The sequence below is a fragment of the Frondihabitans sp. Leaf304 genome, from assembly GCF_001423105.1.
Classification (GTDB): Bacteria; Actinomycetota; Actinomycetes; order Actinomycetales; family Microbacteriaceae; genus Frondihabitans.
The window spans coordinates 1099815-1157485 of sequence record NZ_LMNV01000002.1 but is presented as its reverse complement, the minus strand read 5'-3'; the positions used below and the strand labels follow the sequence as shown (position 1 = coordinate 1157485).

At 67.5% G+C, this 57671-nt stretch carries 52 protein-coding genes (1 of these 52 only partly in view); 29 read left to right on the top strand and 23 right to left on the bottom strand.

Going from position 1 to position 57671, the window contains the following annotated elements; translation table 11 throughout:
* The 6 genes from ribD to ASF54_RS05135 form a co-directional block, all read right to left on the bottom strand.
* On the bottom strand, positions 1 to 496 hold the 5' end (the start) of the coding sequence (ribD, locus tag ASF54_RS05160) for a bifunctional diaminohydroxyphosphoribosylaminopyrimidine deaminase/5-amino-6-(5-phosphoribosylamino)uracil reductase RibD (protein ID WP_055962114.1). 506 nt of this gene lie to the left of the window's left edge; only the first 496 of its 1002 coding nucleotides appear in the window; it begins with the start codon at positions 494 to 496; its stop codon lies beyond the left edge, outside the window.
* Positions 497 to 656: 160 nt separating this feature from the next.
* The gene (locus ASF54_RS05155) at positions 657 to 1214 is read right to left on the bottom strand and encodes a GNAT family N-acetyltransferase (protein WP_158613192.1); all 558 of its coding nucleotides are present in this window, start codon (positions 1212 to 1214) and stop codon (positions 657 to 659) included.
* A 19-nt stretch (positions 1215 to 1233) separates the two neighbouring features.
* A complete protein-coding gene (gene trpS / locus ASF54_RS05150; RefSeq protein ID WP_200919566.1) occupies positions 1234 to 2259 on the bottom strand; it encodes a tryptophan--tRNA ligase in 1026 nt (341 codons plus the stop codon).
* A gap of 44 nt (positions 2260 to 2303) precedes the next feature.
* On the bottom strand, positions 2304 to 3149 hold the full coding sequence (locus ASF54_RS05145) for an exodeoxyribonuclease III (RefSeq protein ID WP_055959511.1): 846 nt from the start codon (positions 3147 to 3149) through the stop codon (positions 2304 to 2306).
* A gap of 66 nt (positions 3150 to 3215) precedes the next feature.
* On the bottom strand, positions 3216 to 3488 hold the full coding sequence (locus ASF54_RS05140; RefSeq protein ID WP_055959509.1) for an HPr family phosphocarrier protein: 273 nt from the start codon (positions 3486 to 3488) through the stop codon (positions 3216 to 3218).
* Positions 3489 to 3532: 44 nt separating this feature from the next.
* Positions 3533 to 4303, bottom strand: a complete 771-nt coding sequence (locus ASF54_RS05135; RefSeq protein ID WP_055959507.1) for a DeoR/GlpR family DNA-binding transcription regulator — start codon at positions 4301 to 4303, stop codon at positions 3533 to 3535.
* Between the two features lie 215 nt (positions 4304 to 4518).
* Between ASF54_RS05135 and ptsP the strand changes: the two genes are divergently transcribed.
* From ptsP to ASF54_RS05105, 6 genes are all read left to right on the top strand, one after another.
* Positions 4519 to 6177 carry a phosphoenolpyruvate--protein phosphotransferase gene (gene ptsP, locus ASF54_RS05130; RefSeq protein WP_055959505.1) on the top strand — a complete coding sequence of 553 codons (1659 nt, stop codon included), beginning with the start codon at positions 4519 to 4521 and terminating at the stop codon, positions 6175 to 6177.
* Between the two features lie 61 nt (positions 6178 to 6238).
* On the top strand, positions 6239 to 7798 hold the full coding sequence (locus tag ASF54_RS05125) for a PTS mannitol transporter subunit IICB (protein WP_055959503.1): 1560 nt from the start codon (positions 6239 to 6241) through the stop codon (positions 7796 to 7798).
* A 108-nt stretch (positions 7799 to 7906) separates the two neighbouring features.
* On the top strand, positions 7907 to 8344 hold the full coding sequence (locus ASF54_RS16830) for a PTS sugar transporter subunit IIA (RefSeq protein ID WP_055959501.1): 438 nt from the start codon (positions 7907 to 7909) through the stop codon (positions 8342 to 8344).
* Positions 8341 to 9519 (top strand): mannitol-1-phosphate 5-dehydrogenase, encoded by a 1179-nt coding sequence (locus ASF54_RS05115; RefSeq protein WP_055959499.1) that lies wholly within the window; start codon positions 8341 to 8343, stop codon positions 9517 to 9519. Before ASF54_RS16830 ends, ASF54_RS05115 begins: the two co-directional genes overlap by 4 nt.
* 157 nt (positions 9520 to 9676) lie before the next feature.
* Positions 9677 to 10723, top strand: coding sequence for a DUF6177 family protein (locus ASF54_RS05110; RefSeq protein ID WP_055959497.1), 1047 nt, complete (start codon positions 9677 to 9679; stop codon positions 10721 to 10723).
* On the top strand, positions 10713 to 11057 hold the full coding sequence (locus ASF54_RS05105) for a hypothetical protein (RefSeq protein WP_157510030.1): 345 nt from the start codon (positions 10713 to 10715) through the stop codon (positions 11055 to 11057). Before ASF54_RS05110 ends, ASF54_RS05105 begins: the two co-directional genes overlap by 11 nt.
* 162 nt (positions 11058 to 11219) lie before the next feature.
* On the opposite strand, the gene ASF54_RS05100 is transcribed toward ASF54_RS05105, so the two are convergent.
* The 5 genes from ASF54_RS05100 to ASF54_RS05080 form a co-directional block, all read right to left on the bottom strand.
* Positions 11220 to 11972 carry a succinate dehydrogenase iron-sulfur subunit gene (locus tag ASF54_RS05100; protein ID WP_055959493.1) on the bottom strand — a complete coding sequence of 251 codons (753 nt, stop codon included), beginning with the start codon at positions 11970 to 11972 and terminating at the stop codon, positions 11220 to 11222.
* Position 11973: 1 nt separating this feature from the next.
* On the bottom strand, positions 11974 to 13788 hold the full coding sequence (gene sdhA, locus ASF54_RS05095; RefSeq protein WP_233573016.1) for a succinate dehydrogenase flavoprotein subunit: 1815 nt from the start codon (positions 13786 to 13788) through the stop codon (positions 11974 to 11976).
* A gap of 21 nt (positions 13789 to 13809) precedes the next feature.
* Positions 13810 to 14259 carry a succinate dehydrogenase hydrophobic membrane anchor subunit gene (locus ASF54_RS05090; protein ID WP_055959491.1) on the bottom strand — a complete coding sequence of 150 codons (450 nt, stop codon included), beginning with the start codon at positions 14257 to 14259 and terminating at the stop codon, positions 13810 to 13812.
* Between the two features lie 7 nt (positions 14260 to 14266).
* Entirely contained in the window at positions 14267 to 14701 is a 435-nt protein-coding gene (gene sdhC / locus ASF54_RS05085; RefSeq protein ID WP_084815955.1) for a succinate dehydrogenase, cytochrome b556 subunit, read from the bottom strand.
* A gap of 92 nt (positions 14702 to 14793) precedes the next feature.
* Positions 14794 to 15966, bottom strand: coding sequence for a glycosyltransferase family 4 protein (locus ASF54_RS05080; RefSeq protein WP_055959489.1), 1173 nt, complete (start codon positions 15964 to 15966; stop codon positions 14794 to 14796).
* 143 nt (positions 15967 to 16109) lie between these two features.
* On the opposite strand from ASF54_RS05080, the gene ASF54_RS05075 reads away from it, so the two are divergent.
* The 10 genes from ASF54_RS05075 to ASF54_RS05030 all read left to right on the top strand — a co-directional run bounded on the left by ASF54_RS05075 (position 16110) and on the right by ASF54_RS05030 (position 26520).
* Complete coding sequence (locus ASF54_RS05075) at positions 16110 to 17219, top strand: mannose-1-phosphate guanylyltransferase (protein WP_055959487.1); 1110 nt, start codon at positions 16110 to 16112, stop codon at positions 17217 to 17219.
* A gap of 207 nt (positions 17220 to 17426) precedes the next feature.
* Complete coding sequence (locus tag ASF54_RS05070; RefSeq protein WP_084816140.1) at positions 17427 to 18509, top strand: BMP family lipoprotein; 1083 nt, start codon at positions 17427 to 17429, stop codon at positions 18507 to 18509.
* Between the two features lie 86 nt (positions 18510 to 18595).
* Entirely contained in the window at positions 18596 to 20140 is a 1545-nt protein-coding gene (locus tag ASF54_RS05065; protein WP_055959483.1) for an ABC transporter ATP-binding protein, read from the top strand.
* A complete protein-coding gene (locus tag ASF54_RS05060) occupies positions 20137 to 21450 on the top strand; it encodes an ABC transporter permease (protein ID WP_084815954.1) in 1314 nt (437 codons plus the stop codon). Before ASF54_RS05065 ends, ASF54_RS05060 begins: the two co-directional genes overlap by 4 nt.
* Positions 21447 to 22736 (top strand): ABC transporter permease, encoded by a 1290-nt coding sequence (locus ASF54_RS05055; RefSeq protein ID WP_055959481.1) that lies wholly within the window; start codon positions 21447 to 21449, stop codon positions 22734 to 22736. Before ASF54_RS05060 ends, ASF54_RS05055 begins: the two co-directional genes overlap by 4 nt.
* Positions 22733 to 23203, top strand: a complete 471-nt coding sequence (locus ASF54_RS05050) for a cytidine deaminase (RefSeq protein ID WP_055959479.1) — start codon at positions 22733 to 22735, stop codon at positions 23201 to 23203. Before ASF54_RS05055 ends, ASF54_RS05050 begins: the two co-directional genes overlap by 4 nt.
* Entirely contained in the window at positions 23200 to 24492 is a 1293-nt protein-coding gene (locus ASF54_RS05045) for a thymidine phosphorylase (RefSeq protein WP_055959477.1), read from the top strand. Before ASF54_RS05050 ends, ASF54_RS05045 begins: the two co-directional genes overlap by 4 nt.
* Positions 24493 to 24558: 66 nt before the next feature.
* Complete coding sequence (locus ASF54_RS05040) at positions 24559 to 25680, top strand: adenosine deaminase (protein WP_055959475.1); 1122 nt, start codon at positions 24559 to 24561, stop codon at positions 25678 to 25680.
* 1 nt (position 25681) lies between these two features.
* A complete protein-coding gene (locus tag ASF54_RS05035; RefSeq protein WP_084815953.1) occupies positions 25682 to 26251 on the top strand; it encodes a PTS sugar transporter subunit IIA in 570 nt (189 codons plus the stop codon).
* Positions 26248 to 26520: a PTS sugar transporter subunit IIB gene (locus ASF54_RS05030; RefSeq protein WP_055959473.1), complete on the top strand. Its 273-nt coding sequence runs from the start codon at positions 26248 to 26250 to the stop codon at positions 26518 to 26520. Before ASF54_RS05035 ends, ASF54_RS05030 begins: the two co-directional genes overlap by 4 nt.
* A 302-nt stretch (positions 26521 to 26822) precedes the next feature.
* On the opposite strand, the gene ASF54_RS05025 is transcribed toward ASF54_RS05030, so the two are convergent.
* Both ASF54_RS05025 and ASF54_RS05020 read right to left on the bottom strand, forming a co-directional pair.
* Complete coding sequence (locus tag ASF54_RS05025; protein ID WP_055959471.1) at positions 26823 to 28559, bottom strand: phospho-sugar mutase; 1737 nt, start codon at positions 28557 to 28559, stop codon at positions 26823 to 26825.
* Positions 28556 to 29410 carry a purine-nucleoside phosphorylase gene (locus tag ASF54_RS05020; protein ID WP_055959470.1) on the bottom strand — a complete coding sequence of 285 codons (855 nt, stop codon included), beginning with the start codon at positions 29408 to 29410 and terminating at the stop codon, positions 28556 to 28558. Before ASF54_RS05020 ends, ASF54_RS05025 begins: the two co-directional genes overlap by 4 nt.
* Positions 29411 to 29598: 188 nt before the next feature.
* Here ASF54_RS05020 and ASF54_RS05015 point away from each other — a divergent pair, with 188 nt between their 5' ends.
* On the top strand, positions 29599 to 30486 hold the full coding sequence (locus ASF54_RS05015) for an endonuclease domain-containing protein (protein WP_055959468.1): 888 nt from the start codon (positions 29599 to 29601) through the stop codon (positions 30484 to 30486).
* A gap of 351 nt (positions 30487 to 30837) precedes the next feature.
* On the opposite strand, the gene ASF54_RS05010 is transcribed toward ASF54_RS05015, so the two are convergent.
* On the bottom strand, positions 30838 to 32625 hold the full coding sequence (locus tag ASF54_RS05010; RefSeq protein ID WP_055959466.1) for an acetyl/propionyl/methylcrotonyl-CoA carboxylase subunit alpha: 1788 nt from the start codon (positions 32623 to 32625) through the stop codon (positions 30838 to 30840).
* A 105-nt stretch (positions 32626 to 32730) separates the two neighbouring features.
* Entirely contained in the window at positions 32731 to 33420 is a 690-nt protein-coding gene (locus ASF54_RS05005; protein WP_055959463.1) for a Maf family protein, read from the bottom strand.
* A 38-nt stretch (positions 33421 to 33458) separates the two neighbouring features.
* Between ASF54_RS05005 and ASF54_RS05000 the strand changes: the two genes are divergently transcribed.
* From ASF54_RS05000 to ASF54_RS04985, 4 genes are all read left to right on the top strand, one after another.
* Positions 33459 to 34688 carry a class I SAM-dependent RNA methyltransferase gene (locus ASF54_RS05000; RefSeq protein WP_055959461.1) on the top strand — a complete coding sequence of 410 codons (1230 nt, stop codon included), beginning with the start codon at positions 33459 to 33461 and terminating at the stop codon, positions 34686 to 34688.
* Between the two features lie 85 nt (positions 34689 to 34773).
* On the top strand, positions 34774 to 35475 hold the full coding sequence (locus tag ASF54_RS04995) for a response regulator transcription factor (protein ID WP_055962098.1): 702 nt from the start codon (positions 34774 to 34776) through the stop codon (positions 35473 to 35475).
* A complete protein-coding gene (locus ASF54_RS04990; RefSeq protein WP_157510029.1) occupies positions 35465 to 36748 on the top strand; it encodes a sensor histidine kinase in 1284 nt (427 codons plus the stop codon). The genes ASF54_RS04995 and ASF54_RS04990 overlap by 11 nt, the downstream gene beginning before the upstream one ends.
* Positions 36745 to 37830, top strand: a complete 1086-nt coding sequence (locus ASF54_RS04985; RefSeq protein ID WP_055959457.1) for a hypothetical protein — start codon at positions 36745 to 36747, stop codon at positions 37828 to 37830. Before ASF54_RS04990 ends, ASF54_RS04985 begins: the two co-directional genes overlap by 4 nt.
* A 375-nt stretch (positions 37831 to 38205) precedes the next feature.
* Here the strand turns inward: ASF54_RS04985 and ASF54_RS04980 are convergent, their stop codons facing one another.
* Positions 38206 to 38445, bottom strand: coding sequence for an acyl-CoA carboxylase epsilon subunit (locus tag ASF54_RS04980; RefSeq protein ID WP_055959454.1), 240 nt, complete (start codon positions 38443 to 38445; stop codon positions 38206 to 38208).
* Positions 38442 to 40040, bottom strand: coding sequence for an acyl-CoA carboxylase subunit beta (locus ASF54_RS04975; RefSeq protein WP_055959452.1), 1599 nt, complete (start codon positions 40038 to 40040; stop codon positions 38442 to 38444). The genes ASF54_RS04980 and ASF54_RS04975 overlap by 4 nt, the downstream gene beginning before the upstream one ends.
* 120 nt (positions 40041 to 40160) lie before the next feature.
* Here ASF54_RS04975 and ASF54_RS04970 point away from each other — a divergent pair, with 120 nt between their 5' ends.
* The 5 genes from ASF54_RS04970 (at position 40161) to purE (ending at position 44783) form a co-directional block, all read left to right on the top strand.
* A complete protein-coding gene (locus ASF54_RS04970; RefSeq protein WP_055959450.1) occupies positions 40161 to 40976 on the top strand; it encodes a biotin--[acetyl-CoA-carboxylase] ligase in 816 nt (271 codons plus the stop codon).
* Between the two features lie 3 nt (positions 40977 to 40979).
* Positions 40980 to 41555, top strand: a complete 576-nt coding sequence (locus ASF54_RS04965; RefSeq protein ID WP_233573017.1) for a PH domain-containing protein — start codon at positions 40980 to 40982, stop codon at positions 41553 to 41555.
* A 20-nt stretch (positions 41556 to 41575) separates the two neighbouring features.
* Positions 41576 to 42922 carry a UDP-glucose dehydrogenase family protein gene (locus ASF54_RS04960; RefSeq protein ID WP_055962093.1) on the top strand — a complete coding sequence of 449 codons (1347 nt, stop codon included), beginning with the start codon at positions 41576 to 41578 and terminating at the stop codon, positions 42920 to 42922.
* Complete coding sequence (locus tag ASF54_RS04955) at positions 42922 to 44058, top strand: 5-(carboxyamino)imidazole ribonucleotide synthase (RefSeq protein WP_055959448.1); 1137 nt, start codon at positions 42922 to 42924, stop codon at positions 44056 to 44058. Before ASF54_RS04960 ends, ASF54_RS04955 begins: the two co-directional genes overlap by 1 nt.
* A gap of 257 nt (positions 44059 to 44315) precedes the next feature.
* Positions 44316 to 44783, top strand: coding sequence for a 5-(carboxyamino)imidazole ribonucleotide mutase (purE, locus tag ASF54_RS04950; protein ID WP_055962092.1), 468 nt, complete (start codon positions 44316 to 44318; stop codon positions 44781 to 44783).
* Between the two features lie 57 nt (positions 44784 to 44840).
* Here the strand turns inward: purE and ASF54_RS04945 are convergent, their stop codons facing one another.
* The 3 genes from ASF54_RS04945 to ASF54_RS04935 all read right to left on the bottom strand — a co-directional run bounded on the left by ASF54_RS04945 (position 44841) and on the right by ASF54_RS04935 (position 48929).
* Entirely contained in the window at positions 44841 to 45986 is a 1146-nt protein-coding gene (locus tag ASF54_RS04945; RefSeq protein ID WP_055959446.1) for a glycosyltransferase family 4 protein, read from the bottom strand.
* Between the two features lie 115 nt (positions 45987 to 46101).
* On the bottom strand, positions 46102 to 47562 hold the full coding sequence (locus ASF54_RS04940; RefSeq protein ID WP_055959444.1) for a glycosyltransferase family 2 protein: 1461 nt from the start codon (positions 47560 to 47562) through the stop codon (positions 46102 to 46104).
* Positions 47559 to 48929 (bottom strand): glycosyltransferase, encoded by a 1371-nt coding sequence (locus tag ASF54_RS04935; RefSeq protein WP_055959442.1) that lies wholly within the window; start codon positions 48927 to 48929, stop codon positions 47559 to 47561. Before ASF54_RS04935 ends, ASF54_RS04940 begins: the two co-directional genes overlap by 4 nt.
* A 191-nt stretch (positions 48930 to 49120) precedes the next feature.
* Between ASF54_RS04935 and ASF54_RS04930 the strand changes: the two genes are divergently transcribed.
* The 3 genes from ASF54_RS04930 to ASF54_RS04920 are packed head-to-tail and all read left to right on the top strand — an operon-like array spanning position 49121 to position 53356.
* A complete protein-coding gene (locus ASF54_RS04930; protein ID WP_055959440.1) occupies positions 49121 to 49942 on the top strand; it encodes an ABC transporter permease in 822 nt (273 codons plus the stop codon).
* Positions 49939 to 50667, top strand: a complete 729-nt coding sequence (locus ASF54_RS04925) for an ABC transporter ATP-binding protein (RefSeq protein WP_194603219.1) — start codon at positions 49939 to 49941, stop codon at positions 50665 to 50667. The genes ASF54_RS04930 and ASF54_RS04925 overlap by 4 nt, the downstream gene beginning before the upstream one ends.
* Positions 50668 to 50713: 46 nt before the next feature.
* Positions 50714 to 53356: a CDP-glycerol glycerophosphotransferase family protein gene (locus ASF54_RS04920; protein ID WP_055959438.1), complete on the top strand. Its 2643-nt coding sequence runs from the start codon at positions 50714 to 50716 to the stop codon at positions 53354 to 53356.
* A gap of 79 nt (positions 53357 to 53435) precedes the next feature.
* Here the strand turns inward: ASF54_RS04920 and ASF54_RS04915 are convergent, their stop codons facing one another.
* From ASF54_RS04915 to ASF54_RS04905, 3 genes are all read right to left on the bottom strand, one after another.
* Positions 53436 to 54287, bottom strand: a complete 852-nt coding sequence (locus ASF54_RS04915; protein WP_055959436.1) for a DUF6270 domain-containing protein — start codon at positions 54285 to 54287, stop codon at positions 53436 to 53438.
* Between the two features lie 28 nt (positions 54288 to 54315).
* A complete protein-coding gene (locus ASF54_RS04910; RefSeq protein ID WP_055959434.1) occupies positions 54316 to 55029 on the bottom strand; it encodes an acyltransferase in 714 nt (237 codons plus the stop codon).
* 51 nt (positions 55030 to 55080) lie between these two features.
* The coding region (locus ASF54_RS04905) for a bifunctional glycosyltransferase/CDP-glycerol:glycerophosphate glycerophosphotransferase (RefSeq protein WP_084815951.1) at positions 55081 to 57671 on the bottom strand (2591 nt) is incomplete at its 5' end.

Sequence of the window (57671 nt, the reverse complement as noted above, 5' to 3'; positions counted from 1 at the left end):
TGATCCACTGGCTCGTGCCGTCGGCGGCCGCGGCGCGGCCGTCGAGGCTCGACGCCCATTTCACAGTGACGAACGGTCGGCCGAGTCGCACAGCGGTCAGCCATCGGCGCATCCACTCCGAGACCTCGTCGACCAGGACGCCCTCCTCGACCGGGACGCCGGCGTCTCTGAGACGCTCCTTGCCTCCGCCCGAGTGAGCACCGGGATCCTCGACGGCGAAGACGACCCGACTAATTTCCGATTCGATGAGGGCTTCGCTGCACGGGCCCGTCCGCCCCCAGTGGTTGCACGGCTCGAGCGTGACGACGGCGGTCAGGCCGCGGGCGTCGCCCCCGGGGAGCTTCGCGAGTGCGTCGACCTCGGCATGCGGTGTGCCGGCCCCGCGGTGCCAGCCCTCGGCGACGGTCGCTCCGGCGTCGTCGAGCAGGACGCAGCCGACTCGAGCGTGCGGGCCGGTGACCGGACCGTGGGCGGCGAGGCTGAGTGCGTGCCGCATCGCAGTCGCGAGTCGGTCGGGGGAGAGGGGCACTGATCGGTCTTTCGAGTAGGGGGTTGCTGTTCGACCTTAGCCAACGCCCTCCGCCGTGCTGTATTCCGGGCAGGGTCGCAGGAGAGCAGTAGTGGCGCGGCAGGCAGGGTCAGAGCGGAGAGCCGACTCAGGGCCGAGCGACGCTCTCGGCCGGCCAGCCGGGCTTCTCGGTGGCGTCGTCGGTAGCCGAGAGAATGCCCTTCCAGCACTCCGGGTGACGCCCGGCGCGGTCGGGCTGGAGCCCGGGGCCCGTACCGGTGTACCTGAAGCCGGAACGGCGGGCGACTCCGGCCGAGCCGGTGTTGCCGACGTAGCCCTCCCACCGGATGTCAGGAAGGCCCTCGTCGAAGGCCCAGTCGCTGACCAGGCGCAGTGCCTCCGTCATCAGGCCGCGCCCCCGTGCCTCGGCGGCGGACCAGAAACCGACGTCGCGGTGCAGCAGACGGATGCTGATCATTCCGACGAGCAGGCTCGACCCGGGCTCGCGGAGCCCCCAGGTGTACTCGCGGCCGGTCGTCCAGCCGCGCTCGACCACCTGCGAGACGAAGAACTGGGCGTCGCGGAACGTGTACGGCACCGGCACCGTCGTGTATTCCTGGAGCTGTTCGTCTTGGCAGGCGTTGAAGATGGCGCCGACATCGGCCGTCCGCGGCACTTCGAGCCGCAGCCGCTTCGATTCGAGCACGAACGGCAGCATGGTGTCGTCAGCCGAGCTGTCGACCGGAAGGGCGCCGACGGACGAAGCCGATCTTGTCGTACACCTTCGCCAGAGTCGCCTCGGCGATTTCGGCCGCACGGTCGGCGTTGTGGGCGAGGACCCGGTCGAGCTCGGCGGGGTCGTCGAGCAGCTCGCGGGTGCGCTCGCGGACCGGGGTGAACTTCTCGACGACGGCCTCGGCCACGTCGCCCTTGAGATCGCCGTAGCCGCGCCCGGCATACGACTCTTCGAGCGCGGGGATCGCGGTGCCGGTGAAGGCCGACAGGATGGCGAGGAGGTTGGAGACCCCGGGCTTGGCACCTCGGTCGAAGCGGATTTCGCGTTCGGTGTCGGTGACCGCACTCTTGATCTTCTTCGCGGTCTTCTTCGGCTCGTCGAGCATCCAGACGATGCCGGCGTCGCTCGCCGCCGACTTGCTCATCTTCGACTCCGGGTTCTGGAGGTCGTAGATGCGCGCGGTGTCTTTGAGGATGTAAGGCTCGGGCACGACGAACGTCTCGCCGAACCTCGAGTTGAAGCGCCCGGCCAGGGTGCGCGTGAGCTCGACGTGCTGCTTCTGGTCGTCGCCGACCGGAACGAGCTCGGTGCCGTAGAGCAGGATGTCTGCGGCCATCAGCACCGGGTAGGTGAAGAGCCCTACCGAGGCGGAGTCGGCGCCCTGCTTCGCCGACTTGTCTTTGAACTGGGTCATCCGGCTCGCCTCGCCGAAGCCCGTGAGCGTGTTGAGGACCCAGGCGAGCTCGGCATGGGCCGGCACGTGCGACTGGATGAAGAGAATGGACTTCGACGGGTCGATGCCACCGGCGATGTACTGCGCGGCAGTGCGGCGCGTGGTCGCCCGGAGCACCTCGGGGTCTTGCGGCACGGTGATGGCGTGCATGTCGACGACGCAGAAGAGGGCGTCGTATGTGTCTTGCAGCGCGACCCACTGCTGGAGGGCGCCGATGTAGTTGCCGGCGTGGAGGGAGTCGCCAGACGGCTGCATGCCGGAGAAGAGACGGGGGAGTGACATTGCGTTCCTCGGAGGAAGAGAGGGGAAGGAAAGGGGGAAGAGTTCTACAACGAGTAGTCGACGACGACAGGGGTGTGGTCGGACCATCGCTTGTCGTACGACTCGGCACGGTCGACGGCGTAGGCGGTGACCTTGTCGGCCAGAGCCGGAGTCGCCATCTGGTAGTCGATGCGCCAACCGGAATCGTTGTCAAAGGCCTGACCGCGCCACGACCACCAGGTGTATGGCCCGTCGACCTCGCCAGCGGCCCGCCGACCAACATCGACCCAGCCGAGACCCGGGCCGGTCGTGCCGTCGACACCCTCGACGCTCGTGCCCGCCTCGCCGAAGAACCGGTCGAAGTAGGCACGCTCGCGGGGCAGGAACCCGGCGCGCTTGACGTTGCCCTTCCAGTTTTTGATGTCGAGGGGAGTGTGCCCGACGTTGAGATCGCCCGTGACCACGGCCAGCTCGTTGTGCTCCTGGAGTTCGGGAAGTCGCTTCGACATGGCGTCGAGGAACTTCCACTTCTCGTCTTGCTTGGGAGTGTCGACCTCGCCGGAGTGCACGTAGGTGCTGACGACGGTGACGATTGTGCCGTCGACGTCGTAGTCGGCCTCCAGCCAGCGGCCGGCGCTGTCGAAGTCGGTCGGGCCGAGGTCGACGCGGTGGATCTCGGCCTTCTTGCGGCTGGCGATCGCGACACCCGCGCGACCCTTTGCGGACGCGGGGTCGTGGAGCACGTTCCACTCGGGGCCGAGGAGGCCCTCGATGTCGTCGGTGGACGCCCGCACCTCCTGAATCGTGAGGATGTCGACGTCACGGCTCTCGACCCACTCGCCCATGCCTTTGCGGTAGGCGGCGCGGATGCCGTTGACGTTGACAGTGGCGAGACGGAGACGTGAACCCATGCCGAAAAGACTACTGGCGCCCGCCGACATGAGTGTCGAGGGCGCCAGAGGGGAAGAGCGGAGTGGTCAGGCTACGTCGTGGTCGGTCGTGAGGAACTCGACCAGCGAGTCGGCGGTGGTCTCGGCGTCGTCGCCCGAGACGGTGAGGACGACCTCGTCGCCCGTGTTCACACCGAGGCCGAGCAGGCCGAGGATGCTCGCCGCGTTGACCGACTTGTCGCCCTTCGCGATGGTGACCTGGTGGCCGGAGGCCGTGACCGTCTGGACGAACAGCGACGCGGGTCGGGCGTGCAGGCCGGACGACGAGGCGACGGTGACGGTACGGGTGGCTTCGGACATGACTCCTCCAAGGGAAGTGGCTAGATGGTGATGGTGGTCGCCGATCAGGCGCGGCCAGGCCAGAAGACCTCGGTGCCGGCCCCCTCGACCTCGCGGACGAGATCGAGGTTGACGCTCGGGTCAGTGATGATCGTATCGATCGCGGCGATGGGTGCGACGCGACCGAACTCCTCTCGGCCGAACTTGGTGTGATCTGCCAGGAGAACGCTGCGGCGGGCCGACTTGATGAGGGCCGACTTCACGGCCGCCTCCGAGATGTTGTGGGTGGTGAGGCCCCGTTCTGGCGTGATTCCGCCGACGCTGAGGAACGCGGTGTCGACCGAGACCATGCCGACGAGCTGGTGCGTCCAGGTGCCGACACCGGCGAGCGAGTCGCGGCGGATGCTGCCGCCGAGTAGGTGGAGGTCGATGCCCGGGCGGTTGGCGACGGCCATGGCCACCGGCAGCGAATGCGTCACGACCGTCAGGCCGCGGTCGGACGGCAGCATCTGGGCGAGCAGGATCGTCGAGGTGCCGGCGTCGATGATGATCGAGCCGTTCTCCGGGATCTCGTCGACGGCTGCCTGCGCGATGACCATCTTCTCGGCCGTGTTGATTCCGCCTCGGTCGCCGACGCCCGGGTGGAAGGTGATGCGTTCCACGGGGATCGCCCCGCCGTGCGCCCGACGGACCAACCCTCGCCGCTCCAGGCTGGTGAGGTCGCGACGGATGGTCTCGGGAGTGACCTCGAGCAATTCGGCGAGGTCTCGGACATCGACCCGACCGTGCTGCCGAGCCTCTTCGACGATGCGGAGGTGGCGTTCTGGAGCGTACATCGGTCCTCATCGGTGAGAAATGGGCATCTTCGGGGTCGCAAACTCGGATCCGGAACCCAACCAAGCGCAAACAAATGTCTGTTGATGCATTTTTAGCCCTGATTTTGTTTGTTTGTCAATTCACTTCGAGGTATGGTCGTCCTTGCGCCTCGTGCGCGTTAGTCATGCGACGACAGTCGCTCCCAGACAGCTCAGCCCAGATGAAGGAGTCTCGGATGCCCGAACTGACCGGTGTAGGCGTAGGTCGCGGTACCGCGTCCGGTCCCGTCCTCCGTATGGCCGAACCCCTCGGCGAACCCGACCAGACCCCTCTCCAGGGCGACGCGGCCGACGCCAAGGCCCGAGTCGGCGAAGCGCTCGCGTTCGTCGCCGCGGATCTCGGCACGCGAGGCGCGGCAGCTGGCGGAGACGCGCAGGCCGTTCTCGAGGCGCAGGCCCTCATGGCTCAGGATCCCTCGATCCTCGATGACGTCCACGCACAGATCGACTCCGGCACGAACCCCGAGCGAGCGGTCTTCACGGCCTTCAAGTCGTTCCAAGACATCTTGAGCGGCATGGGCGGCTACATGGGCGAGCGCGCCGCCGACCTCGGCGACGTGGCCCAGCGGATCATTGCGCACCTCCGCGGCGTCAACGCTCCGGGCGTGCCCGAGTCGGCGACCCCCTTCATCCTCGTCGCCCGTGACCTCGCACCGGCCGACACGGCCCTTCTCGACCTCGACAAGGTGCTCGCTCTCATCACACGCGACGGCGGTCCCACGTCTCACACCGCGATCCTCGCCCGGTCCAAGGGCATCACGGCGATCGTCGGAGTCACCGAGGCCGAGAAGCTCAGCGACGGCGACGTCGTCATCGTCGACTCCGCTGCCGGAGTCGTCGTGACCGACCCCACCGCCGAGCAGATCGCCGACGCCGAGCAGAAGCGGGCCGAGCGTCTCGCTGCCGCCTCCGCGCCTCTCACGCCAGGCGCCCTCGCCGATGGCACGAAGGTTCCCCTCCTCGCCAACCTCGGCTCTCCGAAAGACGCCGCCGCGGCTGTCGCCCTCGGCGCCGAAGGTGTCGGGCTGTTCCGCACCGAGTTCCTGTTCCTCGACGCGCCCTACGCCCCCGACGTCGCCTTGCAGAAGGCGTCGTACGTCGCCCTGCTGAAGGAGTTCCCCGGCAAGAAGGTCGTCGTCCGTGCCCTCGACGCCGGTGCCGACAAGCCTCTGCCGTTCCTCACCGACACGGGCGAAGAGAATCCGGCCCTCGGTCGCCGCGGCCTCCGTGCCCTCCGCGCCCACGAGCAGATCCTCCGCGACCAGCTCACGGCGCTCGCCGAAGCAGACGCCGAGACCGACGCCGACCTCTGGGTCATGGCGCCGATGGTCGCCGACGTCGAAGAGACCGAGTACTTCGTCGACCTGGCTCGCGAGCTCGGCATCAAGACCGCCGGAGTCATGGCCGAGGTCCCGTCGCTCGCACTGATGGCCGACCAGGTGCTCGGCGTCGCCGACTTCGTCTCGATCGGCACCAACGACCTCACCCAGTACACGATGGCCGCGGACCGCATGCTCGGCACCGTTGCCTCCTACCAGGATCCCTGGCACCCGGCAGTTCTGCGCCTCGTCGCCCAGCTCGGCGAGGCCGGGGCTCGGGCATCGAAGGGCGTGGGCATCTGCGGTGAAGCGGCCAGCGATCCGCTCCTCGCGGTCGTGCTCGTCGGCCTCGGCGCCACCACCCTTTCCATGACGCCCGCGGCCCTGGCCGATGTGCGCGCGGAGCTCTCGACTCACACCCTCGACGAGGCGAAGGCGATGGCTCAGGCCGCCGTCGCCGCTCCGTCGGCTGCAGCGGCTCGTGCCGCGGCGGCGTCCTCCGTCTCCACCTCGTAATCAGCAACCCTGCCCTCCCGCATCACAACCCCCCCCCACCACACGACAGAAAGATCCGACAATGACAACGACGTCTCCTGACGCCCGAGTGAAGGAAAGCGAAGGCGCCCGCGTTCGCATCCAGCGCTTTGGTGCCTTCCTCTCCGGCATGGTGATGCCCAACATCGCGATCTTCATCGCGTGGGGCTTCATCACCGCCTTCTTCATCGAGACCGGCTGGACTCCGGTCGGCATCCTCGGCGGCTTCGGCACCACCGACGGGGTGGCCAACATCGGCCTCGTCTCGCCGATCCTCACCTACCTGATCCCCCTCGCGATCGCCTTCCAGGGTGGCCGTATGGTCTATGACACCCGCGGCGCCGTCGTCGGATCCATCATGGCCATGGGTGTCATCGTCGGTGCGAACGGCACCATCATGATCCTCGGTGCGATGGTCTGTGGGCCCCTCGGCGCATTCCTCATCAAGCGCCTCGACCGCATCTGGGACGGCAAGATCAAGCCCGGCTTCGAGATGCTGGTCAACAACTACGCTGCCGGTATCCTCGGCTTCGCGCTCGCCCTCATCGGCTTCTTCTGGCTCGCGCCGCTCTTCAAGCTGATCGCCACCGGCCTCGGCAACGCGGTCGAGACCCTCATCAACGCCGGTCTGCTGCCGCTCGCGAGCATCATCATCGAGCCCGCCAAGATCCTGTTCCTCAACAACGCGATCAACCACGGCGTTCTCGACCAGCTCGGCGCCCAGCAGGTCCAAGACTCGGGCAAGTCGATCCTGTTCCTGCTCGAGGCCAACCCCGGCCCCGGCCTTGGAATCCTCCTCGCGTTCACCTTCTTCGGAATCGGTGCGGCTCGTGCCTCGGCTCCCGGCGCGATCATCATCCAGTTCTTCGGTGGAATCCACGAGATCTACTTCCCGTTCGTGCTGCAGAAGCCTCAGCTGCTGCTCGCCGTCATCCTCGGTGGCGCCACCGGCGTCGGCACGAACGTCGCGTTCAACTCGGGTCTCGTCGCACCGGCCTCGCCCGGCTCGATCATCGCCGTCCTGGCCAACACGTCGCGTGACAGCTACGTCGGTGTGATCCTCTCGGTCGTCCTCTCGGCAGCCGTCTCGGGTGTCGTCGCCTCGCTGCTCCTCATCGCCAGCCGCAAGAGCGACCTGGCTCGTGAGGGCGCCGGCGACATGACCGAGGCGCTCGCCAAGATGCAGGCCTCCAAGGGCCGCGACGCCAACGCCGCGACCACCGCGCTGTTCGGCAACAACGCCCCCGCGACCGAAGAAGAGGCCGAGTCCTCCTTCGGCGGCGTCGGCACCGCTGGCGGAACGACGACGACGGCGACGCGCATCGACAACATCGTGTTCGCTTGCGACGCCGGAATGGGCTCCAGCGCCATGGGTGCGAGCGTGCTCCGCAACAAGATCAAGAAGGCCGGCATCGAAGGGGTCACCGTCGTCAACAAGTCGATCGCCAACCTCACCGGTGACGAGCAGCTCATCATCACGCACCAGGATCTGACCGCGCGTGCCAAGCAGAAGAACCCCACTGCCCAGCACATCTCGGTCGACAACTTCATGAACTCGCCGAAGTACGACGAGGTCGTCAACGAGATCTCGCACCAGAACTGATCCGCGGCCGGGTCGGATCCCTCAAGGATCCGACCCGGCTCACGATTCACACCAAGGACGGCGCCCTTTCGAGGGCGCCGTCCGTCGAACGAAAGTAGCATCAGAGTTATGACCGATTCCGTCCTGCAGAAGAGCCAGATCAAAGCCGAAGGCACCGCCACCACCAAGTTGGAGGCGATGCGAGAGGCCAGCGAGATCCTTCTGGAGGCGGGCTCGGTCACCGCCGACTACCTGCCCGCCATGATCGAGCGCGAGAAGAGCGTCTCGACCTACATGGGCAACTTCCTCGCAATCCCGCACGGCACCAACGAGGCGAAAGACGCGATCCTCAAGTCGGCCCTCTCGTTCGTCCGCTACACGACCCCGATCGACTGGGACGGCAACCCCGTCCACTTCGTCGTCGGAATCGCCGGCATCGAGAACGAGCACCTCGACATCCTCTCCAAGATCGCGATCATCTTCTCCGACGACGACCAGGTGCAGGCGCTTCGCGACGCCGCCGGCGTCGACGAGATCTTCACGCAGCTCGAAGAGGTCAACGAGTGAGCGACAGCACCGACTCGACTCCCGGCACCGCCGTTCACTTCGGCGCCGGTAACATCGGCCGCGGCTTCGTCGGCCTGCTGCTGCACGAGGCCGGCTACGAGGTCGTCTTCTCTGATGTCAACGCCGAGCTGATCGACGAGCTCGCAGCCGCCGACTCCTACGTGGTGCACGAGGTCGGATCGGGTGCCCGCGACCACGAGGTCACGCGCTTCCGCGCGCTCAACTCGTCGGCCGATCCCGCGGCGGTCGTCCAGGCCGTCGCCACCGCCGACATCGTCACCTGCGCCGTGGGCCCGAACGTGCTGCGTTTCATTGCGCCAGCGATCGCCGAGGGCCTCGCAGCGCGCGACGCCGCATTGCCGAAACTCGCCGTTCTCGCCTGCGAGAATGCGATCAACGCGACCGACCGCCTCGAGGAGTTCATCGTCGCCGCTCTGCCGGGCGGAGCCTCGGATCCTTCGCTCGCCAAAGCGATCTTCGCCAATACGGCCGTCGACCGCATCGTGCCGGCGCAGGCTCCGGGCCAGGGCCTCGACGTCACCGTCGAGACCTACTTCGAGTGGGCCATCGACCGCACGCCGTTCGGCGGCGCCGAGCCCGAGATTCCGGGTGTCCACTGGGTCGACGGCCTCGAAGCCTCGATCGAGCGGAAGCTCTTCACGGTCAACACCGGCCACGCGACGACGGCGTACTTCGGTTTTGCCGCCGGTGCCGAGAAGATCTCGGACGCCATCGCGCTGCCCGAGGTCCGTACCGCTGTCGAGGCAGTCCTCGCCGAGACGAGCGCGCTGCTCATTGCCAAGCACGAGCTCGACCCGGCCGAGCACGCGAAGTACGTCGCGGCGATCCTGACGCGCTTCGAGAACGCGAGCCTGCCCGACACGGTCACCCGTGTTGGTCGCCAGCCGCTCCGCAAGCTGTCGCGAGACGAGCGGTTTGTATCGCCCGGTGCGGCCATCGCCGAGTCGGGAACCGAGCCGACGGCGCTGCTCGACGCCATGGGCGCGGCGTTGAAGTTCGACGTCGCCGACGACGAGCAGAGCGTTGAGATGCAGGCGATGCTGGCCGACACCTCGCTCGACGACGAGACCGTCGCGACGACGATCACGGGCCTCGATGCCGGGCACCCGCTCGTCGCTCCGTTCGCCGCACGAGTAGCTGCCGCGCGCGCCTAGCCCGCACCTCGAACCGACCTGAATCGGCCACCCCGACGCGAAGACCGTGTCGGGGTGGCCGATTCGCGTCTGGCCGCTGCGGCGGCAGACGAGTTCAGACCGCCCAGGATCCGACCCGGCTGGGCCGGTCGCGCACGTCCGGGAGTTCACTGGGCGGGTGGGCATACCGATTCGCCACCCTCTGATCGACGAGGTCACTCCGCACGTCGTGCGGATCGACTCTCGGGCGGTCGTGGTGCGCCTCAGTCCGCCGCTCGCCGAGCTGCTGGCTCGGCCGGCTCTCGGTGGGAGGCGCTTCGTGCTCGTCACTCCCGACACGTCGCGGCTCACGATCGGGCTCCGGGCTGCGCTGGTCGCCGCCGGGGGCGTCTGGGCGGTGACGACGCCGACCGGATTTCGCGACGGGATCACCCGTGTCGAACGTGCGTCGATCGACGACGCCGTCGAGCCACCCGTGGCTCCGCCTGGACAGGAGGCCGACGGTAGTCAGCCCGCCGCATTGCGGGAGCAGGCTGTCGCCGAGACGACGCAGCTCAGCATCGACGTGGCGCTGCTGCACGCGGAGGCGCACGACACCGTGCTCGGCGGGGCGCTCGAGGCCCTGGCCGACGCCGTTTCGGGGACGAAACCGCTCGTGTGGGGCCGGACCGAGCCGCTCGATCACGTCTGGGATCGCTGGGTGCTCACGCAAGACGCACGGCATCGTGCTCCGGTGCCGTCTCGGATTCTCGTCGAGGGAGACCGTCTCTCCGCCGCCGTCACCGCCCGTGTCTCCGACGAAGGGATCGAAGAGACCATCGCGCTGACCGTGGAGGTGCCGGGCGGAATCGAGGGGCTCGACCGTGCGATCGACCGGCTCCGGGCCGCGCTGGCCGAGCTCAGCAGGCGTTCGACGCCGACCTTCGCGCTCGTGCTGGCCCGCGTCGGCGAACCGGATCGGTGTCTGCGACCCGTCGAGTACCCGCCGCCGAACCCGGTCGCGCTTCTGATCGGTGCACCCTCGGTGGCACGCCTCGATCTCGACAGTCGGGACTTCGCCGGCGAGCAAGACGTGGTCGTCGTGGGCAGGCCCGCAGAGCCCGCCTACCTTTTGACGCTGGGGAGCGCGGCCAGCTCGGGGTGGGAGAGGCTTAACGACGCGCTCAACTCGGTCGGCGGTGAGCCCATTGACCGGCGCGGCGAACGGGATCCTCATGCCCCGTGAGATCACGATCCTGAGCCCGGTCGACTTCGGCCTCACCGCTGTCGCGACGGCGTCGGAGGGGTTCGTCGGAGCGGTCGAGGTGCGCGAGATCGATGCAGGGGCGGCGCTTCAGGTCATGGCCGGCGACGGGGCCGTGCTCCTGACCGTGTATCGACCGCTCCTGCTGAAGAGTGCGGGGGAGGTCGCTCGACTTCTGCCCGAGGCACCCGAAGTGGCGCTGCCGATCTGGTGGAGTTATGCCTTCTCGCCTCTCGGCAGCTCCGGCGAGGCGGGAGTGTCGATCGCGCTGCGGCTCGCTCTCGCTGTCGATGCAGTGTGTGTGGTCGCTGACTAGTGGGTCTGCGAGCCGATTGGACCCTCGCGATCGGCGCCGACCTGCACGATGGGCGCCGACGCAGTCAGCGAGATCGCACAAACAACGCCCGATCAGAGTGATCGGGCGTCGTTAGGGCCATCTCTCGAGCAAAGCGGCGAGCGGCGTGAGGAAGCGCTGGGCCTACGCGTGACCCCGCAGAACAGCGGCCTTGACCTCGGCGATCGCCTGAGTCACCTGGATGCCACGCGGGCACGCCTCGGTGCAGTTGAACGTGGTGCGGCAACGCCACACGCCCTCTTTGTCGTTGAGGATGTCGAGGCGGACCTCGGAGGCCTCGTCGCGGGAGTCGAAGATGAAGCGGTGCGCATTGACGATGGCCGCCGGGCCGAAGTACTGGCCGTCGGTCCAGAAGACGGGGCAGGACGAGGTGCACGCGGCGCAGAGGATGCACTTTGTGGTGTCGTCGAACCGGGCGCGCTGCTCTGCCGACTGAAGTCGCTCTTTATCGGGCTTCGACGAGGACTGCAGGAAGGGCTGCACTTCGCGGTAGGAGGCGAAGAAGGGCTCCATGTCGACGACGAGGTCTTTCTCGAGGGGCAGACCCTTGATCGCCTCGACGTAGACAGGCTTCGAGATGTCGAGATCTTTCATGAGCGTCTTGCAGGCAAGACGATTGCGGCCGTTGATCCGCATGGCGTCGGAGCCACAGACGCCGTGGGCGCACGAGCGGCGGAAGGTCAGCGAGCCGTCTTGCTCCCACTTGATCTGGTGCAGCGCGTCGAGCACGCGATCGGTGGGAAGCATCTCGACCGAGAACTCCTGCCAGCGGGGCTCGGTGTCGGTGTCGGGATCGAAGCGGCGGATCATCATCGTCGCGGTGAACTTCTGGATTGCGTCGGCTGCAGCCGGACGCTCTTCGAGGACGGTGCTCATGTCAGTACTTCCGTTCCATCGGCTGGTAGTTCGTGATGACGACCGGCTTCGTATCGAGTTTGATGTGGTCGCCGGCGTCAGCGGAGTGCGCGTCGCCCGTGAGGTAGGCCATCGTGTGCACGAGCCACTTCTCGTCGTCGCGCTTCGGGAAGTCTTCGCGGAAGTGACCGCCGCGGCTCTCCTGGCGAGAAAGCGCCGAATAGACGACGACCTCCGCGAGGTCGAGCAGGAAGCCGAGCTCGATCGCCTCGAGCAGGTCGGTGTTGAAGCGCTTGCCCTTGTCTTGCACCGAGATGTTCAAGAACCGCTCGCGCAGCTCCTCGATCTTCTCGGTCACGGCGGTCAGCGTCTCTTCGGTGCGGAACACCTGGGCGTTGTCGTCCATCGAGTCTTGGAGCTCTTTGCGGAGTGTTGCGATCCGCTCGGTGCCGGTCGCACCGCGCACCTGATCGATGAGGCCCTTCACGAAGTCGGCTGCGTCGTCGGGAAGTGGCACGAAGTCGGCGGTCTTGACGTACTCGACGGCGTTGTCACCGGCGCGCTTGCCGAAGACGTTGATGTCGAGCAAGGAGTTGGTGCCGAGACGGTTGGAGCCGTGCACGCTGACGCAGGCGCACTCGCCGGCGGCATAGAGGCCGGGCACGACCGTGGTGTTGTCGGCGAGCACCTCGGCCTTGACGTTGGTGGGGATGCCACCCATCGCGTAGTGAGCCGTCGGGAGCACAGGGACGGGCTCGGTGTACGGCTCGACGCCAAGGTAGGTGCGCGCGAACTCGGTGATGTCGGGCAGCTTGGCATCGATCACCTCGGGAGAGAGGTGGGTGATGTCGAGGTACAAATAGTCTTTGTTCGGGCCGGCGCCGCGACCCTCACGGATCTCGGTGCGCATACACCTGGCGATGATATCGCGGGGCGCCAGGTCTTTGATGGTGGGGGCGTAGCGCTCCATGAAGCGTTCGCCCTCGCTGTTGCGGAGGATGGCGCCCTCGCCGCGGGCCGCCTCTGAGAGGAGGATGCCGAGGCCCGCGAGGCCGGTGGGGTGGAACTGGAAGAACTCCATGTCTTCGAGCGGGAGGCCCTTGCGCCAGATGATGCCGACGCCGTCGCCGGTGAGCGTGTGCGCGTTCGAGGTCGTCTTGTAGATCTTGCCGAAGCCGCCCGTCGCGAAGATGACGGCCTTGCCCTGGAACACGTGCAGCTCGCCGGTCGAGAGCTCGTAGGCCACGACGCCCGCGGGGCGCTTCTCACCGTCGACCTCGGTCATGATCAGGTCGAGCACGTAGAACTCGTTGAAGAAGTTGATGCCCAGCTTGACGCAGTTCTGAAAGAGCGTCTGCAGGATCATGTGGCCGGTGCGGTCGGCTGCGTAGCAGGCGCGACGCACGGGTGCCTTGCCGTGCTCAGACGTGTGTCCGCCGAAGCGGCGCTGGTCAATCTTGCCCTCGGGGGTGCGGTTGAACGGCAGCCCCATGTTCTCGAGCTCGAGCACAGCGGTGATCGCCTCTTTGGCGAGGATCTCGGCGGCGTCTTGGTCGACGAGGTAGTCGCCGCCCTTGACGGTGTCGAAGGTGTGCCACTCCCAGTTGTCGTCTTCGACGTTCGCGAGAGCCGCGGCCATTCCGCCCTGAGCCGCACCGGTGTGCGAGCGGGTCGGGTACAGCTTCGAGATCACGGCGGTCGACGCACCGGCACCGGCCTGAATGGCGGCGCGCATTCCGGCACCACCGGCACCGACGATGACGATGTCGTGCTGGTGGTAGTGGATGCCGTCGACGGTGCGTGTCGGGGCGGTGGAGGAGTCGGGGATGTCTGACACGAGAGCCTTACGAGAGAGGGATTACTGGGCCGGGCAGAACGACGGGAGGTCGCTCGGAAGTGCGCCGGCGGGGCAGGGGCTGAAGGTCCACACGACGAGCGTGCCGAGGACGAGCAGGACGACGCTGGAGATGAGCAGGGCCAACACGATGATCTTGCGGAGGCGCTGGTTGCCCACGTAGTCGTTCACGATCGTGCGCATGCCGTTCGAGCCGTGGATCAGGGCGAGCCACAGCAGGAGGGTGTCCCAGACCTTCCAGAACGGGTTGGCCCACTTGCCGGCGACGAAGCCGAAGTCGATGGCCTTGACGCCGCCCTCGCCTGCGATCAGGTTGGTGAAGAGGTGGGCGAAGATCAGCACGACGAGCAGCACGCCGCTGCCGCGCATGTACAGCCAGCCCCACTTCTCGAAGTTGGTGCTGCGCTTCGACACCCGCGCCGAGCGGGGAGCTTCGATGGTCTCGGTGGTCATCAGTGCATCACTCCGAGAAGACGTTCATCAGCTGGCGGGGGACGAAGCCGATGAGGAGGATGATCCACAGCGCGATCACGATCCAGAACATCAACTTCTGGTGCTTCGTGCCGTTGCCCCAGAAGTCGATGAGGATGATGCGCAGCCCGTTGAGGGCGTGGAAGCCGATCGCGGCGACGAGAGCCGTCTCGCCGAGCCCCATGATGGGCGTCTTGTAGGTGCCGATCACGGCGTTGTAGGCCGCGGGGCTGACCCGTACGAGAGCGGTGTCGAGAATGTGAACCAGGAGGAAGAAGTAGATCGACACACCGGTGATTCGGTGGAGCACCCACGACCACATGCCTTCACGACCGCGGTAGAGCGTTCCCTGCACCCGACCAGGTCGGGGTGCGGGGATCTTCGGTGCGGGGGATCCGGTAAGGACCCCTGTCTGCTCGGCCATGAGCAACCCTCCAACTGGTCGGGGTGTGTCCGTAAGAAAAACTATTCCATCCTAGGCATCAGCCGAGAGTGGCCCGGACGGGGCCCTCCGACTTATCTCGATACCGAGAGAATGCTGGGACGCCGGGCGGCCGGCCTCCCGACACCGGTGGCGAAGGTCGAGCGTGCCGTCTCGTAGTGCTCGATGAGCTCGTCGCCGAGGGCCGTCCAGGTGCGCGCAACGACGGCGCGACGGCCGGCCTCGCCGAGTCGGGCCCGCTGCTCGGGCGACTCGACGAGAGACAGCACGGCGCGGCGGAGCGAGTGCTCGTGCCGCGGGTCGAAGAGGTAGCCGTCGATGCCGTGGCGCACCAGGTCGAGCGGCCCTCCGGCGGCCGGTGCGACGACCGGCAGACCCGAGGCGTGTGCCTCCTGCAACGTCTGGCCGAAGGTCTCGGTCGTGCCCGTGTGCACGAAGACGTCGAACGCCGCGTACGCCGTAGCGAGCTCCTCCCCGCGGAGGGCGCCCGTGAACACCGGGTCGAGCGGCGCGAGCTTGCGAGCGAGGGCACCCCGGCTCGGACCGTCGCCGACGACGACCAGTCGGATGTCTCGGATCCTGCGCAGCGCCGTCAGCCGCTCGAGCTCCTTCTCGGGTGCCAGGCGCCCCACGTAGCCGACGACGACCCGGTCGTCGCCGCCGAACGACGAGCGCAGGATCCGAGTGCTCGCCTCGAGACGCCGGTTCGGGTGGTAGAGGGCCGAGTCGACCCCTCGCCCCCACGTGGCGAGCGATTCGACGCCGATCCGCTCGAGGTCGCGGCGGGACGCCTGCGACGGCACGAGCGTGAGGGTCGCCCCCTGGTGCACGCGGCGGATCAGCTTCCAGACGAGAGCGGTTCCGGCGGCGCCGAAGCCGTTGCGGCCGGCGTACTTGGCCATATCGGTCTGGAAGATGGCCACGCTCGGCACACCGAGGCGGGCCGCCGCGGTGATCGCCTGGGCGCCGAGCACGAGGGGCGACGCGGCGTGCACGACGTCGGGGTCGAAGCCGGCGAGGAGGGCGCTCAGCTGGGGGCCGGGGATGCCGACCGGAAACTGGCGGTAGCCCACCGCCGGCATACGGTGGACGGGAAAACCGGCGAAGCGATCGGGCCCACGCCCGGCCGGGGCGATCACCATCGCTTCGTGGCCGCGGTCACGCAGGTGCTCCAGCACCCGGCACACGCTCGTGGTGACCCCGTTCAAGGTCGGCAGGAAGCTCTCGGTGACGATGGCTACGCGCAATCTGTTCCCCTCGGTTGCTGCTTGGAGGCTAGAAGCCCGGCGTGACGGGGGAGTGGCGGTGCTGTGAACGGCGGGTAGCGCGAGAGGGGCCGGGTCAGGGGGCTTCTCGCGGATCCTCGGCGGCTCGCCGATAGGGTGTGGCCATGACAGCACTCGACCGCTTCTACAGCATCATCCCGGCCGGCGGGATCGGCTCGCGCCTCTGGCCGCTCAGCCGGGCCGACGCCCCCAAGTTCTTGCACGACCTCACCGGCAGCGGATCGACGCTGCTCCGGGGCACGTGGGATCGCTTGGCGCCGCTCAACGGCGCTCAGCGGATCATGGTGGTCACCGGTCGTTCGCACCGGGCCGCCGTCGAGGCGCAGCTGCCCGACCTCCACGACCACAACGTGGTGCTCGAGTCGGAGCCCAAAGACTCGACCGCGGCGATCGGTCTCGCCGCCGCCATTCTGGTGAAGCGCGAGCCCGATGTGATCATCGGCTCGTTCGCGGCCGACCACGTCATCGCCGACCAGCGCGGTTTCGTCCGCGCCGTGAAGGAGGCCATCGCGGCCGCCGACGCGGGCTACATCGCGACCATCGGAATCACGCCCACCGAGCCCGCAGTCGGATTCGGGTACATCCACCGGGGCGAACCCCTCGAGATCGAGGGGGCGCCGCACGCCGCCGCCGTCACCTCGTTCGTCGAGAAGCCCGAGTTCGAGACCGCCGAGGCCTACCTCGCCGACGGCAACTACCTCTGGAACGGCGGCATGTTCATCTCGCGCGCCGACCGCCTCCTCGAACAGCTCGGCGAGACGCGCCCGGAGCTGCTCGCCGGGCTGCTCGAACTGGCCGACGCCTGGGACACCCCGGCGAGGGGCGCCGTCGTCGACCAGATCTGGCCGAACCTCGAGAAGATCGCCATCGACTACACGGTCGCCGAGCCCGCTGCCGCGCAGGGGCGCCTCGCGGTGATCCCGGGCGACTTCGACTGGGACGACGTGGGCGACTTCGCCTCGATCGCCAAGCTGCACTCGAAGGGGCGCGCCTCCGATCTCGCGATCCTTGGCGAGAACGCGCGCGTGCTCGCCGACTCGTCGTCGGGCATCGTCGTCAGCCAGGGCGACCGTCTCATCTCGCTGATCGGCGTCACCGACATCGTCGTGGTCGACACCCCGGACGCCCTGCTCGTTACGACGAGCGCCAACGCGCAGCGGGTGAAGAGCGTCGTCGACGCGCTCAAGCTCTCGGGGCGCAACGACGTCCTCTGAGGTGCCCGGCCGACGCGAGCGGCATCGGGCATCGCTAGCACATCGCAGATATCGGCGCTGTTTCGCGTTGGTCGCGAGTCGGTAACGCTTGAGTCAACCGGGTCGACCGTGGTCAATACACCGCGTCACTTTAGGTAACCTGCCAGACATAGTGCTCAGCACCCGATGCTGGGCCGATTCTTGAGAATGACTGTCTGGGAGGACACTTTGACAATCTCAGCGCGGAAGGCCGTACTCACCGGCCTCGCCATCGTGGGCTCGACGGCGATCCTCGCCGGCTGCGGCTCCGCACCCGAAGCAACCGGAACTGCCAGCAGTGGCGCGAAGTCGAGCTACCTGCCGTGCATGGTCTCCGACTCGGGCGGGTTCAACGACAAGTCGTTCAACCAGCTCGGCCTCGAGGGGCTCCAGGAGGCGGCGACGACGCTCGGCTCCCAGGAGAAGCACGTCGAGTCGGCCGACGAGACCGTGTTCAACTCGAACATCACGAGCCTCGTCAACTCGAAGTGCAACCTGATCATCACCGTCGGATTCCTTCTCGCCGACGCGACGAAGACGGCCGCTGCGGCGAACCCGAACGTCGACTTCGCCACCATCGACGACTCGTCGAACACGGGCAAGAACGTGCAGGCGATCACGTTCAACACCTCCGAGGCCGCGTTCCTCGGTGGCTACGCGGCTGCTGCCTACTCGAAGAGCGGCGTCGTCGGCACCATGGGCGGTCTCCAGATCCCGACCGTCACCATCTTCATGGACGGCTTCGCCGACGGTGTGAAGTACTACAACGAGCAGAAGAACAAGAACGTCAAGGTCGTCGGCTGGAACGTCGACAGCCAGAAGGGCGTCTTCACCGGTGGCTTCGAGGCCGGAACCTCCGCCAAGCAGGCCGCTCAGAACCTCCTCGACCAGGACGCCGACGTCATCATGCCCGTCGGTGGCCCGATCTACCAGAGCGCCGCACAGGCCGTGAAAGACGCTGACAACGGCACCGTTCTGATCGGTGTCGACTCCGACACCTACGAGACCGACCCCGCCAACAAGTCGCTGTTCCTCACCAGCGTGGAGAAGGGCATCAAGCCCGCCACCAACGACGTCGTCACCGCGGCCGCGGAGGGCAAGTTCTCGAACAAGGCCTACGTCGGAACCCTCGCGAACGACGGTGTCGGACTGGCGCCGTTCCACGACTACGCAGACAAGGTCCCCTCGACCCTGCAGGGCGAGCTCGACAAGATCAAGGCCGGCATCATCGACGGTTCGATCCCCGTCGAGTCGAAGGCCACCGAGAAGTAGCACCTCAGGAGGGCCCGGAGCGACTATCGTCACTTCGGGCCCTCCGCTCTGCTCCGCCCCCTGCCCCCGATCCAGGGAGAACCACCATGAAGCTCGAACTCCAGGGCATCACCAAGCGCTTCGGCGCCCTCACCGCGAACGATCACATCAGCCTCACTGTCGAGGCGGGTGAGATCCACGCTCTTCTCGGTGAGAATGGCGCCGGTAAATCCACCCTCATGAACGTGCTCTACGGCCTCTACCAGGCCGAAGAGGGCGACATCCTGCTCGACGACGTCGTCCAGCACTTCGACGGCCCCGGCGACGCCATGGCGGCCGGCATCGGCATGGTGCACCAGCACTTCATGCTCGTGCCCGTCTTCACCGTTGCCGAGAACGTCATGCTCGGCCACGAGGAGACCACCTTCGGCGGCCGCCTCGACCTGCCGGGCGCCCGCGCGAAGGTGCGCGAGATCTCACGGCGCTTCGGCTTCGACATCGACCCCGACGCCCTGGTCGAAGAACTGCCCGTCGGCGTGCAGCAGCGCGTCGAGATCATCAAGGCGCTCTCGCGCGACGCCAAGGTGCTCGTGTTCGACGAGCCCACCGCCGTGCTCACCCCGCAAGAGACCGATGAGCTGATGGTCATCATGCGGCAGCTCCGCGACGCGGGCACCGGCATCGTGTTCATCACGCACAAGCTGCGCGAGGTGCGCGAGGTCGCCGACCGCATCACCGTCATCCGCCTCGGCAAGGTCGTCGGCGAAGCCTCGCCCACCGCGTCGAACGCGGAGCTGGCCTCGCTGATGGTCGGTCGGTCGGTCGAGCTGACCGTGCAGAAGAACCCGCCGCAGATCGGCGACACAGCGCTCGTGGTCGACGACCTCCGGGTGATCGACGCGATCGGCCAGGTCGTCGTCGACGGTGTCTCGTTCGAGGTCAAGCGCGGCGAGGTGCTCGCCATCGCGGGTGTGCAGGGCAACGGGCAGACCGAGCTGACGGAGGCCCTCCTCGGACTCCAGGAGCGCGTCGAGGGGTCGGTCACTCTCGACGGCAAGCAGATCCAGGGCCTGAGCGTGCGCAAGGTGCTCGACGCCGGTGTCGGCTTCGTGCCCGAGGACCGCACCGAAGACGGTCTCGTCGGTCAGTTCACGATCGCCGAGAACCTCATGCTCGACCGCACCTACTCCGGTCCGTTCGTCAAACGGGGCTGGCTCAAACTGGTCGACCTCGCGGCGTTCGCGACCGAGAAGGTGCGCGAGTTCGACATCCGCAGCCAGGGCATCGCGACCCCGGTCGGCCGACTCTCCGGCGGAAACCAGCAGAAGGTCGTGCTCGCCCGCGAGCTCTCGCGCGACCTGCGCCTGTTCGTGGCGGCCCAGCCGACTCGAGGCATCGACGTCGGCTCGATCGAATTCGTGCACAAGCGCATCGTCGAGACCCGCGACTCGGGCGTGCCCGTCATCGTCGTGTCCACCGAGCTCGACGAGGTCGTCGCGCTCGCCGACCGCATCGCCGTCATGTACCGCGGCACGATCATCGGCATCGTCCCCGCCGACACCCCGCGCGACGTGCTCGGGCTCATGATGGCCGGCGAGACGCCGCCCGAGCTCGTCCCGCCCACGACCCACGAAACGGAGCCGGTCGCATGACCGAGACGACACCCACCCCGCCCGGGGAGACCGGGCTGGTCGAAGCCGCACCCGCTGCTGCCGGAAACCCGGCGCCGAACCGCGACGAGCCTGACGACCGCACCGCCAGGATCCTTCGCGACATCGTCTCGTCGAACGCGATGATCTCGGTGCTGGCCGTCGTGCTCGCCCTGGTGATCTCGGGGATCCTGATCGCCGCCACCGACCCCAACGTGCAAGAGACGGCGGGCTACCTCTTCGCCCGCCCGAGCGACTTCTTCGCGGCCGCCTGGAAGTCGATCTCGGTCGCATACGTGTCGATCTTCCAGGGGTCGATCATCGACTTCAGCGCCTACGGGTTCGCGGCAGGTATCCGCCCGTTCACCGAGACGCTGAACTACGCGATGCCGCTGATCGTCGCCGGTCTCGGCGTGGCGCTCTCGTTCCGTGCCGGGCTCTTCAACATCGGCGGCCAGGGGCAGATCCTCGCCGGTGCCGCTGCGGCAGGCTGGGTCGGCTTCTCGTTCGACCTGCCGATCGGCATCCACCTGCCGCTGGCGATTCTCGCCGGTATCGCCGGGGGTGCGTTCTGGGGCTTCATCGTCGGGTTCCTGAAGGCCCGCACGGGTGCCCACGAGGTGATCCTCACGATCATGCTCAACTACATCGCCCTCTACCTGCTGTCGTTCATGCTGCGCACCCCGGGCCTCCTCCAGATTCCCGGCTCGGCCAACCCGCAGTCGCCCGCGACGCTGCCGTCGGCGATCCTGCCGAAGATCCTCGGCCCGAACTACAACCTCAACCTCGGCTTCATCCTCGTGATCGCCGCGACGATCTTCTGCTCCTGGTTGCTCAACCGCTCGAGCCTCGGCTTCCGCTTCCGCGCGGTCGGCGAGAACCCGCACGCGGCGCGCACCTCGGGCATCAACGTCAAGAACGTCTACATCTACGCGATGGTGCTCTCGGGCGCCCTCGTCGGCATCGCCGGCGCCACCCAGGTACTGGGCACGCTGACCACCGGTTTCTCGTCGGGAATCGACGCCGGCATCGGCTTCGACGCGATCACCGTCGCCCTCCTCGGACGCTCGCGCCCGTGGGGCGTCTTCGGTGCGGGCATCCTGTTCGGTGCGCTCAAGGCCGGTGGCTACGCCATGCAGGCGGCCAACGGCGTTCCGATCGACATCGTGCTCGTCGTCCAGTCGCTGATCGTGCTGTTCGTCGCTGCGCCTCCGCTGGTGCGAACGATCTTCAGGATCCGGCAGCCCGGCACCGGCACACCGCCCCGCGCCCGTAAGACCTCGTCCGCCAAGACCGCCGTGGTGACCAAATGAGCACTCTCGCCCCCGACACCGCCATCCCCGCCGGAGATACCCCCGGCCTGGCCGTCGCCCGTACCCGCTCCTGGAAGGCCCCGATCGCGCTCGGCATCTTCGTCGTCGTGGCGCTCCTGCTCTTCGTCGTCGGCCACCGCGACGGCGACTCGACGTTCCGCCTCTCGACGTCGACCGACTTCGTCAAGCTCCCCAACGCGGTGCTTCCGTCGTTCGGAGCGGGCATCGTCGTCACGATCGCGCTGGCCCTCATCGCCCTGATCGCAGCCTTCCGCGTCTCGCGGTACCAGCGGGTGCCGCTCTGGCTCATCGCGGTCTTCGGTGTGCTGTTCTTCGTCGCTTTCCTCGCCTGGGCCGGCGCCGGTCAGTCGATTCTCGTGCCGGGCCTCCTGGTCGGCTCGCTGGGCCTCTCGACCCCGCTGATCTTCGGCGCCCTCGGTGGCGTCGTGTCGGAGCGGGTCGGCGTCGTCAACGTCGCCATCGAGGGCCAGCTGCTCGGCGGTGCGTTCGTCTCGGCCGTCGTCGCCAGCATCACGGGTTCGCTCTGGGTCGGTCTGATCAGCGCCATGATCGCCGGTGCCCTCGTCTCGATGGTGCTCGCGGTGTTCAGCATCCGCTACCTGGTCGACCAGGTGATCGTCGGCGTCGTGCTGAACGTCTTCGTCACGGGCCTCACGAGCTTCCTCTACTCGGAGGTGCTCACGAACACGCCCGACCTCAACCAGGGTCTGCGATTCCCGAAGCTCGACATCCCGGGGCTCAGCACCATCCCGCTGATCGGGCCGCTGCTCTTCCAGCAGAACGTGATCGTCTACCTGATGTACATCGCGGTCGCGGGCGTCTTCTTCGGCCTCTTCAAGACCCGCTGGGGCCTTCGCCTCCGCGCCGTCGGCGAACACCCGCAGGCAGCCGACACCGTCGGCATCCGGGTCAACGCCACCCGTTTCTGGAACGTGACTCTCGCGGGCGCCATCGCCGGCCTCGGCGGCGCGTTCTTCACGCTCGGCGACCTGGGCGAATTCCAGAAGTCGATGACGGCGGGCGCCGGCTACATCGCCCTCGCCGCGGTCATCTTCGGCCGCTGGGACCCGATCCGGGCGACCCTCGCAGCCCTGCTCTTCGGATTCGCCAGCAACCTGCAGAACGTGCTCAGCTCGGTCGGCTCGCCCGTGCCCAGCGAGTTCATGCTGATGCTTCCGTACGTCGTCACGATCCTGGCCGTCGCCGGCCTCGTGGGTCAGTCACGCGGGCCTGCGGCCTCAGGAAAGGCGTACATCAAGTCATGACCGAGACAGATGCTGCGCAGCCGGATCCTTCGTTCCGATCCGGTTCTCCGGTCGGGGTCGACTGGAACCTCCTGCGCGAGACGGCCCGGGCCGCGATGGAGCGCGCCTACGTGCCGTACTCAAAGTTCCCGGTGGGGGCTGCCGCTCTCACCGACACCGGCCGCATCGTGTCGGGCTGCAACGTCGAGAACGCCTCGTACGGGCTGACGCTCTGCGCCGAGTGCTCGCTCGTCTCCGACCTCGTCATGGGCGGTGGCGGGCACCTCGTCGCCTTCGCCTGCGTCGACGGCAACGGCGGCGTGCTGATGCCCTGCGGTCGCTGCCGCCAGCTGCTCTACGAACACTCCGCCGAGGGAATGGTGCTCGACACCGTCTCGGGATTCAAGACAATCGACGAGGTGATCCCGGACGCGTTCGGGCCCCGTCAGCTCGAGGCCTACGAGGCCTCGCAGAAAGGCCGCTCATGACCACCTCCGTAGAACCCTTCGACGTCGTCGACCTGATCCGCACCAAGCGCTCCAAGGAAGCCCTGTCGACGCCCGAGATCCAGTGGCTGATCGACGCCTACACGCGCGGCTACGTGGCCGACGAGCAGATGGCCGCGCTGATCATGGCTATCTTCCTGAACGGCATGGAGCGCGCCGAGATCCGCGACATGACGCTCGCGATGATCGCCTCGGGCGAGACCATGTCGTTCCAGACGCTCGGCAAGACGACCGTCGACAAGCACTCGACCGGCGGAGTGGGCGACAAGATCACCCTGCCGCTGGCTCCGCTCGTGGCGTCGTTCGGCGTCGCCGTGCCGCAGCTCTCGGGCCGCGGGCTCGGCCACACTGGCGGAACCCTCGACAAGCTCGAGTCGATTCCCGGCTGGCAGGCCGACGTCTCGAACGAGCGCATGTTCGAGATCCTGAAAGATGTCGGCGCCGTGATCTGTGCCGCAGGATCCGGCCTGGCCCCCGCCGACAAAAAGCTGTACGCCCTCCGTGACATCACCGGCACGGTCGAGGCCATCCCGCTCATCGCCTCGTCGATCATGTCGAAGAAGATCGCCGAGGGCACCTCCGCCCTGGTGCTCGACGTGAAGTTCGGCTCGGGTGCGTTCATCCAAGACATCGACCAGTCGCGCCTCCTCGCCCGCACGATGGTCGACCTCGGCACCGACGCCGGAGTCACGACGTCGGCCCTCCTGACCGACATGAGCATTCCCCTCGGACTGACCATCGGCAACGCCCTCGAGGTGCGCGAGTCGGTCGAGACTCTCGCCGGAGGCGGTCCCGCCGATATCCGCGAGCTCACGGTCGCCCTCGCCCGCGAGATGCTGACCGCTGCCGGCCAGCCCGACGCCGATGTCGAGGCCGCCCTCGACGACGGTCGCGCAATGGACAGCTGGCGCCGCATGATCGAGGCGCAGGGCGGCGACCCCGACGCCGCACTGCCGGTCGCTCGAGAGACCCACGTCGTCACGGCGCCGCGCTCGGGTTTCCTCGACAAGCAGGAGGCGCTGCCCTTCGGCATCGCGGCCTGGCGCCTCGGAGCCGGCCGTGCTCGCAAGCAGGATCCGGTGATGGCGACGGCCGGCATCGAACTACACGCGAAGCCGGGTGACCGCGTGGAGGAGGGGCAGCCGCTCTTCACCCTGCACACCGACGAGGCATCGCGATTCGAGCGCGCCCTGGCGTCGGTCGAGGGAGCGTGGGGCATCGGATCCTCGGCCCCCGCCGCTCGTTCTCTCGTCGTGGAGCGAATCTCCTAGATTCGTCTACCTCGCTTGTGGCCGCCGTTCAGAGTGTCGCCTCCGAGCACTAGTACGGTGGTGCGTATGAGCGCACCGGACCAGGAATACCGTCTGCCCAACGGAGGGCCGAGCATCGCCGCCCTCCCCAAGGTCAGCCTGCACGACCACCTCGATGGCGGGCTTCGGCCCGCGACGATCGTCGAGCTCGCCTCTGAGGCCGGGATCGCCCTGCCGGTCGACGATGCCGCCGGTCTCGAATCGTGGTTCCAGACGCAGTCCGACTCGGGCTCGCTCGTCGAATACCTGAAGACCTTCGACGTCACGCTCGCCGTGATGCAGACGGCCGCCAACCTCCGACGGATCGCGCACGAGTTCGTGCTCGATCTGGCCGCCGACGGCGTCATCCACGGTGAGATCCGCTGGGCGCCCGAGCAGCACCTGCGCGAGGGCCTCACCCTCGACGAGACGGTCGAAGCGGTCCAGGCCGGTATCGACGACGCCATCACCGACCTCGCCGAGCGCGGTCACGAGATCACCATCGGCCAGCTGGTCACCGCAATGCGCCACGCCGACCGGTCGCTCGAGATCGCCGAGCTGGCCCTCCGCCACCGAGAGAACGGCGTGATCGGCTTCGACATCGCCGGCGCCGAGCTCGGCTTCCCGCCGTCGGCCCACCAGGCCGCGTTTGACCTCCTGGCGCGCGAGTTCTTCCCCGTCACGGTCCACGCCGGCGAGGCCGACGGGCTCGACAGCATCAAGAGCGCCCTCTTCGACGGACGCACCCTCCGCCTCGGTCACGGCGTGCGCCTCGCCGAAGACATCAGTGTGCTCGGCCGCGAGAGCGACCACACGACCGTCGGCCTCGGCCCGATCGCCGCCTGGGTGCGCGACCGCGAGATCGCCCTCGAGCTGTCGCCGTCGTCGAACCTCCAGACCGGGGCCATCGCCCAGTGGGGCACCGAGCTCTACGACCACCCGTTCGACCTGCTCTACCAGCTGGGCTTCCGGGTCACGGTTAACGTCGACAACCGCCTGATGAGCGCCACGAGCCTCAGCCGCGAGCTGTCGTTGCTGTCGCAGGCCTTCGACTACGACCTCAGCGACCTCCAGGCGTTCCAGCTCAACGCGGCCGCAGCGTCGTTCCTCTCACTCGAAGATCGCGACGACCTGGCCGACCGCATCGTCGCCGGGTTCGAGCAGGCCTGAGATGGCGCTGCCCCCGCTTCCCGACGAGGCCATCGTGCTCGGGTCGCTCGCGCCCGACTGGCGTTCCGCCGTCGCGGTCGCCGGGGCCGCTCTCACGGCCTCCGGGGCCGCGCGTCCGGGCTACTCCGATGAGATGATCCGCATGATCGACGAGCACGGTCCCTACGTTGTGATCGCCCCCGGCCTCGCCCTCGCGCACGCCCGGCCCGACGATCAGGTGATCAGCGACGGCCTCGCCGTCGTCACCCTGGCCTCGCCGGTCTCGTTCGGGCACCCGCACAACGACCCGGTGCGCGTCATCGTCGGCCTCGCGGTCGAATCGGTCGGCGGCCACCTCGACCTCATCGCCGACATCGCCAACGTCTTCAACGACCAGAGCCGGATCGGCGCCCTCGCCGACGCGACCCGGGCCGACGATGTGCGGGCGATTATGGGTGTTGGTGCGGGGTCTGGTTCTGGTTCGTCTGCGTCTGCGGGCGGTTCTGCTTCGGGCTCCTCTGCGGGCGGTTCTGCTTCGGGCTCCTCTGCGGGTGGTTCTGCTTCGGGTTCGTCGTCTGAGGGTGGCTCGTGAAGATCGTCACGATCTGCGGTGTCGGCATCGGGTCAAGCGGAATCCTCAAGGTCAACGCCGAGCGCGTGCTCGCCAAGCTCGACATCGAGGCCGATGTCGTCGCGGCCGACCTGGCCAGCGTCCAGTCTGTCGCCGACGATGCGCAGGTCATCCTGACATCGGCCGAGTTCGTCGATGCGATCGGGCCGACCTTCGCCGACGTAATCGTGATCGTCAACCACTTCGACCTCACCGAGCTCACCGAGAAGCTGGAGCGCGCTCTGGGCTGAGCCCGGCCGTGTGGGCAGTGCCGCGGGGTGCTCCGTTGCTGGGTGCAGTGCTGCTCTGCGGGGTGCGGCTCTGCGGGGTGCCGTGCCGCGACCTCTCGCCCGGTGAGGTGACGCGAATCGGCCAATATGCCAGCGCCGCGGCGCGCGAGGTTGGCCGATTCACGTCAGGTCGCGGGGTCGCGTGGCAAAGCGACGCGGTTCGGCCAAAGCGACGCGGCGCGCCGCGTCAGTTTGGCCGAACCGCGTCGGGTCGCTGATCCAGGCGACCGCGCCCGCGCCCGCCGCCGTGCCCGCGCCCGCGATCAGCGCAGCAGCTCGCGCACCCCGGCGTCGAGCGCGGCGACCACGGAGTCGGCCGCGGCGCGACGCTCGGCCGCATCACCCGTCGTGCTCCACGCGTCGATGTAGACCTTCAGCTTGGGTTCGGTGCCGCTCGGACGCACGATGACGCGCGACCCGTCGTGTGACTCGTCGCCTGCCAGCCAGAAGCGGAGGATGTCGCCGGGCGGGAACTGCTCGAAACCGTCGGCGAAGTCGTCGAGCCGGTGGACCGGATACCCGCCGATCGTCGTCGGGGGCGCGGCTCGGAGCGCAGAGGTGATGCGGGGGATCTCGGCGAGGTCGCTGACGCGTAACGACACCTGGGACGACGCAAATGCGCCGAAGGTGGCGTCGAAGGCGCCGAGATGCTCCGCGAGACTCGACCCGGAGGCGTGCAGCTCCGTCGCGAGAGCGAGGATGTCGAGTGCCGCCGAGATGCCGTCTTTGTCACGGACCTTGGCTGGATCGACGAGGTAACCGAGGGCCTCTTCGTAACCGTAGATGAGCCCGTCGACGCGCGAGACCCATTTGAAGCCCGTCAGGGTATCGACTGACTCGAGGCCGTATGCGGCGGCGACTGTGCGAAGAGCGGGGGAGGAGACGATCGACGCGGCCAGCGCCCCGGACGAATCACCCGATGCCTTGGCGCGTTCGGCCGCACGCCACCCCAAGATCGCTCCGACCTCGTTGCCGGTGAGACGACGCCAGCCGTCGCCGGACGGGTCGGGGATGGCGACAGCAAGCCGGTCGGCGTCGGGGTCGTTGGCGAGAATCAAGTCGGCCTCGACACGATCGGCGGTGGCGTACGAGAGGTCGAGGGCGCCGGGATCTTCGGGGTTCGGGAAGGCGACCGTGGGGAATGCCGCATCGGGTGCGACCTGCTCGGCGACGGGAATGGGTTCGGGGAAGCCCGCTGTGGCGATCGTGCGGCGAGCCACCTCCCACCCCACGCCGTGCATGGCGGTGTAGACGACTCGAGGCGCCGCAGCAGCCACGGTAAGCGAAGCCGAGCGCCCGGCCACGGCCGCGGTGAGCCTGACGTAGTCGGCGACGATATCGTCGCCCGCGATCGCGTAGTCGTCGGAACGAGGCAGGTCGAGCACGGAGCCGGTGGCTGCCCGCTCGATCGCTGAGGCGATCTCGGCGTCGACGGGGCTGACGATCTGCGAGCCCTGATCCGCGCCGCCGAGGTAGACCTTGTAGCCATTGTCGCGCGGGGGGTTGTGGCTGGCGGTGACCATCACGCCGGCTGAGACGTCGAGGTGGCGCACGGCGAAGGCGAGCACGGGGGTGGGAAGTGCCCGCGGGAGCAGGGTCGCGCGCACGCCGGCGGCGGTCATGATCTCGGCGGTGTCGCGGGCGAAGACGTCGCTGTTGGTGCGGCCGTCGTAGCCGATCACGATGCTGGGGGAGGCAGCAGCGGGATCCGACGCTGCCCGGTCGACGAGGAACGCAGCAAACCCGGCGGCGGCCTGAGCGACGAGCACGCGGTTCATCCGCTTGGAGCCGGCTCCGAGTTCGCCTCGCAGGCCTGCCGTGCCGAACTCGAGCCGGCCATCGAACCTGTCGGCCAGGTCGGCGTGCGCTTCCGCAGCCACTTCGGCGTCGTCGCCGTCGAACCGAGAGAGCAACTCAGACAGCTCGGCGCGCGTCTCGGCGTCGGGGTCTTGTGCCAACCAGGCTGATGCGGTGGCGCGAAGAGTATTCGCGTCGCTCACAGTGCCGCCACCACCCGCGCAAGCAGCTGGCTGATCGCACCCTCGGCGTCTTTGCCGGCCTGGAGTACCTCTTCGTGGGCGAGGGGCGTCTTCTGGATGCCGGCCGCGAGGTTGGTGATCAGCGAGAAGCCGAGGATCTCCATGCCGGCCTGGCGTGCTGCGATGGCCTCGAGGCTCGTGGACATGCCGACGATGTGGCCTCCGATTGCCTTGGCCATCTGCACCTCGGCCGGCGTCTCGTAGTGCGGGCCTCGGAACTGCGTGTACACGCCTTCGTCGAGGCTGGGGTCGACTGAGCGTGCCACGTCTCGGAGTCGCTTCGAGTAGAGATCGGTGAGGTCGATGAACGTGGCACCCTCGAGCGGCGAGTCGGCCGTGAGGTTGATGTGGTCGCTGATGAGCACGGGCTGCCCGGGCTTCCAGGTCTCGCGGATGCCCCCGGCCCCGTTGGTCAGAACCATGATCTTCGCGCCTGTCGCGGCGGCGGTGCGCACGCTGTGGACGACGCGTCGCACGCCGTGGCCTTCGTAGTAGTGCGTGCGCGCTCCGATGATCAGCGCGTGCCGGCCGTCCGCCAGGCGGATGCTGCGCAGCGACCCGGAGTGGCCGACGACGGCCGAGGCGCCGAAACCGGTGATCTCGGTCGCGGGAATCTCGGCCACGGTCTCGCCGATCAGCTCGGCGGCGCGACCCCATCCGCTCCCGAGCGTGAGTGCGATGTCGTGATTTGCCACGCCGGTGGCCTTCGCGATCTCGGCGGCGGCCGTGGCTGCGACCTCGAACGGGTCGGTCGACAGATCGTCGAGGGGGTTCGCGGGGCTGCCGAGTGAGGGGCTGGAGGTCGAAGACATGCGAACAACTCTAGGGGCGACGGAGGGCGGCCGGGGGCACTCTCCACAGGGTGGCGCGAGAGCGCAGGATCCGGGCGGCCTTTGCCGGATCCTGCGTCTTCGTCTCCACAGACAAGGATCCGGCCCCACGCCTGCACAGATCGCCGCCGCCCGCGCCCCGGCCGCTGCCGACCCGCCACCCTCGTGGGATGGACACTGTGCAAGCGACAGTCCGCCGACTTGGCGGCCTCGTTCCGGCCAAGCTGCTACTCGAAGCGGGGGCGAGCCCGCGAGATCTTCAGCAGGCGGTGGCGACTCAGACACTTCTTCGCGTCCGGCGGGGTTTCTACGCCGTACCGGAGACTCCCGCCGCGGCCCTGACTGCGGTTCGGGTCGGAGGTCGGCTGTCGGGGTTGAGTGCCACCGATTCTTACGGGCTCTGGGGTGGCTGGAGCGAGCCCGTTCACGTCAGCGTGCTGCCGAATGCGAGCAGACTCCGTACTGTCTCCGTTCCCTCGGGCCGTCACCCGGGCACCTGCCTGGTCGACGATCGATGGCACCGGCCGGTCCTCCTGCACTGGGACGACGATCATCGCGACGCCGAGCAGTGCTGGCGCGTCGGCCTGCCCCGTGCGGTGGCGCAGGTGATGCGCTGGCATGACACAGAGACGGCGGTCGCATGCCTCGACACGGTGCGCTCGCTTCGTGGTGTCGGCGACGTCGCGTTGAGAAGACTTGCCGACGGGATCCCACGCCTGGAAGCCCTCGTCAGGGCGAGTCGGCCCGGCATGGGATCAGGAGTCGAGTCGATCACACGGCAGAGGCTGACGGCCCAGGGCGTCGAACTCGAGGCGCAGGCCGACATCCCGTTCGTGGGGACCGTCGACTTTCGCGTCGTCGGTACGGCCGTGCTCATTGAAGTGGACGGGTTCGAGTTCCACAGGTCGAAAGCGCAGTTCGACGAGGATCGGCGGCGCGACGCCGTGGCGGTCTCGCGCGGCTGGATCCCGCTGCGGTTCAGCGCCGACCAAGTGCGCGATCGCTGGCAGTGGGTGCAGGGCACCGTGTTGACCACGGTAGCTCGAGGGCGGCTGTGACTGACGGGTCAGCTCACTCCAGACGCCCGAGCCTGAATTCAGGTGCGGGCGAGCGCGGTCGGTGGCCTGAATTCAGGAGTTGAGGATCCTGGCGCCTGCAATCAGGAGCGTCCAAGGGGCCGACTCCTGCGTAATACGCTCAGCCCGTCCCCACTCCTGAGTCGGGAGACGACGCACCTGAATTCAGGAGTGAGCCGAGTGAGTTCAGGAAAGACGACACGTCATGCGGCAGGCAGGCAAAGCACGCAAAAGACAGCGCTGACACGCACGCACACCGCACGCCGGACGCGCGCACGCCGCACCCGCGAAAGGAGCCAAGCAGGCAGGGAGCCAAGCAGGCGGCGCGCCCAGCTAGTCGCCGATCGACAGCAGCACGTGACCCGCCGACACGGTGGTGCCGACGGCCGCATCGATGCCCGTGATGACGCCATCGCGGTGGGCCGCGACGGGCTGCTCCATCTTCATGGCCTCGAGCACGAGCACGAGGTCGCCCTTGACGACGGCCTGGCCCTCGGTCACTGCGAGCTTCACGACGGTGGCCTGCATCGGAGCAACGACGGCGTTGCCGGTAGCAGCCGAGCCGGCGTTGCGGCCAGCACTGCGACCCGAGCGCGATCCACGCGGGGCCGGAGCGGAGGCGCCGGCGCCGCCGGTACCGGAGCGCGAGCCGAGAGTCGCCGGGAGCGTCACCTCGATGCGCTTGCCGCCGACCTCGACCACGACGGTGGAGCGGGCCGCGGCGACGGAGGGCGCGGAGGCCTCACCCGACCACGGCTCGATGGTGTTGTCGAATTCGGTTTCGATCCAGCGGGTGTAGATCGAGAACGGGGTGCCGGGCTCGGGCGCGAACGCGGGGTCGTCGACGATCACGCGGTGGAACGGCAGAACGGTGGGGAGACCGGCGACCTCGAACTCGGCGAGAGCGCGGCGCGAGCGCTCGAGGGCGTCTTCGCGCGACGAACCCGTCACGATGAGCTTGGCGAGCAGCGAGTCGAACGATCCGGAGATCTCATCGCCCGCCTGCACGCCGGAGTCGACGCGAACGCCGGGGCCGCTCGGTGCCTTGAAGACGTGCACCGGGCCGGGTGCGGGCATGAAGCCGCGACCGGCGTCTTCGCCGTTGATGCGGAATTCGAAGGAGTGGCCGCGCGGCTCGGGGTCGGCGTAGTCGAGCGTGCCGCCCTCGGCGAGACGGAACTGCTCGCGCACCAGGTCGATGCCGGTGACCTCCTCCGAGACGGGGTGCTCGACCTGGAGGCGCGTGTTGACCTCGAGGAACGAGACGGTGCCGTCTTGGCCGATCAGGAACTCGCAGGTACCGGCGCCGACGTACCCGACCTCGCGCAGGATCGCCTTCGAGGCGGTGTAGAGCGCGGTGAGCTGGTCGGGGGAGAGGAACGGGGCGGGTGCCTCTTCGACCAGCTTCTGGTGACGACGCTGGAGTGAGCAGTCGCGGGTCGAGACGACGACGACGTTGCCCTCGGCATCGGCGAGGCACTGGGTCTCGACGTGGCGGGGCTTGTCGAGGTACTTCTCGACGAAACACTCGCCGCGACCGAACGCGGCTATGGCCTCGCGCACGGCCGAGTCGTACAGCTCGGGGATCTCTTCGCGGGTGCGAGCGACCTTGAGGCCGCGACCGCCGCCGCCGAAAGCCGCCTTAATCGCGACGGGAAGGCCGTGGGTGTCGACGAAGTCGAGCACCTCGTCGGAGCCGGTGACGGGGTTGAGCGTGCCGGGGGCGAGCGGCGCTCCGACCTTCTCGGCGATGTGACGCGCCGAGACCTTGTCGCCGAGCTTCTCGATCGCGTCGGGCGACGGGCCGATCCACACGAGGCCGGCGTCGAGGACGGCTCGGGCGAAGTCGGCGTTCTCGGCCAGGAACCCGTAGCCCGGGTGGACGGCGTCGGCCCCCGAGCGGCGGGCGATCGACAGGATCTTGTCGATGACCAGGTACGTGTCGGCACTCGTGGTGCCGTCGAGCGAGTAGGCCTCGTCGGCGAGGCGGGCGTGGAGGGCGTCTCGGTCTTGGTCGGCGTAGACCGCGACGGACGCGATGGAGCTGTCTCGCGCGGCGCGGATGACCCGGACTGCGATCTCTCCACGGTTGGCAATGAGCACCTTGGTAATTCGCGGCATAAATCCCAAGCCTACGGCCCCGGGAGGTCGCTCCTTTGGTCGCCCCGCACAAAAAGCCCGATTGCGGACGGGCCGGATCCTACAATTTTGTGACGACCGGAGACCTCAGGATCCGGCGGAGGCGCCGCTCAGGCCACCCTGGACGGCGTTCCACAGCTCGGGCCACTCGATGCCGAAGTGGTCGCGGAGGAGCTTTCGCAGCACCGGGATCGACAGGCCGACGACCGCGCTCGGCGTGCCCTCGATGTCGGTGATGAACGCCGAGGCCAGGCCGTCGATCGTGAATGCGCCGGCGACCTCGAGCGGCTCTCCGGACGCGATGTAGTGGGCGATCTCGGAGTCGGAGAGGTCGTCGGCGAAGGTGAGGTGGGCCGCTGCGGCGGCGGAGTGGCCGGCGTGCGGGCGCCCGCCGCGGTGGTCGATGAGGTGATGCCCGGAATGGAGAGTGCCCCGGCCGACGCGGGCCATCTGGCGCCAGCGGTCGGTTGCGACGAGAGGGTCGTGCGGCTTGCCGTAGACGGCGCCCTCGATCTCGAACGCCGAGTCGCCGCCGAGGATGAATCCGTCGATATCGGCGCCGTCGACCTGCGCCCCGATCACCGCCTCCGCTTTCGCGCGGGCCAGGAGTGAGACCGTCTCGACGGCGGTCAGCGGCCGGCCGAGGGTGGCCTCCTCGTGCGCCACCGCCTCGTCTTCGTCGACGCCGGGCGAGATGAGGAGGGGTTCGATTCCGGCAGCCCGCAGCAGGGCAAGGCGGGCGGGCGAGGTGCTGGCGAGATAGAGGCGCACGGGCATGCGTCAAGAGTGTCAGACCGATACGCCAGACTTGCTCCATGGGTGAAATGCTTGGAAAAGACGTCGAGCTCGACGTGACCGGAATCGCACACGGCGGAATCTCCGTCGCGCGCCTCGACGGTCGGGTCGTCTTCGTGACCGATGCGATCCCGGGCGAGCGGGTGCGCGCGCGCATCACCGAAGACCGCAAGAAGTCGTTCTGGCGAGCCGACACCGTCGAGGTGCTCGACGCTTCGCCGCACCGCCAGGAGCACGTCTGGGGCGCCGCCTCGGTCGATCGCGACCCATCGCAGCGTGCCGGCGGGGCCGAGTTCGGGCACATCGCCCTCGCCCACCAGCGCGAACTGAAGCGTCAGGTGCTGACCGACGCACTCTCGCGCATGGCGGGCATCGACTCCGACGTCGTCGTCGAGGGCGTTCCGGGCGACGACGAGGTCGGCGGAACCCGCTGGCGCACCCGCGTGCGGCTCCACGTCGACGAGTCCGGCCGCCCGGGGCCTTACGCGCAGCGCTCCCACACCGTCATCGCCGTCGACGATCTGCCGCTCGCCACCGCGGCCGTCGAAGAGGCCGCGCCCCTCGAGCAGCGCTTCGTGGGGGAGGAGCACGTCGACGTGCTCTCGCCGAGCGAGGGCGGGGCCCGTCTGATCATCGGCAAGCAGGCGCGCACCACCGTGGTGGAGCGCGTCGGCGAGCGCGAGTTCCGGCTCGACGACGGGGGGTTCTGGCAGGTGCACCACGGGGCCGCCCAGACCCTTACCGCGGCGGTACAAGATCTGATCGACCCGGCCCTGATGGATCCTCGGGCGATGAACCTCGACCTCTACGGCGGAGTCGGCCTTCTCGCCGCGGCGGTCGGCGATCGATTCGGCCAGGCTCTTCGCATCACCAGCGTCGAGAGCGACTCGCGAGCCACCGACCACGCGGCCGAAAATCTGCAGGAGTGGATCGGTGCATCGGCCGTCACCGGTCGGGTGGAGCGCTGGATCCGAGAGCTCACCTCGACCGCGAACCAGGGCGACCGCGAGCGGTTGCGTCAGGCGACCGTCGTGCTCGACCCGCCCCGATCGGGGGCTGGGAAGGATGTCGTGGGCCGGATAACCTCAGCGAGTCCCGCTCAGGTCGTCTACGTCGCCTGTGACCCCGTCGCCCTGGCGCGAGACATCGCCCTCTTCCAGGAGGGTGGTTACCACCTCGACGGCATTCGTGCCTTCGACCTGTTCCCCCACACGCACCACCTTGAAACCGTGGTGCGCCTGACCCGGTGAGCGACACCCATCCCGATAGAATCCGAGTGTGACGCTCGGTATCAGGGACCGAGCGCCCATCGAACGAAGGATTCTCGTGCCCGAAATCTTGCCCGAACCGACTGCATCCGGTACTCCGAAAACCACGGCCCCGGTGCGCGTCGCCATCGTCGACGACCACGAGTCGGTGCGGCTGGGTATCCAGGCGGCCTGCCAGAACGAGGGCTTCGACGTCATCCTCACCGCTGCGGGCGTGCAGGAGTTCGTCGACAACCTCGCGGGCCGCGAGGTCGACGTCGTGGTGCTCGACCTGTCGCTCGGCGACGGCTCGACCGTGACCGAGAACGTCAAGCGCGTGCAGGCCACCGGCTCCGCCGTCCTCGTGCACAGCATCGCCGACCGTGTCGCGTCCGTCCGCGAGGCGCTCGCCGCCGGGGCAGCCGGCGTCATTCCGAAGTCGTCCGCGACGAAGACCGTGATGGCCGCGGTCGCGACCGTCGCTCGCGGTGACGTGTTGAACAACCTCGAGTGGGCCAGCGCAATCGACGCCGACCGCGACTTCGCCAAGGCCCAGCTCGGGCGACGCGAACGCGAGATCCTCCACCTGTACGCGTCGGGTCTGCCGCTCAAGCTCGCCGCTCAGCAGCTCGGCATCGGCTACTCGACCGCCCGTGAATACCTCGACCGGATCCGTGTGAAGTACGTCGAGGTCGGGCGCCCCGCGCCGACCAAGGTCGACCTGCTTCGCCGCGCGGTCGAGGACGGCATTTTGCCCGGCCTCGATGCGGATGGCGGAGATGGCCGCTGACGGAGCCTCCTCCGCACCGACCTTCCGGCCGAGGTCGACCCGCAACCCGATCAGCGGTCCGCTGCTCGACAAGATCTTCGCGCGCCTCCTCGCCGCTCTCGGCCTCGTCTACGGGGCCCTCGCAATTCCCTACCTGCTCGATCAGCAGTCGAGTATGCAGCCCGCTTGGGCATGGATCATCTCGATCGCCCTCCTCGGTGGAATCGTCGCCGTCGGCATCACCAGCGTCTCGATGCGGGGCCTCGAGACAGCCGCCGCGTTCCTGGCCATCTCGTTTCTGGTCGCGCTGCTGACCTGGCCGCTGGCGGTCGACGATCCGGCTCGGGTGCTCGACGAGTCGCCGTGGCTGTATTACCTCATCACGGTCGCGACGGCGGCTGCCGCCATCGCGTTCACCCCCTGGGTGGCGACGGTCTATCTGCTGCTCACACCGCTCGTCTACGGGCTGGTCGAGCTCACGCCGTCGGGCGGGGGCCTCAAGCCGTTCTGGGCAGCCATCGATTCGATCTACTCGATCATTCTCGGCGGCGCCGTGCTCATTCTCATCACGCTCCTGCGGCAGGCCTCCGTCTCGGTCGACCGGGCGCAGAACATGGCCGTCAGCCGCTACTCAGGAGCCATTCGCGAGCACGCGATCGAGCTGGAGCGCGTCCAGGTCGACGCGATCGTGCACGACAGCGTGCTCACGACCTTTATCTCGGCGGCACGGTCGTTCTCGCCCGATGAGAAAGCCCTGGCCACGACGATGGCTCGCAACGCCATGTCGCACCTCACGACGGCCGCGAGCGTGACACCCTTCGACGAGTCGTCCACGAGCCTCACCTCGATGCGGGAGCGCCTCGAAGTGCTCGTCTCGAACCTTGGGGCCGAGGTCGAGGTCCGGTCGAAGGCGCTCGACGACCACGCCATTCCGGCGGCGGCCGCCGAGGCCATGTACTCGGCGGCGGTCCAGGCGGTGGTCAACAGCGTGCAGCACGCGGGCACGGTCGGCGTCTCTCGGTGGGTCTCCCTGCTCTGGACCGCCGAGCGCGTCTGCGTCGAGGTCGGCGACACCGGGTCGGGCTTCAACCCCGCCGCGGTTCCCGGTGAGCGTCTCGGGGTGCGCGTCTCGATCACCGAGCGTTTGGCGAACGCCGGCGGCTCGGCCGTTATTCAGACTGCCGCGGGCGAAGGAACGATCATTCGCCTTTCCTGGCCCCGCTCCGACGATTCCGAGCAGTCGGCCGCTTCGCCCTCCGCACCCGCACCACTCAGCCCCGAGGAGCCCTCGTGAACGTCAAACTGCCCCGCTGGCTCCCCATCGGCCTCGCTGCCGTCTTCTCCGTCTATCACCTCCTTCTGGCGACGGTCTCGCTCGGTATTCCGAGAAACGCCGCGCCCGTCATCGTCTGCATGGCCCTCTACGCCGTCGCCACGGCGCTCGCGCTCATTCCGGTCAAGAAGCAGGGGCTCACGATGCCCGTGTGGATGGCCAGCATCTGCCTCGCCGTCGCGGTGATCGTGCCCCTGGTCGTCGCTTCGCAACTCGATCCGAACCACCCGGGCGGCACCGGCTATGCCACCTGGTACGTGGCTGCGGTGGGCACGCTCATGGTGATCGTCTCTACCCGGCGCCGGCACGGTTTCGCCTGGGCGGGAGTCGCTTTCCTTGCGGTTCACACTGTCGTGTGGAGCGGCAACCTCTCCGATCTCGCCGCATTCGGCGTCGTCGGCAGTGTCAGCTGGGTGGGCATCTCGCACGCGCTGCAGGCCACCCTCGCTCGTGCGGGTCGCGACACCCGCGAGTTCATCCGCGCCGAGCAGGAGGCCGCCGACTGGCAGGCCGCTCAAGAGGCTCACGTCAACGAGCGACAGTTCCGCCTCCTGCAGACCGGCCGGACCGCCAGGCCCATGCTCCAGCGCATCGTGGCCACCGGCGGCGACCTGACGCCCGAGGAACGCCAGGAGTGCCTCAACCTCGAGGGCGCCATCCGCGACGAGATCCGCGGGCGCAGGCTCCTCTCCGACGATGTCCGCCACGAGGTCATGGCGGCCCGGCGCCGAGGCACGATCGTCAGCCTGCTCGATGAGGGCGGCATCGACGACGTCGAAGACGATGAGCTGGCGCGCGTGCATGCGGAGCTCGCGTCGGCGATTCGAGACGCGGCGGCCGACCGCCTCATCATCCGCACCGTGGCTCCGGGGAGCGAGTACGCGGTCACGGTGGTCGGGCTGAGCTCCGAAGACCTCGAATCGAGCGCTCTCGGCTCCTCGAACGCCGGCGATGACGACGAAGACGATGACGACGAAGACGAAGTGAGCCTGTGGCTGCAGATCCGCCGGTCTTCGGTCGAGGTGGAGCGCGCCGACGCGTAGAAGGCTGACGCAGCGAGAGCGGCCGAGACTGCAGCGGAAAAGCAGAAGGGCCGGATACCCAGTCCGGCCCTTCCTGTATTCCCGAATTCAGAGCGACAACCCGAATGACGCCCTGACTCGCCCCCGAACAAAGATCGGCCCGCTTACCCTAGTGAGCCGATGTCCGGTGGTGTCTCTCAAAGGAGACACTCTGGCACTAGTAATACTGCGCCCTGCGTCTCCTGAGCAAAAGTCGTCATTTAGGGGGACAGCAGGCGGGCCGTCGACGGGCTAAACACACCGACATGCCCCCCATTCGGGGGAAGTCGTGACGTCTCACACCCGATACGCGAGCATTTCGGGGGACGGACGGGGCCCGTCGGGGTGCACGCCGGGTTAGGCGCTGTGGCGGTTCCACTGCCCGGCGCCGACGCGGAGCGGCGCCCGCAGAGGCCGCTGGCTCTCGGCCCAGGCACTCGACGCCCGAGGCAGACGCCGGGCCGCGCTCTCGTCGCGCGCGGCGGCCTCGAGAGCCGCCAGCACGGCGGTGACCGCGGCCAGCTCTTCTGCAGAGGGGTTGCCGGATACGACCTGGATCGTAGGATCCTGCGGTCCGTCTGCCAGCGAATCGTTCACAGCGGGATGTTCCCGTGCTTCTTGGTCGGCTGAGAAGCCCGCTTGGTGCGCAGCGCCCGAAGCGCCTTGATCACTGCGGTGCGGGTCGACGACGGCTCGATGATGCCGTCGAGCTCGCCGCGCTCGGCCGCGAGGAACGGCGACGCCACGTTGTACGTGTAGTCGTTCGCGAGCTTCGTGCGCACGGCAGAGACGTCTTCGCCGGCCTCGGTCGCCCGCTTGATCTCGGAGCGGTAGAGGATGTTGACGGCGCCCTGACCGCCCATGACGGCGATCTCGGCGGTGGGCCAGGCGAGGTTGATGTCGGCGCCGAGCTGCTTCGAGCCCATGACGATGTACGCCCCGCCGTACGCCTTGCGCGTGATGACGGTGACGAGGGGCACGGTCGCCTCCGCGTAGGCGTAGAGGAGCTTGGCGCCGCGGCGGATGATGCCGGTCCACTCCTGGTCGGTGCCCGGCAGGAACCCGGGGGTGTCGACGAGGGTGAGGATCGGGATCGAGAATGCGTCGCAGAACCGCACGAAGCGGGCCGCCTTCTCACCGGCGTCGATGTTGAGCGTGCCGGCCATGACGTTCGGCTGGTTGGCGATGATGCCGACGGAGCGACCTTCGACGCGGCCCAGGCCGACGACGATGTTCGGTGCGAACAACGGCTGGACTTCGAGGAACTCGCCGTCGTCGACGACGTGCTCGATGACCGTGAGGATGTCGTACGGCTGGTTCGCCGAGTCGGGGATCAGGGTGTCGAGTGCGGCGTCGGCATCGGTCGTCTCCATTTCGGGAGCGACCTCGTAGACCGGGGGGTCGGTGAGGTTGTTGTCGGGCAGGAAGCCGAGCAACGTCGCCACGTAGTCGAGCGCGTCGTCTTCGTCGGCGGCGAGGTAGTGCGAGACACCCGAGATCGTGTTGTGCGTGAGGGCGCCGCCAAGCTCTTCGAAGCCGACGTCTTCTCCGGTGACGGTCTTGATCACGTCGGGGCCGGTGACGAACATCTGGCTGGTCTTGTCGACCATGACGACGAAGTCGGTGAGAGCGGGGGAGTACACGGCACCACCCGCGGCCGGGCCCATGATGATCGAGATCTGGGGGATCACGCCGGAGGCGGCCGTGTTGAGCTTGAAGATCTCGCCGTACTTGCCGAGAGCGACCACGCCCTCCTGGATGCGGGCTCCGCCGGAGTCGAGGATACCGATGATCGGCACGCCGGTCTTGAGGGCGAGCTCCATCACCTTGATGATCTTCTCGCCGGCGACCTCGCCGAGCGAGCCGCCGAAGGTCGTGAAGTCTTGGGAGTAGATCGCTACCTGACGGCCATTGATCGTGCCGGTGCCGGTGACGACCGAGTCGCCGTAGGGACGCTTGGCATCCATGCCGAAAGCCGTGGTGCGGTGCCGCACGAACTCGTCGAGCTCGACGAACGAGCCGGAGTCGAGGAGCCCGTCGATGCGCTCGCGGGCGGTCTTCTTACCGCGGGCGTGCTGCTTCTCGATCGCGGTCTCTTCGGGCGCCGTCACTGCCTCGTGGAAGCGCTTCTTGAGATCGGCGACCTTGCCGGCGGTGGTGGCGTGGTTGGTCTGCGGGGTCTCTGGGGTCACGGCGACAACTCTATCTTCCAGTCGCGACCGGGGCCGGAGCGCCGGGCCTGCACACCCGGAGCTCCCGGTGCATGCGCCCCGGAGCGTCCTCTTCCAGGTGGTGCTGAGAGGATTTGCCCTATGAGCGACTCTGAGCAGTTCCCGATCACGAGCGGGCTGGTATCCGAATTCGACTACCGCCAGACGACCGGGTCGACAAACGTCGACCTCGTCGAGGTGGCATCCGAGCGGGGTGACTTCGCGGTCGTCGCGTCGCTCGACCAGACCGCCGGGCGCGGCCGGCTCGATCGTCAGTGGTCGTCGCCGGCCGGCGAGTCGCTGGCCGCAAGCGTGCTGCTGCGCACCCGCACCGCGTCGGGCCATCCGCTTCCGATCGACTCGTGGGGGTGGTACCCGCTGATCGGTGGGGCTGCCCTGCGGCAGGCGGTCGCCGACCTGCTCCCCGAGGCTCACGTCACACTGAAGTGGCCGAACGACGTGCAGGTGTCGGGGCGCAAGATCTCCGGGATCCTGGCCGACCTCGTCACGGTCGACGGTGTGCCCGACTCGGTCGTGCTCGGCACCGGCATCAACCTGACTATTCCCGCCGACCGCCTGCCAACCCCGACGTCGACGTCGCTCGTCGTGGAGGGGGCAAACGGCAGCGCTCTGCACCTCGCCGACGCGGTGTTCGGTGCGTACCTGATCCACCTCCGGCGTCTCGTCGAGTTGCTCGCCGAAGGAGAGCCCGACGGCATCGAGGCAGTGCGGCAGGAGGTCACCGCGGCCTGCGACACTCTCGGGCGTCCCGTTCGGGTCGAACTACCCGACGGAATCCTTCTCGAGGGCGTCGCCGAGGGGCTCGACGGAGCGGGCCGCCTCGTCGTCCTCTCGAATGATTCTCACGATCCTCTGACCATCGCCGCCGGAGACGTGACCCACCTGCGGTATGAATGACGCATGACCTCCCCTGACCAGCGCCTGGCCGAGCCGTTCGGCGAGCCCGCGCGTGAAGAGGTCATCGCGAGGCTCCGCCCGCACGCTCGCGTGCTGTTCTGGCCGTCCCTCGCTCTCATCGTCGTGTCGGGGCTCGGCGGGTGGTTCAACGGTCGGCTGCCGGAGCGCTGGCAGAACGACGCCGTGCTGATCGCGGCGCTCGCGCTCATCCTGCTTCTGTTCGTCATCCCGCTGCTCGCCTGGCTCGGTCGGCACTACACGATCACGACGAGGCGCATCATCATCCGGCGCGGGCTCTTCGTGCGCACCCGCCAAGAGTTGATGCACACCCGCGGCTACGACCTCACCGTTCGCAAGAACAGCGCGCAGAGCCTGTTCGGATCGGGGGATGTGTTGATCAACTCGGGGCTCGACCGGCCCGTCGTGCTCTGGGACGTCCCCACGGCCGACCTCGTGCAGTCGACCCTGCACGATCTAATGGAAGAAAACATCTCGGCGGTGGCGAGGCTGCGGCAGCAAGAGCAGTCGCACGCGCCCGACGGATCGACCCTGTGGAACGGCGACGAGCGTCACGGCTGACTTCCGTTAGGGTCGTGCACGTGAAGATCTCAGTCATCGGTTGCGGTTATCTCGGGGCAGTCCACGCGGCCTGCATGGCCGAGCTCGGTCACGACGTCGTCGGCATCGACGTCGACGAACACAAAGTCGCCGAGCTCCAAGCCGGTCGGGCCCCGTTCTTCGAGCCGGGCCTTCCTGAAGTCCTCGGCCGGGCGCTCGCCTCCGGGCGCCTGCGGTTCACTACCGACATGTCGGCCGCGGCCGAGGCGACCGTCCACTTTGTCGCCGTCGGCACGCCTCAGACCAAGGGCAGCTACAACGCCGACCTCACCTACGTCAACGCCGCCGTCGACGGCCTGCTGCCGTTCCTTTCGGCGGGCGACCTGGTGGTCGGCAAATCGACGGTGCCGGTCGGAACGGCCGCTCGCCTCGCAGCCGTCGTCGAGAGTGCAGCCGTCGTCGAGAGTGCGGGGGCTTCTGAGGGCGAAGGATCCCGCGCGACTCTCGCCTGGAACCCCGAGTTCTTGCGCGAAGGCTTCGCCGTGCAAGACACCGTCGCCCCCGACCGCTTCGTCTACGGCGTGCCCGCGGGCGAGGCGGGCGAGAAGGCCACCGCAGTGCTCGACGAGGTCTACGCCACGGCGCTCGCCACCGGCACCCCGCGCATCGTCACCGACTACGCCACGGCCGAGCTGGTCAAGGTGTCGGCGAACGCGTTCCTCGCGACCAAGATCTCATTCATCAACGCCATGGCCGAGGTGGCCGAGGCCACCGGTGCCGACGTGACGCAACTCGCCGACGCGATCGGCCACGATGCCCGCATCGGGCGCAAGTTCTTGAACGCGGGGCTCGGCTTCGGCGGTGGCTGCCTGCCCAAAGACATCCGGGCCTTCCGCGCGCGCGGAGACGAGCTCGGTCTGCACGACACCCTGTCGTTCCTCGGCGAGGTCGATGCCATTAACCTGCGCCGTCGTGAACGCGTCGTGACGCTGACCCGCGAGCTCGTCGGCGACCTCGCCGGCGCCAGAATCGGCGTGCTCGGGCTCGCGTTCAAGCCGAACTCCGACGACGTGCGCGACTCGCCGGCCCTCGACGTGGTGAAGAAGCTCGTCGACGCCGGCGCCATCGTCACGGCGTACGACCCCGAGGCGAACGACACCGCCCTCCGCAGCCTGCCGACGCTGACGGTCGCCCCGACCGCCGCCGAGGCCATCGCCAGTGTCGACGCGGTGCTCGTGCTGACCGAATGGACCGAGTTCCGCGAGCTCGACCCGAGCGTCGTCGCCGCCGCAGTGGCCAAGAAGAACGTGGTCGACGGCCGCAACTGCCTCGACCCCGTCGCCTGGCGCGCGGCCGGCTTCGAGGTCCGCGGTCTGGGGCGCCCCTGATGGCGCTCCGCGTCGGAGTGATCGGCGGAGGCCAGCTGGCGCGCATGATGGTGCCACCGGCAGTCCACCTGGGCCTCGAGATCTCGGTTCTCGCCGAGACCGAGGGGTCGAGCGCCCGCCTTGCGGCGACGCAGGTCGGCGACTACCACGACGTCGAGACCGTGCTGGCCTTCGCTCGCGGTGTCGATGCGATCACGTTCGATCACGAGCACGTGCCGCAGACCGTTCTGCGCGCTCTCGTCGATGCCGGCGTCGAGGTCCATCCGTCGCCCGAAGCCCTTTTCGTCGCCCAAGACAAACTCGTCATGCGCGAGCGGCTGAGCGCCCTCGGTCTTCCCGTACCCGACTGGGCGCGACTCGAGACCGCTGCCGACCTCGATGCCTTCCTTGCTGAGCACGGCGGTCGCGTGGTCGTCAAGACGGCTCGCGGCGGCTACGACGGCAAGGGCGTCCGCGTCGTGTCGTCGTCGCAGGAGGTCGCCGACTGGTTCGACGGTCTCTCCGACCCCGCGACCGGCGGGGCACTCCTCGCCGAAGAGCTCGTCGATTTCCGCCGTGAGCTCGCGCAGTCGGTGGCGCGGCGTCCGAGCGGCGAGATCGTCGCCTGGCCCGTGGTCGAGTCGATCCAGCGCGACGGCGTCTGCGCCGAGGTGCTCGCGCCAGCACCCCGGTCGGCCGGTCGCATCGCCGACATCGCCGAAGACATCGCCCGGAAGGTCGCGACCGAGCTCGGAGTGACGGGCGTTCTCGCTGTCGAATTGTTCGAGACGAACGACGACCGGATCCTGATCAATGAGCTCGCGATGCGCCCGCACAACACCGGCCACTGGTCGATCGACGGGTCGACGACGAGCCAGTTCGAGCAGCACCTCCGAGCAGTGCTCGACCTGCCGCTCGGCGACACCGGCACCCACGCCGACTGGAGCGTCATGGTCAATGTGCTCGGCGGGCCGTCCGACGGCACGATGGCCGACCGCTTGCCAGCGCTGATGGCCGATCAGCCGGGCGCGAAGGTGCACGACTACGGCAAAGAGCCTCGGCCGGGCCGCAAGGTGGGGCACGTCACCGTACTAGGCGACGACCTCGACGATGTGGTGTATCGGGCACGTGCTGCAGCGGAGTTCTTCGCGGGCTGAGGCGTGATTTCGGCTAAACCCTCACGAACGGCGTAAACACCCCGCCTAGGGCGAGGGTGTGTGCCGGCCGTGCGGGTGTGTGCCGGTGGGGCGGGTCTGTGCCGATCGCAGGGGGGGTGTGCCGATCGCGAGGGTCTGTGTCGGTTGTGAAGTCTGTGCCGGCCGTGAGGGTCTGCGATCCTGGCTAGGCTCGTAGCGTGACCGACACCAGCTCTGCACCCACCGCCAACTCCGCCGCACCGCTCGTCGCCCTCGTCATGGGCTCCGACTCCGATTGGGCGACGATGAAGTCGGCGGCCGACATCCTGACCGAGTTCGGCATCGCGCACGAGGTCGAGGTCGTCTCCGCTCACCGCACGCCGGACAAGATGATCGCGTTCGGCAAAGCGGCGGCCGGCCGGGGCGTCCGCGTCATCATCGCCGGTGCCGGAGGGGCCGCGCACCTGCCCGGAATGCTCGCGTCGGTGACCACGCTGCCCGTGATCGGCGTGCCCGTCGCACTCGCGAAACTCGACGGACTCGACTCGCTGCTGTCGATCGTGCAGATGCCCGCCGGCATTCCGGTTGCCACCGTGTCGATCGGTGGGGCAGCGAACGCCGGGCTGCTGGCAGCACGGATCCTCGGGTCGTCCGACCCGGCCGTCTCAGCACGCCTCGCGGACTACGCGAGCAGTCTCGCCGAGCTCGTCGAGGAGAAGAACGCGAAGCTCAAGCTCTCGCTGTAGGCGACATGGACAGCGACAGCACTAGCGACAGCGGTACGCGGCAATCCCGCACACCTTCTACAGGTCGGCGTGCAGCTGCCAGACCTTCTCGGCCGAGTCGCGCCAGCTGAAGGCACGCGCACGGTCGAGCCCGGCCACTCCGAGCCGGGTGGCCAGCTCGAGGTCCTTGACCACCTGGAACATCGCCTGGGCGAGCCGCTCCGGGTAGCCCGCGGCGTCGTCGCGGGGCACTGTGATGCCGGCCCCCGCGGCGACCTCGACGAGCGCGGGGGCGTCGGAGTGCACCACGGGGGTACCGAAGCTGAAGGCCTCGATCACCGGCAGGCCAAAGCCCTCGGCGACCGACGGGAACACGAAGACGCTGGCGCGCTGCAAGAGCACCGACAGGGCTTCGTCAGAGACCCGACCGAGGATCCGCACGCGCCCCTCGGGCAGACCGAGCCGGGCAACCACGTCGTCGATGTGCACGTCGCCCCAGCCCTCGGGGCCGACGATCAACAGCGGCACATCGGGCGCGTCGGGGTGCGCCATCGCCTGGAGGAGAGGCTCGAGGCCCTTGCGGGGTTCGAGGGTGCCGACGCTGAGCACGTAGCGTTCGGGCAGGTCGAGCTCGTCGGCGATGCGGGCGGCGATCGCCTCGTCGGGGGCATCGAGTTCGGTCGAGACGGCGCCGCCGATCACCCGGATCCGGTCGCCGAAGGGGAAGATCTCGTTGAGCTCGGCGGCAACGGCGTGCGTCGGCACGACGACCGCGTCGGCGAACCGGTAGGCGCGCTTGGTCATCGCCCGATGCCAGCGGACGCCCTGGGCGGTGAGGGTCGACGGGTGGGTCCACGGCACGGTGTCGTGGATCGTCACGGCGGTCTGGGTCGCCGCGTCGAGCGAGCGGTCGTGCTTGTAGAGCGGGGTCATCAGGCTGGTGCCGTGCACCATGCCCCGGCCAGGAAGGCCGATCACGCCGGTCTGCCAGGCGACCGAGAGCTCGCGGCGGCCGAGCACAGAACGGTAGAGACCGGCCAGCCCGGGAAGCTTGTCTTCGAGGCGGTCGTACGCCTCCTGCGGGTGAGCGGCGACGACGCCCTCGACGTCGCAGCCCCGCGGGGCGACCTGGATCAGCTGGCGCGTGAGCTCTTCGGTGTAGCGGCCGATGCCGCCGGGAACCGGGGCGAGGATCTGATCGACCACGACGCGAAGTGTCAGCATGCTTCGATCACTCCTCCGCAGGTACGCGCAGTCGAAGCGCAGTCGGTCGGGAAGACAGTATCAGTGTCCGGGGTCACCGCCTGAGAGACCGCCCGGACGGCGAGGCAGCGGGCCGTCACCGGTTGAGAACGCCCCTCAGGAACCGCGACGCTCGCGGCGACTTCGCACCGATCCACAGCGCGAGACGTCGTCCGCGGGAGGGCCGGAGCGGGTAGCCGAGGATCCCGGAGGCGAGCCCCGCATCGACGAGCCACGTCCAGCGCAGCCGGAGGTGCGCGGGGTCGATCTCGCGCTCCGCCACCTCGATCACGGCTCGAGCGGCCGCCTCGTTGTCGTCGATCACGATCCACCGGTCGGCGAATCGTTGCGCGATGCGCTCGACCGCTTCGATGCGGTGGTAGTCGACCCGCTGCGACCAGGTGCTGTTCCGGGCCGGGCCGTCATCGATCAGGATCCAGCGGGGCGCGAGTTCATTGAGCCGTACGAGGCGCGCCAGATCGTAGATCGGGCCGAGCGCCAGGGCGACGTCGTACAGCGAGTCGACGCGGCTCTGCGCCGTGATGAGGGCGGACGGCACGAGCTCCCGCGCCTGCGCCAGCACCTCTTTCGGCGTGATGAGCGTCACGACGACCCCGCGCCCGAGGCGGTGCACGAAGTCTTCGATGTCGCGGAGAACGGCGTCGGTGCTCTCCTGCACGAGGTCGATGGCCAACCGGATCACGTCGTCGCCGCGGTCGAATGCGTCGGCGAAGGTGTCGACGGGGTCGCGACCGCGCTGGTAGAAGTAGCCGAGCGCGCCGACGTAGAAGGGGTAGCGCTCGATGAGCAGCTTCTCGTGCCCGAACCGCAGGCGCGGTCCGCGGTCGCCCGAAAAGCTCGTCGATCCCGTGTGGAACACGAGGGCACGATTGGCGAGAACCGAGGCGTAACCGCGCTGGTTCACGCGGAGGCAGAAGTCGTTCTCCTCGCCGTAGCCGGGTGCGAAGGCCTCGTCGAAGAGACCGTACCGGTCGATCAGGTCGCGGCGGATGAGGAAGCAGAAGCCCATCGCGACCGGAGCGATCGTGTAGCGGGGGAGCAGGTCGACGACCGCGGCGTGCACCCGAGCCGAGTGGTCGATCGTGCGGGGCTGGCGCGGCAACCGTCGGCGGTCGGGGATCGAGGCCAGCGTGGCGTTGTTGCTCCGGGCGGTGATCACACCGTGGGAGGGCGAGAGGGCGAGCACCTCGGCCATCTCGTCGAGGAATCCCGCCGTGACGATCGTGTCGCTGTTGAGCAGCAGCACGTCGTTGCCGGTGGTGTCGTACTCGAGCACGACGCGGTTGCAGTTGCCGACGAAGCCGAGGTTCACGTCGTTGCTGAGGTAGGTCACTTCGGGGTGGCTCTTGATCAGCCGGAGCACCAGCGCTTCGACCTCCTCGTGCCGCGGCCCGCGGTCGTTGCTCAGGATGATGCGGTCGAAGTCGAGATCGACGTGGTCGAGCACTGACTCGACGCACTGCTGGATCCCCTTGAGATCGTCGTACAGCGGCACGACTACGGTGACCGGCCTGCGTGTTCCCCCCACGGCGCTCATCGCCCGGTGATCCTTCGAGCGACGACCCGCGGACTCCGAAGGACCCGCCCGATCAGGCCGCTCCGCGTAACCAGACGGTGCTTGACGAGGCCGGCGAAAGCACGGGCCGACGTGCCGCCGATCGACGAGTAGGCGGCGGGGAGCTCGAACCAGTAGCGGGCGATAGCGGGAAGCCGGTAGGCGGGTGCCCCGACGAGCGATTCGAGGCGGTCGATGGCGGCGTCGAGGCCGGTGTCGCCGGATCCTACGTGCTCGATGCTCTGACGCGCCGCCTCACCGTGCGCTCGGATCGACTCCGGCGTCGTGACGTAGCTCTCGAGGGCGTCCGCGAGCCCCGTGGTCGACTCGAGGTCGAACAGCTGGCCGTTGACGCCCGGCTGGATCAGCTCGGCGCTGCCGCCGGTGTTCGAGGCGACGACGGGCTTGCCGAGGGTCAGGTATTCGAGGGTGGTGCGACCGAACGCCTCGATGGTGGAGGCGGTGAGGCACACGTCGGCCCGGGCCACGAAGGCGAAGGGGTTGTCCTGTTCACCGGCGAAAACGATGCGGTCGTCGACACCGAGCGCACGGGCGCGGTCGCGGAGCTCGAGGTCGTAGCCGGGGTGCTTCCACGACCCGACCAAGCAGAGCGACGCCGACACGCCGCGGCGCGCCAGCTCGCCGAGAGCGTCGATGGCCCGGAACTGACCCTTGCTCTCTTCGACGCGACCAACGAGAACGAGGCGGAGACCCGGATCCTTCTGGGGGAACGGCTCCACCGCCGGCGTCTCGCCCGCGAGAGCGGTGAGCTTTTCGGCGTCGACGCTCGGATAGACGACAGAAAGAAGCGCAGGATCCATGTGGCCGGCCAGGTGCGCCTCGACGGCTCGCGAGTTCGTGAACACCGCCTCCGACAGCAGCCCGATGTCGCTGAGAGTGGCGTCGCGCCCCTCCTGAAACTGCAGACCGTGGTCGAGATCGCCGTACTCGCGCACGAACCAGGCGTGGGGGATGCCGAGGGTCTTCGCCGCGAAGGCGGCCCAGGGCGCGACGATCGTGTTCGTGACGACGAGGTCGGGCTTGGCCTTCTCCATCTCGCGGATCATCGCGGTGACGGCTGCGTAGTCGGCGGTCGCGAACGATGCGACCTCGGCAGCGGGCGCCGGCTGATCGCTCGGCAGAGCCCAACCCCGGAATCGGTAGGCGGTGAAGGGGAGGTTCTTGGCTCGCAGAGCCTTGATGAACTGACCCTCGGGCGCCTTCGTCAGAAAGTGCGGTTCGAGATCGGGGCGACGTGACTGCCAGTGCTCGACGAGATGGAGGAGCGAGCGTTCGGCCCCGCCCAGGTTCACAGGCGCAGTGCTGTGATTGCTGAAGAAGACTCGCACTGCGTCAGGCTACTCGGTGTCTGTGCTTTATCATGAATCGGTAAGGACACAATGGCCCCCGGGTGAACTCGAAACCGCCAGGGGGTGAGATCCAAGGCTCGGCCGGATGTCGCGACGTCAAAGTCGCTACGGGGGGCAGTCTTGACAAGCTTCGACCTCAACGGGGTCGGCATCCGGAGCCACTAAGACCTATGACCTATTTGAACGACCTCATCTCGTCGCGCGAACTTCTCGTCAACCTGACGGCGCGTGAGGTAAAGGGTAAATATCGGCGCACTGTCTTCGGGCAGCTGTGGTCGTTGATCAACCCCCTGGCGACGATGGTGATCTACACGATCGTCTACTCCTTCATCTTCAAGGCCCGAATCGAAGTCGGTAACCCGAGCGGCCTCAACGTCTACCCGTTGTGGCTCATGTGCGGTCTGCTGCCCTGGATGTTCTTCCGCCACGTTCTTAACGCGGGGATGACCTCGATCGTCTCGAACGGCTCGCTGATCAAGAAGGTCTACTTTCCCCGGATGAACCTGCCGCTCGCCGCGGTGGGCTCCTTCGGCTTCACGTTCCTCATCGAGATGGGCGTGCTTCTCATCGCGCTCGCGGCGTTCGGCTCGTTCATCTGGCCCTGGTTGCCGCTCGTGGCCGTCTCGATCGTGCTTCTCGCTATGTTCGCCACCGGTCTCGGCCTCATGCTGGCCATCGTCAACGTTCACTTCCGCGACATGCAGCACCTCGTCAGCATCGCGCTGCAGATGTGGATGTATCTGACGCCCATCATCTATCCGCTGACCCTGGTCGAAGAGGCCGCCCAGAAGGTCAACAAGCCGTGGATTCTCGACCTCTACAAGGTCAACCCCATGGAGCGGTTCACCACGGTGTTCCGCAACTTCCTGTACGACAACACCTGGCCTGACTGGACAGACATGCTCTATATCGTGGTGGCCGCTTTCGCGTCGCTCGCTCTTGGTTACTTCATCTTCTCGCGCAACGAGAAGCGTCTGGCGGAAATGCTGTGAGCGACGCTGCTGTCACCGTCGAGCATGTGTCGAAGAAGTTCCGGATGTATCAGGAGCGCAACGACTCTCTGAAGAGCGCGGTGATGAATCGGAAGAAGTCGGTGCACGAAGACTTCTGGGCGCTCAAAGACGTCTCGTTCGAGGTGCCCCACGGTCAGACCTTCGGCCTGATCGGCAAGAACGGGTCGGGCAAGTCGACCCTCCTCAAGTGCCTCGCCAAGATCCTCTGGCCCGAGTCGGGCGAGATCACCGCCCGCGGCAAGCAGGCGTCGCTGCTCGAAGTCGGCTCGGGATTCCACCCGGAGCTCACGGGCCGCGAGAACGTCTTCTTGAACGGCTCCATCCTCGGCATGTCGCGCAAAGAGGTCACGCGCAAGTTCGACGACATCGTCTCGTTCTCGGGCGTCGGGCACTTCATCGACCAGCCCGTCAAGAACTATTCGTCGGGCATGTATGTGCGCCTGGGCTTCTCCGTCGCCATTGCAGTGACACCCGACATCCTCGTCGTCGACGAGGTCCTGTCGGTCGGAGACGCGACGTTCCAGAAGCGCTGCCGAGACAAGTTCGCCGAGATGAAGGCCGATGGCCGCACGGTCATCCTCGTTTCGCACTCGATGGGCACCGTTCGCGACATGTGCGATCAGGTGGCGTGGCTCGACCGGGGAGAACTCCAGGTCGTAGGGCCCGCCAAGCGCGTCATCGACGCCTACACCTCGACCGTTTGACCCGGGGAGGGCTTCGTGCTCGCTCCCGGACGCTAAGGAGATTCGTGTGACCGAGTCGAAGAATTCCGGAGAGCCGACGCTCGCCCTGGTCGTTGCTGTCGGGGGACCGGACGAAGACGTCTCTGCGTTCCTGGCCTCTCTCGTCGACTCGGATGTGGCGGCCGGCGAGACCGAGCTCGTCTTCGTCGGAACCACGTCGGCCGACTCCACCTGGCCGATCGTCGAGGAGTGGGCTCGCACGCGACGCACACCGGTCGGGCTCTATCGCGTCGACTCCGAGTCGGCCAGCGAGGCTCGCAACCTGGGCCTGGAGCGAACGACGGCGACATGGGTCTCGTTCCCGTCTCCCCGCGACGTGCTGGGCGAGGGCTACCTGGCTGCCGTCCACAAATTCGTCACCGTTCACGACGACCCGTCGCTCGGCTTGGTCACGGCGCACGTGCTCGAGAACGTCGACGGCACGGTCGTCGACAGCCACCCGTCCCGCGCTCGCTACGAGCGAGGCTCGCGAGTAGCCGACCTGCGGTGGGAGCCGGTGGTGAACATGTCGGTCACGGCCGCGTTCTTCCGCCGAGCCGCGCTGGTCAGTGGCGGCAACGCCTTCGACACGCGCGTGGGCGACTCGTTCGTCGAAGCCGAGTTCGCCGCGCGGTTCCTGGCAACCCACGGCTTCCGTCGAGTCGGGCTCATGGCCTCGGCCAAGTACATCGCCCGGCAGTTCACCGACGCGTCATCGCTGATCCAGAATCGCTATGCCGAGCGCAGGGCGTACACAGACACGCTGCGGTACGGGCACCTGGCACTCCTCACCGATTTCGACGCCGTGACCGAGCGGTGGCTCGAAAACGTCGTGCTTCACGATCTCGCGGGCTACTTTCGGCGAGAGCGTTTCATCCGATCACCCACGGCGCAGGCGTCGCCCGCCGATTTCGACGAGTTCCATGCACTCGCCGGGGAGATCCTGCGTCGCCTCGGCGACGACGCCATCCGCTCCTACTCGCTGGAACGCCTCGACGTCAGCGTTCGCCAGGCTCTCCGTAGCGGGTATGCCGACGAACCGCTGAAGCCCGACGTGGCTGTCCTGGGCCGTGTCGACGAGATCCTCCAGCTGGTCGAGCTCTCGTGGTGGTTCACGGGTGAGATGCCGGACGAGGCGTTCCTCGTGGATGGCGAGCAGGCACAACCGGTCTTCGAGACGATTCAAGACTTCGAGTTCTTCGGCCGCACGCTCGTCCGATCTCGACGCGTCTGGCTTCCGCGAGGCCAAGCCACTCGCGTGTTCCTCGATGGCAGACCCGTCCCCGTCGGACGCAGTCGAAACCTCGTGCCGGGTGAGATCCTCACCAGCGCCAGCATCGAGCCCCAGATCCTCGCTCAGCGGCGTCGCCTGGTCGACCCTCTCGCCATCTCGGAACGCGCGGCGCCCCACCTCAAGCGGGTCGTGAAAGAGCGAGTCAGCGGCGCACGGGACTGGGTCACCTCGCGTCAGCCGAAGGCCGCGGCCGTCTCGCTCGCGATCCGCTCCCGACGTTCTCGAGAGCGGTTCGCGCACGCCTGGGTTTTCATGGACCGAGACACGGATGCGAACGACAACGGCGAACACATGTACCGCCATGTGTGGAAGAACCACCCCGAGGTCAACTCGTGGTTCGTCCTCAGGCGCGACTCCAAGGACTGGGCACGGCTCGAGGCCGAGGGATTCCGGCTCGTGGACTACGGATCGTTCGAGTGGCGTCTGCTCATCCTGCAGGCCGATCACCTCGCGTCGTCGCACATCGCCGACTACGTCGTGAAGCCGTTACCGCAGTCGGTCTTCGGTGCCCCCCGCTTCTACTTCACCTTTCTCCAGCACGGAGTCATCAACTACGACCTCTCTCGCTGGCTGAACTCCAAGAGGCCCGACCTGTTCGTGGTGTCGACCCCGCAGGAGAAGGCGGCGATCGGGGGCCACGGCCCGTATTTCTTCACCCAGAAAGAGGTGGTCCTCACCGGACTGCCTCGCTTCGACTCGCTTCTGCGGAAGCGCGCCTCACTGTCGGACGACGAGAGGGATCTCATCGTCATCATGCCGACGTGGCGGCAGTATCTCGTCGGCCCGCCCATCCCCGGTTCGGGCCGCTGGGCGCGCAACCCCGACTTCGCCGCGAGCACGTTCGCGAAGAAGTACACCGAGCTGCTGACGTCGAAAAGGATCCGCGACCTCGCCGCTCGCACCGGCAAGAAGATCGCTTTCATGCCGCATCCGCTCCTCGGCGAATATCTCGACGAGTTCGTGCTTCCGAGCGACGTCGTCGTGCTCGACTTCGCCGTCGACGGAGTTCAGGATGTTCTAGCGCGAGCGGCGGCGTTCGTCACCGACTACTCATCACTCGGCTTCGAGGCGGGTCTTCTCGACATCCCCCTGGTCTACTTCCACTTCGACTTCTCGCAGTTCTTCAGCGGGTCGCACAGTGGGCGCCAGGGGTACTTCAACTACGAGCGGGACGGCTTCGGCCCCGTGGTCGAGACGGTCGACGGCATGTATTCGGCCCTGTCTGGCATCGCCGATCGGCAGTACCGATCGGAAGACACCTACGTCGCGCGCACTGCTGCGACCTTCCCCGTGCGCGACGGGCAGTCCGCGGAGCGCGTCCTCGGAGCGATGAAGGCTCTCGAGGGAAGCCCGCGCATCGTCGAGCCCACTGTCTGAGAAGACGATCTGGCCGGCGCCGGTCGAGCGACGTGACTCCGTCGCATCGACCGGCAGCCGGCGGATGATTCGAGCCTGACTACTGGGCCAGGGTCGCCGAGGGCTTGTGCTCGGGCTCGGCGGCGCCTGTCTTGTCTTCGAGCACGATCCGGTCGAGATCGGCCATGAAGTCGGTGAAGAACGGCCGTCCGAAGTGCCACGGAGTTCGGCCGTAGGGGTGCTCCGCGTCGCCGTAGTACGACTTGTCTCTGTTGTCGATCGTCAGAGGCGCGAATTTCTCCTGGATGTAGCTGTACAGCTCGTCGTACTTGCCGTTCTCCTGGAGTAGGCGGCGGTACACGTTGTCACGAGACGTGTCACCGTGCGACTTGATGAAGTTGAGGTCGACGCCGCCCTCGCGGTAGTACGAGGTGTAGTGGAACGCATGCATGACAATGCGCGTGTGCGGAAGATGCTCGTTCGTCCATGCGAAGAAGGCGTCGAGTGCATCCTTCAAAATCTGCATGTACGCCTCGGTGTCACCCATCATGTGCAGGGTCGTGAAACCCTTGCCGGCTGTGAAGTAATCCGTCTTGCGGAAGCCGTTCGAATTGTTGGTGATGTACGAGTCGAGAAGCTGCGCGATTCCGTAACGAACGTCGGCGTAGAGATCGAAGACGAGGTAGTCGGGCTTCAGAGCCTCGATTTCAGCCCGGTCCGTCTTTTCGAGGTCACGAGTCATCGTGCTGGTGTTGTTCTCGTTCATTCTCGCGCTCGGCACAATCGCCCGTGCCATTGCGGGGACGACGGGAGCGGACATGAAGCTGACGAGACTGGTCTGCCACGAAAGGGCTCCCACCTCGTAGGAGTCCTTGTAATCCGGGTTGTTGCGGGTGATGAAAGCTTCGCGCGTTACGCACGAGCCGATTATTGCGAGTGTGGTCTTGGTCACTTCGGGCCTTTCGTCTTTACAGCTCTGTTCAATCCTGCTCGGAAGAGTCGTCTTCCGGATCCTCTGTCATGTGCCAGTAGCTCGACTTTTCGACGGTCGAGGCGTCCGGCTTGTAGAACGGTTTCGAGAGCGAAAGGTGCGCTCGCTCCCACGCCACGTTGCGGCGGATCACTTTCGCCGGCGTTCCCACGGCAACACAGTTGTTGGGGAGCGCGCGAGTCACTAGCGAGCCGTATCCGATGACGGTGCCGTCACCGATGGAGGCACCTCCGAGCACCGCGGCTCCCATCCCCAGCCAGACGTGGTTGCCGATGGAGATCGATCGAGACACGTTGACACGATCACCGGTCTCGACGTCGAAAATCGCGTGGCCGTCGTCGGCTCGAATCTGATTCTGGCTGGCGAGCATGACGTCGTTGCCGATCGTCACGCTCGTGCCCTCGGTCGCGCTGATCACGCAGGTGTTGGTCGATGAGACGTTGTCACCGATGGTGACCGTCGAATCCTGTCCGATGCGGATCGTTGCATTGAGGGGAGGCGCACCCTGGCCCGCTCCGATGGTGAGCGACCCGTTGTCGCAGTCCATATCGACGACGAAGCGGCCCAGTCGGGCCGTCGAGTCGATGGCGATTCGATTGTTCTCTCCGCGAATCGTGATTTTGACTTCGCGCGCGTGCTCGCCGGTGTACTCGATCCGATTGCCGCGGTCGTCTTCGAACGCTTTGAGTTCCCGAATGATCACGGTTCGAGCCTACCTATCTCTCCGCACATTGCGGCATCGCCACCGACGGTGTCACCGAGGGCCGCGCTGGTCGAGCTCGAGCATCCGGTCGACAACACGGCCCGCGTTGCTGCCGTCTCGGAGGACCAGCTGGGTGGTCATCCGGGTCTCGTACAGGGGCGAAGGGCTACCTGATTCGCTGTCGAGCGAGGTCGCGGCATCCACGACCTGGCCGACCGTCGTCGCGACCGGTCCGAAGCCGTCGTCGAGATACGAGAAGTAGCCGCGACGGGCGTGGCTGCCGTCGAAGAAGGCGTCAGCGTCGAAATGGAAGTAGATCATCGGAATGGAGAGGAGGGCTGCGTCGAAAGCGAGAGACGAGTAGTCGGTCACGAACACGGCTGTCCGAGCCAGGACGTCTTGGATGTCGCTCGTCGCATAGTCGAGGACCGTCACGTTAGGGCCGAGGCCGAACGACTCGAGATACGGCCGGATGTTGGGATGAGGCATGAACGCGAGTTCGAGCCCCCGGCTTCGGAGCTCGCTCGTGAGGCGGGGGTCGCCGAGGAGCTCGGCATAGTGCGTGGCGTAGCTGCTCGACGAGAAGTCCTCCAATCGAGAACGCTCGTTCGAGCCGGCGCGCTGCTCGCCGAGGAGGTCTTTGCGCCATGTCGGAGCGACGAGAAAGAGACGTCGGTCGTTGGGCGGGACGGCACTTCTCTTGGCCAGAAGAGCGTCGTGTCGAGGCAACCCCGTCAGACGCACCTCGCGCGAGGAGAACCGGTATGGGCCGTGGCCGGCGATCGCCGCGTGCTCGGCGGGAGTGGTCACCACGAAGAGATCGGGTTTCTTCGTGTTCAGCCAGCGCGACATGTCGTAGTTGATCACGCCGTGCTGGAGGAACGTGAAGCGGTAGTGCGGGCGCCCGTACCGTCGTTCGTCGAGGGGATCGACGACATAGCTGTCGATGTGGGACGACGCGAGGTGATCAGCCCGCAGCAGCAGGATTCGCCAGTCGTTTGACTGGTACTCCACGAGGCGGAAGCCCTCGGCGGCCAGTCGAGACCAATCCCGTGAATCGCGCCTCAAGACGAACCAGGCGTTGATCTCGGGGTGCTCTTGGCGAACGTACCGGTACAGATGCTCCGCATTGTCACCCGCGTCGGTATCCCTGTCCATGAAGACCCACGCGTGGTCGAACAGTGCTCGTCGTTTCGACGAACGAGCCTCGAGTGCCAACCGGTGGTCCTGGATCGACGCTCGCGAAAGCGTCTGGCGAACCGATCGCGCGACCCCACGAACAGTCGACGACAGGTGCCTTGAGATCGTCGTCTCCAGGTCGACAAACGGTTCCACGCCGACGGGTCGCTGCCGAAGGATGGCGGGTCGGAGCCGGGCTTCGGTGAGGACGGACTCGGGGGCGAGATCGTCGTCGGCCTGGAAGTCGAGAAAGCGTCCGGCGACGGCGAGCCGGAGCCCGCCGCCCCGGGCGACCCAGAGCACCCGCTTGCGCAGCAGCACGCGGCCGTAGAACGTGAAGTCCTGCACCGTCTCGTGCTCAGCGACTATCTCTGCTCCGTCGGCGGAGATCCGCTCGTGCGGGAGCTCTCCGACGAACCAATAGCTGAGACAGATCAGCTGCTTCGTCTCGTCGACGGGGCCGAAGAGGACGTGGTGGGGATGCTCGAGCCAGCCCGTGTAGCCGGCCAGGAGCGCCCGCCGATAGAGGTCGTCGACGCCCATCACGGCGAAGGAGGCGATGGACTCCGCGCTGACGCGCCGCACGATCTCTCGCATCAGCCCGTGGAATTCGTCGAACACCTCCGGGGGAGCGGCGGCGCTCCGGGAGGAAATGTCTTGCTCGTTACGGAAATACCAGAAGAGGTCGTAGAGAACCATGTTCTCCAGCCACCGGGGAATCGGACCCTGCTCCGCCGCCTCGGTCAGGAGTTCCAGGTGACCGTGCCGCAGGACGCTCGTGTACTTCTCCGGCTTGTCGAAGTGCGTCTGCATGAGCGAAGTGCCGTCGTTGCGGGTGCGGTAGTGGTATTTCGCCGATGCCGCGAGGCCCACCTTGGGCGACGTCGACGCCAGGAGGTACCTCGCGACGAAGTGCGCGTCCTCGAAGACCGGTTTGATGCGGAGATCGAACGCAATGCCGTTCTCGTCGAGAACGTGTCGGAGAAAGAAGGCGGAGTTGACGCTCATCTGGACGAGGGGTTCGCGCCGGATGTCGACCACTCGCGAGCCACGGCTGAATTTCAAGCGGAGGCTGTGGTTGTCGGTGAGCCGGCCGGCGTCGTCCATTCGCAACTGGTGGGCGACGACCAGAGCGAGGTCACCGTCATCGTGCGCGGCGAGCATCTTCGCTATCTCGGCGATATAGGTGTCGCCCAATTCGTCGTCCGCGTCGACGAAGGTGACCCAGCGACCGGTCGCGACCGCGAGGCCCGCATTACGGGCGGCCGACACCCACGCATTCTCCTGCTCGACCACGATGCGAGATCCGCCTGGCCTCTCGGCCCACCGCGTCACGATCGCCAGGCTGTCGTCGGTCGAGCCGTCGTCGACGAAGACGACCTGCACGGAGGCGATGTCCACGGTCTGCCGTGAGAGCGACGAGAGCAGACGAGGAAGGTATCTCGCGACGTTGTAGACCGGGA

Excerpts from the sequence above, each read along its gene's own strand:
- trpS (WP_200919566.1), bottom strand. The coding sequence starts at position 2,259 with ATGTCACTCCCCCGTCTCTTCTCCGGCATGCAGCCGTCTGGCGACTCC.
- ASF54_RS05145 (WP_055959511.1), bottom strand. The coding sequence starts at position 3,149 with ATGGGTTCACGTCTCCGTCTCGCCACTGTCAACGTCAACGGCATCCGC.
- ASF54_RS05140 (WP_055959509.1), bottom strand. The coding sequence starts at position 3,488 with ATGTCCGAAGCCACCCGTACCGTCACCGTCGCCTCGTCGTCCGGCCTG.
- ASF54_RS05135 (WP_055959507.1), bottom strand. The coding sequence starts at position 4,303 with ATGTACGCTCCAGAACGCCACCTCCGCATCGTCGAAGAGGCTCGGCAG.
- ptsP (WP_055959505.1), top strand. The coding sequence starts at position 4,519 with ATGCCCGAACTGACCGGTGTAGGCGTAGGTCGCGGTACCGCGTCCGGT.
- ASF54_RS05125 (WP_055959503.1), top strand. The coding sequence starts at position 6,239 with ATGACAACGACGTCTCCTGACGCCCGAGTGAAGGAAAGCGAAGGCGCC.
- ASF54_RS16830 (WP_055959501.1), top strand. The coding sequence starts at position 7,907 with ATGACCGATTCCGTCCTGCAGAAGAGCCAGATCAAAGCCGAAGGCACC.
- ASF54_RS05105 (WP_157510030.1), top strand. The coding sequence starts at position 10,713 with ATGCCCCGTGAGATCACGATCCTGAGCCCGGTCGACTTCGGCCTCACC.
- ASF54_RS05100 (WP_055959493.1), bottom strand. The coding sequence starts at position 11,972 with ATGAGCACCGTCCTCGAAGAGCGTCCGGCTGCAGCCGACGCAATCCAG.
- ASF54_RS05090 (WP_055959491.1), bottom strand. The coding sequence starts at position 14,259 with ATGACCACCGAGACCATCGAAGCTCCCCGCTCGGCGCGGGTGTCGAAG.
- sdhC (WP_084815955.1), bottom strand. The coding sequence starts at position 14,701 with ATGGCCGAGCAGACAGGGGTCCTTACCGGATCCCCCGCACCGAAGATC.
- ASF54_RS05075 (WP_055959487.1), top strand. The coding sequence starts at position 16,110 with ATGACAGCACTCGACCGCTTCTACAGCATCATCCCGGCCGGCGGGATC.
- ASF54_RS05065 (WP_055959483.1), top strand. The coding sequence starts at position 18,596 with ATGAAGCTCGAACTCCAGGGCATCACCAAGCGCTTCGGCGCCCTCACC.
- ASF54_RS05060 (WP_084815954.1), top strand. The coding sequence starts at position 20,137 with ATGACCGAGACGACACCCACCCCGCCCGGGGAGACCGGGCTGGTCGAA.
- ASF54_RS05055 (WP_055959481.1), top strand. The coding sequence starts at position 21,447 with ATGAGCACTCTCGCCCCCGACACCGCCATCCCCGCCGGAGATACCCCC.
- ASF54_RS05050 (WP_055959479.1), top strand. The coding sequence starts at position 22,733 with ATGACCGAGACAGATGCTGCGCAGCCGGATCCTTCGTTCCGATCCGGT.
- ASF54_RS05045 (WP_055959477.1), top strand. The coding sequence starts at position 23,200 with ATGACCACCTCCGTAGAACCCTTCGACGTCGTCGACCTGATCCGCACC.
- ASF54_RS05040 (WP_055959475.1), top strand. The coding sequence starts at position 24,559 with ATGAGCGCACCGGACCAGGAATACCGTCTGCCCAACGGAGGGCCGAGC.
- ASF54_RS05035 (WP_084815953.1), top strand. The coding sequence starts at position 25,682 with ATGGCGCTGCCCCCGCTTCCCGACGAGGCCATCGTGCTCGGGTCGCTC.
- ASF54_RS05020 (WP_055959470.1), bottom strand. The coding sequence starts at position 29,410 with ATGTCTTCGACCTCCAGCCCCTCACTCGGCAGCCCCGCGAACCCCCTC.
- ASF54_RS05015 (WP_055959468.1), top strand. The coding sequence starts at position 29,599 with ATGGACACTGTGCAAGCGACAGTCCGCCGACTTGGCGGCCTCGTTCCG.
- ASF54_RS05010 (WP_055959466.1), bottom strand. The coding sequence starts at position 32,625 with ATGCCGCGAATTACCAAGGTGCTCATTGCCAACCGTGGAGAGATCGCA.
- ASF54_RS05005 (WP_055959463.1), bottom strand. The coding sequence starts at position 33,420 with ATGCCCGTGCGCCTCTATCTCGCCAGCACCTCGCCCGCCCGCCTTGCC.
- ASF54_RS05000 (WP_055959461.1), top strand. The coding sequence starts at position 33,459 with ATGGGTGAAATGCTTGGAAAAGACGTCGAGCTCGACGTGACCGGAATC.
- ASF54_RS04990 (WP_157510029.1), top strand. The coding sequence starts at position 35,465 with ATGGCCGCTGACGGAGCCTCCTCCGCACCGACCTTCCGGCCGAGGTCG.
- ASF54_RS04970 (WP_055959450.1), top strand. The coding sequence starts at position 40,161 with ATGAGCGACTCTGAGCAGTTCCCGATCACGAGCGGGCTGGTATCCGAA.
- ASF54_RS04965 (WP_233573017.1), top strand. The coding sequence starts at position 40,980 with ATGACCTCCCCTGACCAGCGCCTGGCCGAGCCGTTCGGCGAGCCCGCG.
- ASF54_RS04955 (WP_055959448.1), top strand. The coding sequence starts at position 42,922 with ATGGCGCTCCGCGTCGGAGTGATCGGCGGAGGCCAGCTGGCGCGCATG.
- purE (WP_055962092.1), top strand. The coding sequence starts at position 44,316 with ATGGGCTCCGACTCCGATTGGGCGACGATGAAGTCGGCGGCCGACATC.
- ASF54_RS04945 (WP_055959446.1), bottom strand. The coding sequence starts at position 45,986 with ATGCTGACACTTCGCGTCGTGGTCGATCAGATCCTCGCCCCGGTTCCC.
- ASF54_RS04940 (WP_055959444.1), bottom strand. The coding sequence starts at position 47,562 with ATGAGCGCCGTGGGGGGAACACGCAGGCCGGTCACCGTAGTCGTGCCG.
- ASF54_RS04930 (WP_055959440.1), top strand. The coding sequence starts at position 49,121 with ATGACCTATTTGAACGACCTCATCTCGTCGCGCGAACTTCTCGTCAAC.